Raw genomic sequence first — 53,960 nt, forward strand, 5'->3', positions numbered from 1 at the left:
CGGCGTTCAGGCGCTGCATCAGGCGGCGGTGCGCCTTGCGGATATCCGCCGCGGCAGCCCCCGCTTCAAGACCAAGGATCTTGTAGGCCTCCTCCTTAGTCATGGCGCCCGCACCTGGCGCAACACCCAGCCCTTCGCCACTGTCCGGCTGCGCGTCCTTGCGCCAGACGGGAAAACGGCCGTCAAGATACGTCTCTAGCAGTTGGCGGCTCTCCGGGTCCGGCCGTAGCTCGACATGGAGTTGCTGCAGCTCGGCGATCTCCATGGCGCTCAGCATTCTCCCCTCATAGTGGCCGGCGAGAACAAGGCCTTCGAGCTTGCCGCTGTCGTGGTCGAGCTCCATTTCGAGAGCCGCGGTGCGCACGGTTGAGCGTTTGGCCGCGACAAGTTTCGGTGGCGGTCGCCTCGCCCGCATCCAGGCATACCAGCCTGCCGCCGCAATCATCAGCAGACCGCCAAAGCTGCTGCGGCCGACCACGAGCATCGTCGCGCCGATCAGGCCCAACAGCGCGGGCCCAAGCGTTCTGAGACTGTCCGCCATCCTCGCTGCGTCGGCACGCACAAAGATTGTCGCGGCGCCGAAAAGCACCAGGAGCACGGCTGCCAATGCGATGATCACGCCCATCAGTTTGCACCGCCATTCAAATGATTGTGCATCGAAATCAAGATGTGGCGCAGGGGCGGTGCTTGCAAGCCCCACACCGGGCCGCTCGAAGGGCCAGCAAGCGGAAGATGAGGACCTGGAGTCTTACAGCAGGCCGAGATCCGCAAGCTCCAGGCGCAGTTTCGGCGGCATCTCGGCCAATGCGGCCCTGCCCTTGCCGAGATCGGCCGGCGCATCGGAGGGCTTAAGATAACGCCAGCCCTGGAAGGCGCGGCGCGGCTGCCAGTCGGTGCGCACCACTTCGGGATCGAGCACGAGATGGCAGCGGCCGATGCCTTCGCCGTCGACGAAAGGCCGGATCTCCGTGATCAGCTGCCGGCATTGGACGTTGCCCTTGATCACCCAGTAGAGCGAGCCGCCATCGGTGATCTCCCCACCGCGCGTCGGCACCATGCGCGTGGTGTGCCAGTGCTCGGCCGGCTCGCCGGCGCGGCACCGCTCGTCGAGACGGAAGGCGATCCACTCTTCCAGGTCCTCGACGCTGTCGCAGCCGACGCAGAGTTTGACGAGATTCAGAGACATGCCCGCAATCTAGCGACAGCGCCGGAGGCATTCAACGCCAAGCGGGATTATGCACAGGCCGACTGCAGCCAAATCATGAGGCCAGCGTGGCCGTTTCGATCGCTTCGGCAAACCAAGCCCGCCGGTGGAAAGGGCAAGGTCAGCACTCGACCACGTTGACAGCGAGTCCGCCGAGGCTGGTTTCCTTGTATTTCTCGTTCATGTCGAGACCGGTCTGGCGCATGGTCTCGATCGCAGCATCCAGCGGCACGAAATGCGTCCCGTCGCCCTTGATGGCGAGCGAGGCGGCTGTCACCGCCTTGACCGCGCCGAGCGCATTGCGCTCGATGCAGGGCACCTGCACCAGGCCGCCGACCGGATCGCAGGTCATGCCGAGGTGGTGCTCGAGCGCGATTTCGGCGGCGTTCTCGACCTGCTCCGGAGTGCCTCCCATGACCGCGCAAAGCCCGGCCGCCGCCATTGCCGAAGCGGATCCCACTTCGCCCTGGCAGCCGACCTCGGCGCCCGAGATCGAAGCGTTTGACTTGATGATGCCGCCGACGGCGGCGGCCGTCAGCAGGAAGTCGCGGATGCTCGGCTGGTCGGCTTCGGGATGGAAATGCAGCCAGTAGCGCAGCACCGCCGGCAGCGTGCCGGCGGCACCGTTGGTCGGCGCAGTCACCACGCGCCCGCCGGCGGCGTTCTCCTCGTTCACCGCCATGGCATAGATCGACAGCCAGTCATTGGCGAGCAAGGGGTTGGGCCGGTTCTGCTGCCACTGTTCCTGCAGCTTGTCATGCAATTGGCGTGCGCGGCGCCGCACCTTCAGTCCGCCCGGCATGATGCCGTCCTGCGACAGCCCGCGGTCGATGCAGCCTTTCATGGCGCTCCAGATCGCGTCGAGGCCGGCGTCCAACTCCTCGCGCGACATATGCGTTTCCTCGTTGGACCGCTTCATCTCGGCGATCGAAAGCCCGCTCCTGGCCGCCATCGCCAGCATCTCGACGGCGTTCTTGAACGGATAAGGCACCTTCTTGCCTTCCGTCGTCACCGAGCCCTTGGCCTTCATGCGCTGCAACTCTTCCTCGGAGACGACGAAGCCGCCGCCGATTGAATAATAGATGCGCTTGAGCAGCAGCCGGTCGGACGCATCGTAGGCATAGAAGGCCATGCCGTTGGCGTGGCCGGTCAGCGGCGTCTTGCGGTCGAGCACCAGATCCTTGGCCGGGTCGAAGCGGTAGGCCGGATGCCCAGGCGGTGAAATCCGTTTCTCCGTTCCGATGCGGGCAACGATGCTATCCGCCTCATCCGGATCGACCGTCTGCGGCGTCTCGCCGGCCAAGCCGAGGATGACGGCGCGGTCCGAGCCATGGCCGATGCCGGTATAAGCGAGCGAGCCGTGCAGGCTGGCGCCGATCCGATCGACCTTGACGCCGGCCGGGCGCGGCCAGTCGTCGGCGAGGATTTCGTCAAGGAAACGCCGCGCAGCCGTCATCGGTCCCATCGTATGCGAGCTCGATGGACCGATGCCGATCTTGAACAGGTCGAAAACCGAAAGGAACACGCGCCGCTGTCTCCTGGAGGCCGCTCAAAACTTACATATAGGAATTCTCGCGATGTTTCCGCTGTTTTGCATGTCGCGGCGCGGCGTCAGCCGACCTTGTTTGCTCCGGCAGCGACATGTACCGCTTGCTTCCGCCGTCGAAGCGCCCGGCCTGTGGTAAAAGAACGTATGGGCGATTCCCTTCATCTTTCGGCGACAGACCTGGCCGCTCTGGCCTTTTTCCTGGTCGTCTGGGTGCTGCATACGCTGGCCTCCGACGGCAAGCTCGTTAGCCGCGTGTCGCTGACCACGGCCATGAACGCTCAGCGCGAAGCCTGGATGCGCAACATGGCCGAGCGCGAGGTGCGCATAGTCGACACCGCCATCATGTCCGGGCTGCAGCAAGGCACCGCCTTCTTTGCCTCGAGCTCGCTGATCGCGCTCGGCGGCTGCTTTGCCCTTCTCGGCGCTTCCGACCGGGTTCTGACCATAATGACTGACTTGCCGTTGGCCTCCGCATCCTCCCGCGAAGCCTTCCAGACCAAAATGTTCGGCCTGGTGCTGATCCTCGCCTTCGCTTTCTTCAAATTCGGCTGGGCCTACCGGCTGTTCAACTACTGCTCGATCCTGATCGGTGCCGTGCCGGTCCCGCATGGCGAGGCCTCGCGCAATCCGGTCAGCGGGACGGCGGTGTGGCGGGCCACCCGCATGAACGTGCTAGCCGGCAAGCATTTCAATTCCGGCCTGCGCGCCGTCTTCTTCTCGATCGGCTATCTCGGCTCGTTCGTCGGCCCGACGGTGTTCGTGCTGTCGACGCTGGTGCTGCTTGCCGTGCTTGTGCGCCGTCAGTTCTTCTCGGCCGCGCGCCAGGCAGTGCTTGGTCAGCCGCCCGGCGCCGGGAAAGGTTGATCGATGCGGCCCGACAGCCAATAGGCGGAGAGCCCGATCCATTCGCGGATCGCCATGGTGGTCGCCTGCAGCGAATCGGGCGGATTGTCGCGGAACAGACCGATGCCTTCCTTGCCTGAGGTCCGGTAATCGACCGGCCAAGGGACGGTTGGAAAACCGGCCTTGTCGAACAGCGCCTTGGCGCGCGGCATATGGAAGGCAGACGTCACCAGCAGCCATGTCTCGCCCGGTTTCGGCTCGACCAGCCTGCGGGTGAAGACTGCATTTTCGTACGTGTTGCGGGACTTGTTCTCAAGAATCAGGCGATCGGGCGCGACCCCCAGCGCGCCAAGCAGGCGCGGCGCGGTGTCGGCATCGCCCTCGCCGTCCAGGAAAAGCTCGCCATTGCCGCCGGAGACGACCACTTTCGCTTGCGGAAAACGCCTGGCGAGGATCGCGGTCTCGACCATGCGATCGCCGCCGCTGTTCAGCTCATAGCCGCCGCGCGCCAGATTGATCGCGCCCTCGAAACCGCCGCCGAGCACGACGATGCCGTCGACCTTGGCCGGCAGCGGCGGCTTGGGAAAGCGTTCCTCCAGCGGATTGAGCATCATTGCGCCAAGCGAGGTCCAGGCCGAAAGCGCGAGGATCAGGAAGGCGAGCACGCTGCCGGTGCCGGCCAGCCGAGGGCGGCGGAAGAGCGCCGCCAGCAGACCGGCGAGCAGCAGGAAGATCGCCAGATTGAGCGGCTGGACGAGAAACCAGAGGATCTTGGAAAGATAATAGAACATCCCTCACCCCATTACGGCGCCGCGCGTCCGTTTGGACGCGCAAAGGACGCCACAACGCTAATGGACTAGATGAGGGACAACGCTACCACCACTTGTCCGGCTGGAACCTGCCCGCGGCCTGTTCGATGACGTGGGCGGTCTGGAACAGCGTTTCCTCGTCGAACGGCCTGCCGATGAGCTGCAGGCCGAGCGGCAGGCCTTTGCGGTCAAGGCCGGCGGGCACCGATATCCCCGGCAACCCGGCCATGTTCACCGTCACGGTGAAGATGTCGTTGAGATACATTTTCACCGGATCGGCGTTCATGTCCTCGTCGGCGACGCCGAAGGCAGCCGACGGTGTGGCCGGGGTCAGGATGACGTCGACACCGGCAGCAAAGACGGTCTCGAAATCGCGCTTGATCAGCGTGCGCACTTTCTGCGCCTGCAGGTAGTAGGCGTCGTAGTAACCCGCGGAAAGCACATAGGTGCCGATCATGATGCGGCGCTTAACCTCGCGGCCGAAGCCGGCGGCGCGCGTCTTCTCATACATGTCGACGATGTCCTTGCCGGGCACGCGCAACCCGTAGCGCACGCCGTCATAGCGGGCGAGGTTGGACGAGGCCTCGGCCGGCGCCACGATGTAGTAGGCCGGCAGCGCGTATTTGGTGTGCGGCAGCGAGATATCGACGATCTCCGCCCCGGCATCCTTCAGCCAGGCAATTCCTTTCTGCCAGAGCGCCTCGATATCCTCGGGCATGCCGTCGACGCGGTACTCCTTCGGAATGCCGACCTTCATGCCCTTGATCGGCTTGCCGATCACCGCCTCGTAGTCCGGCACCGGCCGGTCGACCGACGTCGTGTCCTTCGGGTCGGAGGAGGCCATCGACTTCAACAGGATCGCGGCGTCGCGCACATCGCGCCCGATCGGACCGGCCTGGTCGAGCGAGGACGCGAAAGCGACCACGCCCCAGCGCGAGCAGCGGCCATAGGTCGGCTTGATGCCGACGGTGCCGGTGAAGGCTGCCGGCTGGCGGATCGAGCCGCCGGTATCGGTCGCGGTGGCGCCGGCGCAGAGGAAGGCGGCGACCGCGGAAGCCGATCCGCCGGAGGAGCCGCCCGGCACCAGCTGGGCGTTATCCAACGTCCGCGCGGTCTTCGCGCCGCCGGCCGAGACAAACCCGCCGTCGCCCTGATGCGTCGTCGGCGTCACCACCGTGTCGAGGCGCGAGCGCCGCCAAGGATTGATGACCGGGCCGTAATAGGAGGTCTCGTTGGAGGAGCCCATGGCGAACTCGTCCATGTTGAGCTTGCCGAGCATAACGGCGCCGTCGGCCCACAGATTGGATGTGACGGTCGATTCGTAGCGCGGTTGGAAACCGTCGAGCACATGGCTGCAGGCCTGGGTGTGGACGCCTTCGGTGGCGAACAGATCCTTGATGCCGAGCGGAATTCCTTCGAGCGCCCCGCCCTCGCCCTTGCCGAGCTTCGCGTCGGAAACCTTGGCCATCTCGCGCGCCTTGTCGCCGGTCACCGCGACATAGGCATTGAGCACCGGATTGGCGCGCTCGATCGCCGAGAGATAGGCTTCGGTGATCTCGGCAGCCGAAATCTCCTTGCCGCGCAGCTTGGCGCGGGCCTCGGAAATGGTGAGATGTGTGAGGTCGCTCATCAGGTAAGGCTCTTTTCGTAAAACACCGACCATTCCGAGTCGGGATAATCCAGCACCGGGCCGCAACGCGAAAACCCGGCGCGTTCGTAGACGGCCCAGGCGGCAGGGTGGCGATCGCCGGTCTCCAGAACCAGGCGCTTCAGGCCTTCCTGCCGCGCCAGACCCTCGATCCGCGCAACGATTTGGGCACCGATCTTCTGGCCGCGATGCGTGGGCCGCGTGTACATGCGCTTGACCTCGCCGACCGCGTCCGCATGACGCTTCAGCGCGCCGCAGCCGACCGCAAGGCCAGCGTCGCGGGCGACGAACACGGTCGTGTCGTGGCCAGCCATCTGCTCGACGGTGAGGTGATAGCAATGTTCCGGCGGCGTCAGTTCGAGCAGCGCGGTGTTGAGTTCTGCGACCAGCGCGCGCACGTCGTCCTGCAAGGGCGTCTCGACGCCGATTTCGACGGCCATCCTGCCCTTACTCCACAACCTTGGGAACGAGGAAGAAATTCTCTTCCGTGGCCGGCGCGTTGGCGACGATGTCGACCGCCTTGTTGCCGTCGGTGATCATATCCTGCCGCTTCTTCATCTCCATCGGCGTGACCGAAGTCATCGGTTCGACGCCGGAGACGTCCACCTCGTTCAACTGCTCGACGAAGCCAAGGATGGCGTTCAGCTCGCCTGTCATGCGCTCGGCATCCTGCTCGCTCACCGCAATGCGGGCAAGGTGCGCGACGCGCTTCACGGTCTGAAGATCAACGGACATGTCTATTTGCCTCGGGAAAACCAGTGCGGGCTATAGCGGCGCCGCGCTTGCGGCGCAACATAGATCATGCCGCCGACCGGGATGCGGTGCTTCGGGCGCCGCTCTAGGTAGTGTACCCTACTACATAGGGCGAACGCCTAGATCGTGATCGCCTTGCCGATCTCGGGCAGCGCCACCTTGACGCCGGATCCCTCCATGCCGGCGACGAATTTGTCGGCGGTCTGGTCGATCATCGGGAAGGTGCCGAAATGGCAGGGAACGACCGTATCGAAGCGGAAAAAGCGGCGGCAGGCTAGGGCAGCCACCGCGCCGCCCATGGTGAAGCGATCGCCGATCGGCACGATGCCGATCTTCGGTTCATGCAATTCGTTGATCAGCCCCATATCGGAAAAAATGTCGGTGTCGCCCATGTGGTAGAGCGTCTTGTCCTCCGGGAAATGCAGCACGAGCCCGCCCGGATTGCCGAGATAGGTGTTGGTACCGTCTTGTCCGCCGAACGAAGAGGAGTGCAAAGCCTGGACGAAAGTGGTGGTGAAGGGACCGCAATCGACGGTACCGCCTATATTGCCGGGATTTATCTTCTTATCGCTGACCCCCTGGCCGACGAGATACATGCAGATCTCGAAATTGGCGACAAGCATGGCGCCGCTCTTCTTCAGCACCTCGGCGGCTCCGCTGATATGATCGCTGTGGCCATGGGTCAGAAGAACATGCGTCACCCCTTCGGCTGGATTTTCCCAGCCGCCCGTCCATGACGGATTGCCGACCAGATACGGGTCGATGAGGATCTTGGCGTCGTTGGTCTCGATGCGGAATGCCGAATGTCCATACCAGGTCAGTTTCATGAAGGGATTCCTCGATTTTCTCGTTGCCAGAGGATAGAACGCCGAAAGCAAATTGAAAGTCCCGCGGCCGATCAAAAAGCCGCGCGGCGACTAACCAGGACGAGCGGTTGGGCATCATAAGCATCGAGGAATTGCCGGCACTTCTCGCGGGCGGCCGCACGCTCGCCGGGCTTGATCTGGGCGACAAGACGATCGGCGTGGCGGTGTCGGACCGAAGCCTGTCCTTTGCCCATCCGCGCCCGGTCATCCTGCGCAAGAAGTTTTCGCTCGATGCCGCCCAGTTGCTGGCTCAGCTCGAGAAGGACAATGTCGGCGCGATCGTGCTCGGCCTTCCCGTCAACATGGACGGATCGGAAGGTCCGCGCGCCCAGAAGTCCCGCGCCTTCGCGCGCAACATGGCCGCCTTGTCCGACCTGCCCTTCGTGCTATGGGACGAGCGGCTGTCGACGGTCGCGGCGGAACGGACGCTGATCGAGATGGATTTCTCGCGCAAAAAGCGCGCCGGCAAGATCGATTCGGCGGCGGCGGCCTTTATTCTGCAGGGAGCGTTGGACCGACTCCAGTCGCTCGGCCGAGCTGATCAGGGCTGACAGGGCCTTCCCGGCGCCGCCTGATCCATTCGGCGATTTGGCGCCGGCGGCGGAATGCCACCAGCCCGAGCAGCAGGAAACTGTCGAACACACAGGCCCGCGCCACCATACCGGGGATGATTCCCGGATCGACGCCGAGCATCTGGCCGTAAAGCTGGAAGACCAGGTCGTGCAATTGGCGGCTGAGCATCACGTAGCCGAAATTGATGTCGTTGAGAGACAGGAAGAACCAGCCCCAGAACAGGACCAGCGGGGCCGCCCAGAATGCGAACAAGGCGCGCATCAGCGGCGACCTCCGGGTCTGGTTTCCGGTCGGCTGGAGATGCGGGACAGGAGCGAGCCGTGCGCGACGCCCGCCGCCATGCGATGGGAAACCAGGCTGGCTTCGCTTTCATGCAAGGTCACCGCGGCGAGAGCCGAGCGTCGCTCGGCGAGCACCGCGACATAAGAGGCGAGCAGCGCCGTCATCTGGATGGCGACGACCATGAACAACCCGTTGATGCCTTGCGCGGCGCCGCCGACGAGAATCACCGAAAGCAGGAAGGAGGCGCAGATGAAGGCTATCCGCACCACCGTATCGCCCGCATCCGGCCTTGTCGCGATGTTGAGCAGCGTCTCGACGAAGGCCCAGCAGAACAGCAGCGCGACGATCAGCAGAGCGACCGCGAGCGGCGCCACGACGAGAGCATGATCGAGATCCGGGAAACGGCTGCTTTGCAGCGAGACGCCAAGCACGCCGAGCGCCGACGCGATGCCGCGATTGCCATCCATGCAGATGTAGGCCAGCAGGGCGAAGACGACCGCCCAATGCAAGGCCAGAAATGATGTCAAAACGTGCCGCATGCGCTTCCTGCCTGGGAGCACGGGATCGTCATGGTTAACATTTCCCTACTCCGGTGGACAGAGTGGGCTCCGCGAAGCCTCCCCGCAACGGAAACCATTCGTTAAGGTTAACGGCAATCCACAGGCCGGCGATCGAACGCCTTTCAGGCTGCTCAGCTCAGCGGCGGGTAGAGCGTGTCGATGATCATGCGCGCGTCATGGCGCGAATCGAGCATGCCGTAGGTGGTGCGCCATTGGCCGCCGAGTCTTGTTTCGACGAAGGCGTCGGCGATCCGCCCTGCCCCCAGCCGGCGCAGCTCCGCCGCCGCCGCCGAAAGTGCCAGCTGTTCGGTCAGCAGGCGCGCCGAGCCTTGGTCGGTCGAAGCCACCTGCATGGCCGCGTTGAGCACGCCGATGGTACCCCGCCCGCCGGCGCCGAGGTCGCGGTCGATGCCGGCCAGCACCTCCTCGAACAGGCCTGGCGCGCGGCCAAGCACACGCAGCACGTCGAGCGCCATGACGTTGCCGGAGCCTTCCCAGATCGCGTTGACCGGAGCCTCACGGTAATAGCGAGCAAGCGGCGCTTCCTCGACATAGCCATTGCCGCCGAGGCACTCCATCGCCTCGTAAAGCAAGGCCGGTGCGATCTTGCATACCCAGTATTTGACCACCGGCGTCATGGCGCGTGCAAAGGCCGCCTCGCCGCGATCGCTCGCCGCCTCGTCGAAGGAACGCGCCAGCCGGAACGACAGCGCCGTCGCGGCGGCAACGTCGAGCGCCATGTCGGCAAGGACCCGCTGCATCAGCGGTTGATCGACCAGACTGATGCCGAACACCTGGCGATGGCGCACGTGGTGGACGGCTTCGGCCAGCCCGGCGCGCATGAGCGCTGACGAAGCGACGGCGCAGTCGAGCCTGGTCAGCGTGACCATGTCCATGATCGTCTTGATCCCGGCGCCCGGCTCGCCGACCATCTCGCCGATGGCATTGGCGAACTCGACCTCCGACGAGGCGTTGGAGCGGTTGCCGAGCTTGTCCTTCAGGCGCTGGAAACGGAAGCCATTGCCCGAGCCGTCGCCCAGAATGCGCGGAACCAGGAAGCATGAAAGCCCTTCCGGCACCTGGCCGAGCACGAGAAAGGCGTCGGACATCGGCGCCGACATGAACCATTTATGCCCGGTCAGCCGATAGAAGCCGTTTCCCGCGCGCTCGGCCTTTGTGACATTGGCGCGCACGTCGGTGCCGCCCTGTTTCTCGGTCATGCCCATGCCGAGGGTAAGCCCGGTCTTTTGCACCGGCGGCTTCTGGCTCTGGTCGTATTTGCGCGTTGTCACGCGCGGCGCCCATTCGCGGAACAGCTTTGGGCTCGCCATCAGCGCCGCCAGCGAAGCGCTGGTCATGGTGATGGGGCAAAGATGTCCGGTCTCGAGCTCCGCGGTCAGGTAGAAGCGCGCCGCCCTCACCTGATGCCGGCGGCCGATCTCGGCATCGCCGTTTTCCCAAACCGAGGAATGCAGGCCGCCGGCAACCGAGCGTCGCATGAGCGCGTGATAAGCGGGATGAAACTCGACCAGATCGGCGCGTCGGCCCTGGCGGTCATGCGTCCTGAGCTTCGGTGTGTCGGTGTTGGCGAGCCGGGCAAGTTCCTGTGCTTCCTGCGTCATGACGAACCTGCCGAGCCCGTCCAGATCCTTGCGGACGGAATCGGAAAAACGCTCGGCAAGCTGGATGAGCAACGGATCGCCCCGCCATGCGTTGCCGCCCGTCAGTGGCGGCGGCTGGTTGATCACCTCGTCGGTCACGCCCAATCCTTCAGTTGGCAGAGAGGTCCTTACCATCTCAAGGCCGCGGTCGCGAATCCGAAGCCATCGGGCCTTATAGCCAAGCAATGCAAGGCGCGCGACGAAAATACCGGGGAGAACGCGCGCAATCCAAAGCTGGCGCTTGCGGCTGGCCGGACCGCACCCTATAGCAGCGCCTTGAGATGACCGACGCTTCGTCCCTGCCGCTGTTCCCTCACCGCCATCTTCTAGGCATCCGCGATCTTTCCCCCGCTGATATCGAGCTGTTGCTCGATCGCGCCGACCGGGCCGTCTCGATCTCGCGGCAATCTGAAAAGAAGACCTCGACGCTGCGCGGCCGGACACAAATCAACCTCTTCTACGAGGCCTCGACCCGCACGCAATCGTCCTTCGAGCTCGCCGGAAAACGGCTCGGGGCCGACGTCATGAACATGTCGGTGGCGAGCTCTTCGGTGAAGAAGGGCGAGACCCTGATCGACACCGCCATGACGCTCAACGCCATGCGTCCGGATATCCTGATCATCCGCCATCAGTCGGCGGGCGCGGCAGCGCTTCTGGCGCAAAAGGTCGGCTGCTCGGTGGTCAACGCCGGCGACGGCGCGCATGAGCACCCGACGCAGGCGCTGCTCGACGCGCTGACCATACGCCGCGCCAAGGGACCGCTGTCGAAGCTGATCGTGGCGATCTGCGGCGACATTCTGCATTCGCGCGTCGCCCGCTCCAACATCATGCTCTTGAACGCGCTCGGCGCGCAGGTGCGGGTGGTCGCACCCTCGACGCTGCTGCCCGCGGGCATCGACAGGATGGGCGTGATTGTGTCGCGCTCGATGGCGGAAGGACTGAAGGACGCCGACGTCGTGATGATGCTGCGCCTGCAGCGCGAGCGCATGGAAGGCGCCTTCGTGCCGTCGATCCGCGAATATTTCCGCTATTTCGGCCTCGACGCCGAGAAGCTGAAAGCGGCCAAGGAGGATGCGCTGGTCATGCATCCCGGGCCGATGAACCGCGGCGTCGAGATCGCCTCGGAGATCGCCGACGGGCCGCAGAGCGTCATCCAGGAACAGGTCGAGATGGGCGTAGCCGTGCGCATGGCGGTTATGCAAGCGCTGTTAGACCCGCGTCGCAACCAGGAGGGACGCGGCGCATGAGCGTGACGGTCTTCAACAAGGCCCGCATCGTCGACCCCTCGCGCGGTGTCGACGAGATCGGTGCGGTAATCGTCGACGGCCGCCGGATCGCCGCCGCCGGCAAGGCGGCGCTGAACCAGGGCGCGCCCGAAGGCGCTGTCGTCATCGACTGCGCCGGCAAGACGATCATTCCGGGTCTCATCGATGCCCGCGTCTTCATCGGCGAACCCGGCGGTGAGCACCGCGAGACCATCGCCTCGGCAAGCGTCGCTGCGGCAGGCGGCGGCGTCACCTCCATCGTCATGATGCCTGACACCAATCCGGTGATCGACAATGTGGCGCTGGTCGAATTCGTGCTGCGCACGGCAAGGGACACCGCAAGCGTCAACATCTTCCCAGCGGCGGCAATCACAAAGGGTCTCGACGGCCGCGAGATGACCGAGTTCGGCCTGCTGCGCGAAGCCGGCGCCGTGGCCTTCACCGATGGTCGACACACGATCGCCAACGCCTTGGTCATGCGCCGCGCGCTGACTTATGCCCGCGATTTCGGTAGCGTGATCGCGCATGAAACCCAGGATGCCGACCTTGCCTCGGCCGGCGTGATGAACGAGGGCCTTTATGCGAGCTGGCTCGGCCTTTCCGGCATCCCGCGCGAGGCCGAGCTCATCCCGCTGGAGCGGGACCTGGCGCTGGCGCGGCTGACCGGCGGCGCCTATCACGCCGCCAAGATCTCGACTGCGATGGCGGTTGGCGCGGTGAGCCGGGCAAAGGCCGACGGCGCCAATGTCACGGCGGGCGTCGCCATCCACAATCTGTCGCTCAATGAGAACGATGTCGGCGAATACCGCACCTTCTTCCGGCTCACCCCGCCCTTGCGCGCCGAGGACGACCGGATGGCGATGGTCGAGGCGATCAAGGACGGCACGATCGATCTCATCGTCTCCTCGCACGACCCGCAGGATGTCGATACCAAGCGACTGCCTTTCGCGGATGCCGCCGCCGGGGCGATCGGGCTGGAGACGCTGCTTGGCGCAGCACTTCGGCTCTACCACAATGGCGATGTGCCGCTGCTCAGGCTGGTTGAGACCCTGTCCACCGCGCCGGCAAGACTGTTCGGCCTGCCCGGCGGCACGCTGAAGCCGGGTGCCGCGGCCGATCTTGCGCTGGTCGATCTTGACGAGCCCTGGATCGTCAGCGAGAGCGGCCTGCACTCGCGGTCGAAGAACACCTGTTTCGAAGGCGCGCGCCTTCAGGGCAAAGTCTTGCAAACCATGGTAGCGGGCCGCACAGTGTTTTCGGCCTGAACATCAATCGACCAAAGCCGGAAGCAGCTGGATCGGCTGAAATAGGTGGGGGACAATGGGTTACGGGCTCGCACTGATCTTCGGATACCTGCTCGGCTCGATCCCGTTCGGGCTTTTGATTACCCGCGCGGCCGGTCTCGGCGATGTCCGCCAGATCGGTTCAGGCAACATCGGCGCGACCAATGTGCTGCGCACCGGCAACAAGGGGCTCGCCGCTGCGACGCTGCTGCTCGATGCGCTGAAGGGCACCGCGGCAGTGCTGATCGCCGGACATTTCTCGCCGGACTTCGGACTGCTCGCCGGCTTCGGCGCTTTCCTCGGCCATCTCTTTCCGGTCTGGCTAGGATTCAAGGGCGGCAAGGGCGTCGCCACCTACCTCGGCGTGCTGCTCGGGCTTGCCTGGCAGGGCATGGTTGTCTTCGCCGTTGTCTGGCTCGCCATGGCCTTCCTGTTCCGCTACTCCTCGCTCGCGGCGCTCGCGGCGACGGTGGTCGTGCCGATCGCGCTTTACTTCATCAGCACGCCTCAGATCGCCGGCCTGTTCGCGCTGATGAGCCTGATCGTCTTCGTCAAGCACCGCGCCAACATCTCGCGGCTGCTCGCCGGCACCGAGGGCAAGATCGGGGCGAAGGGGTGAGTGCTCCGGTCACCGGCCCGCGCCTTAGCGAGCGGCAACGGCTTGCCTGGCTTCGCCTGATCCGCACGCCGAACGTCGGCCCTGCCTCTTTTCGCGAACTGATCAATCGCTTCGGCTCGGCCGAAGCCGCGCTCGAAATGCTGCCCGAGCTGATGATCTCGGGCGGCGCCAACCGCATCGCTCGCATTCCCTCCGCCGGCGAAGCCGAGGCGGAGTTGGAAGCGGCCCGGCGCGCCGGCGCCCGGTTCGTCGGCATCGGCGAAGCAGACTATCCCGCTTTGCTGAAGACCCTGGACAACCCGCCGCCGCTGTTGGCGGTGAAGGGTGAAGGCGCGGTGTTCCGTCTCCCTGCGGTGGCGATCGTCGGCGCCCGCAACGCCTCGCTCGCCGGCATCAAGATGGCGAGAATGCTGGCGAGCGACCTCGGTCGCGAGGGCTACGCCATCGTCTCCGGCCTCGCACGCGGCATCGACACCGCGGCGCATCAGGGGAGCCTTTCGACCGGCACGGTCGGAGTGCTGGCCGGCGGCCTCGATGTGCCCTACCCGCCGGAAAATGCCGGTCTGTGCGACGACATCGCCGAGCGCGGCGGCGCCATCGTTTCGGAAATGCCTTTCGGCTGGCAGCCGCGAGCGCAGGATTTCCCGCGCCGCAACCGCCTCGTCGCCGGCATTGCGCTCGGGCTCGTCGTGGTCGAAGCCGCACAGCGCTCGGGTTCGCTGATCAGCGCCAGGCTGGCCGGCGAGATGGGCCGACTGGTCTTCGCGGTTCCGGGCTCGCCGCTCGACCCGCGTGCCGCCGGCAGCAATGCGCTGCTCAAGGACGGCGCCACGCTCGTCACCGAAGCGGCCGACATTCTGGGCGCGCTGGCACCGCTGGCTGGCACTCGCCCGCCAAGGACCATGCCGCTCGCCGAGGCGCCCGACTTGTCGGCAATGCCGCCGCCCGGCGACGACGAACGCGCCGACGTGCTGGAAGCGCTCGGCCCGACGCCGATCGCGGTCGACGAGATCATCCGCCACACAGGCTTGAGCGCCGCGCAGATCGCCATGGTGCTGTTGGAGCTCGACCTCGCCGGACGCCTCGAGCGCCATGCCGGCGGGAACGTGTCGCTGGTGGCGTGAACCCGGCTGCTGCTCCGACCTGCGGCTTCAGCGTTAGCGGAACAAATATTTGGACACTTCAGGATTGCCTCGGCGCCACATCACGTTGTCCAGAAAATAGTGGTGCACGTTGATGAAGATCAGCACGATGAAGAAGAACAGCGAGGACCCGAGGACTTGCTTGTCGTAGGGGATCAAGGCAGTCATCGCCATCGGCATAAGCCAGAAGCCGAGATATCCGAGCGCACCACCCCCGACGATGAATCCCAGAACCCTAAGCCTGTAGAGAGGTCCGAGAAAGGACAGTACCTTCGGTTGCGGATTTTGTGCGGCATCCGCGACGTCGCGCTCGACGTTCGTCTGGTAGCGCCAGACCACGGCCAGATACTGCAGCGAGTGGAGCGCCGGCACCACTAGCAGCCAGAGCGGGTTTATCCTCGCAATCAGGATCCACAGATAGAGCGACGCGACATAGGCTACGATGCCGTTATACGGCAGCGCATGACCATTTCTGCGCCAGCGGTTGATCAGCATCAGAACCGTGGCCGCCGTCGAGGCGACGGCCGCCAGCAGGGCAATGTTGGTTATCCAGGAAGGGACCGCGAATGTGTAATATTCCAGGCCGTAATATTTCCCCTGGGTCACCGCCGTGTTCGTCTGGAGCCATGCCAGGATCCACACGACATAGCTGTTGACCAGCAGCACCTTCTTGTCACGATCGTCGAAGAATTTACGCTTCAGCACGGCGTCGACCATCAGCATGCCGTAGCCTTGCTTGACGTAGTGCCAACCGACGAAGAAGAACATGGCGTTGGCTGCGTATCCCAGCAGCCGAGTGTCCGCCCTTGCCGCGCCATATGCAAAGAACGCGGCCATGATCAGGGGGACGACGATGCCCGCGAAAATATAGCGAAGCTGCAGGCTCTTCTCGTATCCGTTGCCCCTCACCTTGCGCCCGAAATTGCGATAGAAAATCTGGTACGAGTGGGCGAAGTGGGGGTAGTTGACCAGATATGCCACGACGACCATGGTTGCAGCGACGAGGCCTTCATATTCGAGCGGCACCAGGAACAGGATGGGCAGGATCAGAAACGCGCTGCCGCCGAGCATGAGGAAATCGGCGACCGGGCCAAACAGATATTTGCCAGGCAGCGTCGCCGCTTTAGCGGCTGAAGCATCCACCGAAAGGTCAAGTGCCATGGTCGAGCTCTCCTTCGGGAAGGATCGAGCTTAGCCGCCACCCCGCCTGGCGACAAGGTTGGGGTGCCGCTCCAGCCTTTGCCGACGTCTCGATCCCCAGTTAGATGGAAAACTGAACGCGTTTCGGCGACTGCAGCTCGCGCCCCATCTTTGCCGCCTGAAAGATCGTCAGCAAGACCAGGATCGGCTCACCGTCTGTCGGATTGACGGTCAGGGCCACGCGGCCGAGTTCGTCACTCATGGCGCAAGTCCAGTCTTTGACGGCAATCACCTTCTTCTCGGGCAATTTATCCTCCCCTTGGGCCGCCATCCTGACGCTACCTGCCAGGTTGCACGGAACCAGGCATGGCGCGGCCGGCCCACACCGGATCGATCCTACTCGCCGGGCAACCATGGCCCCGGCGAATTCGAACACAAGCATTCGCGAATGTAAAAGCAACCGATCAGCCGGCAGTATTAGAGGGCATCGTCAAGTTGCATGATCCAGCAGCCTGGTTGCGACGGTTTCACGGCGATGCTCTGAATTGGCGCGATCGATGCCGTCTACGGTGATCGCGAACATCCCGTTTTCGATCCTTGCTATCCAGCTCTTTGCCTTCAGATACCAAAGATGAAATTCCAGATGTTCTCGCGGGCAGCCCGACAAGCGTTCGAGCTCTTCATCGCCGATGCCAGGATTGTTGACGTCCTGTCGACGTTTTACATAGAGAAGCGACAGCAGCTTGGCCTGGATGACAACGTCCCGTTCAAGCCCTTTGGCATCGCTGGCTTCTTCGGCGAGCTCGCGGCGAACGCTCAGATGGTCTCTATACTGGACATCGTATTGGGCGCGTTTGACTGGATCCTTGAGCGTATTATGGGCTTCTACGATTTCGCTGAAGCGTGACTCATTGCCGGTATCCCGATTGTCGGGATGGTAGCGCATGGCAAAGTAACGAAATATCCGCTCGATCGTTTCCGAATTCGCGTTCGGGCTGATCTCGAGCAGCTCATAGTAGTCAACGAACATAGTGGTGATTCCACAGAATCGATATTGCGACACCACTCCCCAACGGCAGCATCGCGCAACCGTCCTGCCCGCGCAAGCCGCATACCGAGCATGAGGGACTCGCCGCAAGCGATCTTGCGGAACCTGGCAGTCAGAATTCACGGAAGGCTGTTGAGCCTAGGCGGAAGGCAGCAGCGGCGCCGACAGGGTCGCTTTGGGAAGAACTCGCCGGGCGAGGCCCCCAACAACGGCCTTCAAGCCCGACGAGCTGCCGGGGATCAAACCGGCCATGTCTGCGGTGCAAAGCCGATGCCAAGCATTCCCGTCCTGAAACGAGACAGGAAGACCAAATGCCACCTGGTCGGGTCGTTTCGGCTGCCGGGCTTTCTCGGTGCCAATCACGAATCTGGCAGCCACAGATAAGCCGGGGCGTGAGAAGCGGTCTGCCGTCTCGAAGTCGAAACCTTATCTCGTTGAAATGGGTTGGAAATTTGGTGAGCGCGATGGGATTCGAACCCATGACCTACTGATTAAAAGTTCATTTCGACCCGTTTCGGCAAGGCCTTGATCCTGTTCGATATTCTCCGTGTCCGCACATTAACCTGTTGATTCGTAAAGGACATGTTTTGACAAATCATGACACCATGCGACAATGGCCGCAAGCTGATTGGTGTCGGATGAACGGACACAGTGCGGACACAGGAGCGGGGACGTGAAGCTTTCGGATGCAGTCATAAAGGCGCTGCCTACACCGGCCAGCGGAAACAAGATCACCTATGACGACGACATAAAGGGCTTTGGGGTGCGCGTCACCAAAGCCGGCGCCAAGGCATTTATCCTCAACTATCGGACGAGGTCCGGCCTGGAGCGTCGTTACACGATCGGCTCCTGCCAGGATTGGAAATATCCCGCAGCCCGCGAGGAAGCGAAGAGCCTCAAGAAGCAGATCGATGTCGGTGCTGACCCGATGGGCCAAGTCGCGGCGGCTCGGGAGGCAAAGACGATGGCCGATCTGTGTGATCGATTCGAGAGGGAGCATCTGACGAAGAAGCGGGACTCGACCGCTCGCGATTACCGCGCCCTCGTCAAAAACCATATTTTGCCGGCCCTCAAAAACAAGAAGGTGGCCGAGGTCGAGTTCACTGATATCGACGGCCTGCATCGGAAGATATCCAAGACAGCCCCTTATCTTGCCAACAGGACCGTGTCCGTCCTCTCCAAGATGTTCGGACTAGCCATCAAGTGGAAGTGGCGTCACGACAACCCGGCCAAAGGGGTCGAGCGCAACGACGAGCAGAAGCGTCACCGCTATCTGTCCCCGGCGGAACTGGCGAAACTGACAGAGGCTCTGACTGGCCTGGAGGATCAGCAGGCAGCGAACATCTTCCGGCTTCTGCTGCTCACTGGCGCGCGCCGCGGTGAAGTGCAGGCGGCGAAGTGGGAGCAATTCGACCTCACTGCCGGCGTATGGACAAAGCCGGGTTCGACCACGAAGCAGAAAACCATGCATCGGGTGCCATTGTCGGCCCCTGCCCGGTTGCTGCTCACCGAAATTCGCGAAAAGGCCAAGGATGATGCGGTTTATGTGTTCCCCGGCCGAGGCTCCGATCACCGGGTCGAAATCAAGGCGGAATGGCGGGAGCTTTGTCTTTCGGCCGGCATCGTTACCGCTGAAACCGTTCCTGACGGCAAAGGTGGCGAGAAGATCGTCTTAACCCCATCGGCCCGCATCCACGACTTACGCCACACCTACGCCTCAGTGCTGGCCAGTTCGGGCCTTTCGCTGCCGATCATCGGCGCGCTACTGGGTCACTCACAGCCGGCCACCACGGCCCGCTACAGCCACCTTATGGATGATCCACTGCGACAGGCAACGGAGCGTGTCGGATCGATCGTCATGGCCAAGACCGACGGCGCGGAAGTCAAGCCGCTGAAAGGCGGCGCGTGATGACCCGCCTCCCCTGGAAAACCCCGCAGGAAGTCCGCAATCGCGTCCTTGAACTCGCCGTGTCCAGGACTGACCCCGAGGTCTCGGTCAAGGAGATCGTCGAGAATGCCGAGCGCAATCTTGCCAATGAAACTCAGGTCTTTGCCCTGTGCGGCGCCAAGGATGCTGATCGCACACAATTCGAGGAAATTGTGAAACCTCTCCGGCGGCTCATCAGCGACTCAAACTTGGCAGTTGATCGGCTGATGATGGAGATGATCGGGTCCGGCAGTTGGATTGGTTTCGGCCGTCGCCATATGGATGCGGGAGAAGAGGTGATTCCGAACAGGTACTGGCCGTTTCTAGTTTTGAACATCAAAGAGGCCAGGGCAATCGGAGAAGGCATCGAATTTCGAGGTGTTCGGTTTTTGACATATGGTGAAATCCCGCACGACCACTCCGTGAGAGATCGCATCAGAGCCGCAAACAAGCTCCCAGACCGCGACCGTGAAGCCTCAAAACCGGTGCAGAACCCTGTTTCCCCGATCAAGAATGGCGGCCGGCGGGGCCGGAAAAAAGTAGCTGACTGGGATGCCTATTACCTCGCCTTCAAGACAAAGATAGCGGCCGACGGTTTCCCAGATGAGCTCAACGATGTCGGTTGGAATAAGCAGGCCGACGTCGAGCGGTGGGTAACTGATTTGCTGGAACGCGAAGGCTATTCCGCGGCAAATTCCACGGTCAGAGGGCATGTGGTCGCCTTCCTCGAAAGGGCAAGGTCAGAAATTCAAAACTGACCTTTTCTGACCATTTCCGGCCGCGCTCTATGGGCGTCCGAACTTAGGCTCTCGCTGTCAACTCATCGAAAGGAGTGTCAGCGAATGAGCCTGCTTGACGATTATCTCGACCGCCCTGCCCTCGCCAAAGAATTGCGAGTGAGCGAGCGCACGTTGATACGATGGCAGCGTCTGCCGGACGGCTTGCCCTACGTCGAACTCGGCGGCCGCATCCTCTACCGAGTGCCTTCCGTCAAAGCCTGGATTGAAGCGCTTGAGCGCAGGCCGAACCCTCGCCGGAGGGCCGCCTAATGCAGACCGACCTCGAACCAAACGAAATCATCCGGCAAGCTGCCGAGTTTATTGCCAGCCCGCGCGAGCACAGCGGCCGCGCGACGATACCCGAAGTTCGGGAACGCTGCGGCCTGACCACACCTCAGGCTATTGAGGCTTTGCGATTGGCAAACGCCCTCAGGCTTGCGAGGGCATGCTGATGGAGCATCGTAAAAAGCGAAAACCGGCCTCTCTCAAGACCGGCTCGCTGGAAATATCGAAAAGCTTGGCGGCAGTCGATACCAGCGACATTACCGAGGCACTGACCAACTTTCAAGCGCTCCGGATCCGCCAGCGCTTTCCGATGTCGATGTCGGTGGCGATCACGACTGCCCGTCTCGCCTATGGAAACGGGGGCGCCGCATGATCATTCGGCCCAACGTTCCAGGCGTCGAGGAAATGTTCATTGATGCGGCCGTCCGACACCTGACCGCGGCCCGCAATCACCTTCAATGCGCGGTGCTTCACTTCGATGACGCGGGCTACGAGCACGACCCGACCGCACGGTTGCACAGCTACGTCGCCGGCATCGTGGCCGAGTTCAACGACAGGCCTTGGCGGCCAGTGCCGCCGGCGACACCAACGCACATTGCTGAGGCCGCGAGAGAGTACCGCCGCATTTCGAGGAGGAGCTATTGAGCGACAACAAGCTCCGGTTCCTCTCGTACGAGGACATGTGCAATCTGCCCGAGCCCGAGTGGCTGGTCGAAGGCCTAATTCAGAAGCGATCGACCGCCCTGATGTTCGGGAAGTCCAACAGCTTCAAGTCCTTCCTGGCCATCGATATCGGCTTAAGTGTTGATACCGGGCAGGACTGGCACGGCAACGCCGCGGGCGCCGGGAGCATCGTTTCGAGCGGTGGAGTCCTATTTGTCGCCACCGAGGGCGCGAACGGTGTCGGCCGGCTTCGTATCCCAGGCTGGTACGATCACCACCGCATCGAGGATGTCTATCGCAGAGCCTTCCTCTATCCGAAGGAGATCCGGCTGGATGTCGTCGATGATGTCACCTGCCTGATCGAGACGATGAAGAGCGGATGGCCCTTTGCCCTCGTCGTGCTCGACATCTTCGGCGGCACCATGGCCGGATCCGAAGTCGAGGATAAGACGGCCAGGGCTTGGGTGCAGGGCATCCAACGCATTCTGCGGGAAACCGGCGCCTCTGTCCTGACGGTGGCGCATACAGGCTGGCAAGATGACAGCCGCGCTCGAATGCATACCCACTTCTGGGGCAGCTTCGACACCCGCCTGAAGGTCGAGGGCGACAAGGAAGCCATGACGGCAACCTTGACGGTCGAAAGGCACAAAGACGCCGACAGCAACGGTTCCTGGGGCTTCCGCATGGTGCAGTCGTGCGAAACGCTCGTCCCCGAGCTAGACGTCACGGTGAAGGCCGACCGCAAGAGGACACTCTCGGCAAAGAACCGAGCGGCGCTCAATGCTCTCGATGATGCCTTGGCCGAAGCGGGCGAGAAGAAGGTCGGGGCGGATTGGCCACCATGCAACGTGGTGCGCATCGATACGTGGCGCCAACACTTTTACCGCCACTCGGCCGACGACACAACGGACGCCAAGAAGAAGGCTTTCCAAAGAGCCCGCGACGCACTGAGGGAGCATGGTCAGGTCCAGTTCTATGACGACCATGCTTGGCGCTGTCATGGGTAGGTCGGCCGGGACCGGGACATCGGGACATGTCTATAGACACATGTCCCGTTTGTCCCGCCTTCCCGTAACCGGGACAGACCGGGACGTGTCCCGCAATGTCCCGCCTTGTCCCGTTCAGGTTAGATTTCTTCAGAAAGGTTTTAGACAAAACATTTCTGGGTTTGGGAGAGCGCGCTCGACGCTTCCTCATGGCTATGAAGCCGCCGAGCCCAGATATGTCGGCGCTCTTCCTCCAGAGTCCGATGGTCTGCTCCGCTTCGAGGCGAAGAAAGCCTACCTAACTGCGGAACATTGCGCCGCGGAAAGCTTCAATGGCGGTAGCCTGGGTGACGTCGACCAACTCGGCCGCGGCGCGTTCAACTTCGTCGGCCAGGTGATCCACCTTCTTCATCCGCTTCGCAATCCGGTCATGAAGCATCGAAAGCCGAGCGGCTCGGTGGAGAGCGGCGCGCTCTTCGTAGTGCGAGTCAAGCGGTGCGAACAGCATCGACATCGTGTTGGTTCCTCAATGCGGGTTGGTGGGCGCTATCTTGAGCAGCCGCCGCCGGGCTGCTTTCGCTCGCGCTTGCCCGGCACGTATGCGGCAGCAAAGCGCGACACTGATCGCAAGACCGTGGTTTTCGTTGAGCATGGTCTCTGCCTCCTGGAGGGAGAGTTCGGCGCGCTTCGCCCGCTGTCTGGCGACCGCCATTTCCAAATTCAAAAGTTCGACCATTCCTCTGCGTCCTGGGTTGCAATCCCTTCCATTAGCAAACCCTCATTTGCCACATTGGTTCCGATTTGCCGGCTTGCCGCTGGGAGGGCAGCATGACGGCTCCAGATCCACAACTCGAAGCCTATGTCGCCGCGGCAGAAGCCGCGCTGGCGGACCTCCGCCGCTACATCGGACGCGATGCGATCGCCGCCGCCGTCGCTCAAGAAGAGGAACCCACAGCGCCGTTCCCGGAGCCTGATCGACGCCCCGAATTGATCGGCAAGGATTGGATCGAGGCGGGAGAAGCAGCGAGCCGGTTCAACATCTCGAAATCGAAGGTCCGAAGGTTATGCCGGGATGACGACCGATTGTCGTGGAAGGTCGTTGGCCGCTGGTACGTGTCTGTCCCTGGCATGAGAGCAACGCTAGGCTTCCAGTAGCGTGTACGTTTTGAACGTTTTGGACGTTTCCGCCGGTTGGGGATGGACGTTTCGAAGCTCATCTTCACGGCATCGAAACCCAATGAGGCGAAGCGCCGTGATCCAAAGCATCCTCAAGAGCATCCGCGGCCAGGCAAAGAGCGTTGCCGACCTGGAGCGCGCACTGGCACAGATCGACGTCCCGCGCCTCGAAGCCGATGCCGAAAAGCTGGAGGACGATCGGCGCCAGACCTTGCTTGATGGCACCGACAAGGATGTCGAAGCGGTCGAGCGCAAGATCGAGATCGCCAACCGCGAGATCGAACGCGCTTATGCCGCCAGGTCCGAACTTGAGCGCCGGATCGAGCAGGCCCGCAATGCTGAGGCAGAGCAAGTCAAGATTGCTCGATACGATGCGGCCAAGGCCCAAGCCGATGCCGCAGCCAAGGAACTGCGAAAGGCTTATCCCGACATCGGCAAGCGCTTCGTAGCTCTGCTGCAGACGATCGCCGCGGCGCAGATCGCGGTCGAGGAGGCCAATCGCAATCTGCCAGACGGCGCGACGCCTCTGCAGGATCCAGAAGTGGTGGTGCGCGCCAAGCTCGGCGAGCCTGAGAAAACAATCAGCGAAGAACCCGTCGACGTATGGTGCTATTCGAATGCGCGAGACATCCAAGTTCTCCCCGAGGACGAGCAGGTTGAACTGAACGCGAAGTATCGCGGCTCTGCCCAGGGAGTCATTTCGAGTGGCAGCGCTGGCGGCTTTACCACTGTTACCCGGCGCCGCCTCATCCGCAGAAGCTACGTCCCTCGCACCACCAACGTGTTGCCCGCACGCCTAGCGGCCGTTGCCCTGCCGGGTCTCAAGGTCGGTGATCCCGCATTCTGGGACGCGCCAGCCTATAGCGATGCCCGGACAGTCCTTGCCATTCTGGCACGCCTTGCCGATGCCCGCCCGGCGCCTGCGATCAACGCGGCGGACCTTATCGTCGAGTACGTAGATCCACCGAATGCCGAGCCTATCCCCATGGCCGAGGCGGCCGAGTGATTCACGTGGAGATCCTTTCATCGCTATTCGACCGGACGGTTGGCGCTGCCCGGTCTCAACCATGCTCGACCGTGGCTGCGGGGCCGTCCGGTTGGCTAGGGCTCGGCACTGTCTCTTCTCCGGTGCCGGGCCCGACCTCATTCATGAAAGGCGCGGCCGCGGTTTCCTTTCTCGCGGTCATGCGTCGCAGCCAGATCGGATTCGGCCCCGGTCTGGCTGCATCGACATTCCGAGCAACGAGGGGGTCCTCCCAAAAACATAGCAACCATAGCGGGTCGGCGCAGCACTTCGAAGCTCTAGCGCCAGATTTCAAAACTTTACTGCCGTTTCCGTTTCGAGGCTGAACCCATGAATTTCATGACGTTGACAGTCACGGGACGGCAATTGGGCGATGTCCTCGACCTCACAGACCGGCGTGTTCGCCAGTTAGTCGAGGAAGGCGTGTTTCGCCGTGATGGCCGCAACCAATACCCACTGCGGGACTCGGTGCTAGCCTATCTTTCGGCCGCGGCGAAGGACGATGACGACGAGCTTCGAACCGAGAAAATCGCGCTCATCCGTGCACAGCGTCGCCGTATCGAACTGGAGAATGCGGCCAAGGAAGGAACAGCCGGCGAGATTGCATACCAGGACGCGGTGATCGCGGTGGTGTGCTCGTGGTGGCACTTACACATCCGGCCACTCGCGACGTGGCTGCAGGACGACTTGCGGGCCCGAAACGTGGCCGACAGCAACGTGATCGCTGGCACGGTCCAGGGCTGGCTCATCAGCCTTCGCCACGAGGGCGAGGAATTGCTCTTGGCTGCCGCGGACAAGGCCCGTCGCTCGGGCATCATCATTACCACCGACAACGACCTCGCAGCGCTGCTGTCGCGGTCATCCACGGGCGAAGACGAAGCAGCCGCAGAGTCGGCACCGTCTCGTCGCAGCAAGAAAGGTAAATCGAAATGACCATTCCCAATCACTGGCCATCACATTGGCGCCGCGCTGCTGCCGGCGACCACAGCGGCCTTACCTGCTTCGAGGACAATGTCCGGTTCTTCATGGAAGCAAACAACCGCTCGCCTCACTGGCGGTATTTCAGCGAGGCTGAACGGGATCAGCTCGTGGATCTGAGCTGTGATGTCGCGCATCTCGCAGAGGCATTCCACGAAGCCATGGACATCGTCATCTATGGCCAGACCAAGCCCCGGCAGGTGGTTTCCACTTCGCACCCATCCTTCTCCGAATTTCGCCTCCACGAGCGAGCGGCACGGTCGGGACAGAAGCAATCGACTGCGACATCCTGGGATGCGGCGATTGCCAAAGCGAACGCCGGCTTCAGCGGCATGGCGCGGCATATCTACGCCGGCCGCAAGGCTTGATCATGCCAGTCTTGGCCTTCGTCGCTTCGCTGGTCGTCCTCGGCGCGCTGGTGCTTCATTGAAAGGGAGTTTGCGGTAAATGGATGAATTGACAGAACTGCGCGCTGCTCTCGCCGATGCCGGCAAGCTCGACGTTTTGACTGCTCAGGCCGAAGCTTGGATGACAGCGTCGCCTGAAGAGCGCGTGGCTATCCTCGCCGACGTCCGGCAGCGCGGCCACGTGGATCGGCTGATCGATGGCTTGCGGGCCGCACAACACTTTCACGAATGCTCGGCGGAAATGTTTAGCGAGGTGCTGCAGCAGATCGAGGCTGCGCGCTGATGGCACAGTCTTTCGGCTCCGTCGCGCATCCGGTCGACCTTGGTCCCTTCAGCCGCATCACCGGCGTGCATTGGAACACCGACCGCTACATCGCCTTCCGGCTCGACATCGCGCGCCGCTCGGTGGTCAAGAATTATCCCTATCCGGCCGCCGCGATTGGCGAAGTGGTCCACGGCGAGCAGCCCTGGGACTGGACGGCCGTCGCGGAAGAATCGCCGCTCGATGCCAACCCGACCACGCCCAACGCTGTGGAGTACATTACTGGTTTCCAATACGAATATCTCGGCGCCACGCATCCCGGCCCCGGCTATGGCTGCTACAGGCAGCGCAATGGCGAGAGCGGATGGATCCCGACAAACATGGACGACGTGACGGGCCTGCCGAGCCTGCCTGATGTCCATTCGCTGGAGCCCTGGACGGTGGTTATGTGTGCGCTTGGCACGACCCATACGATCTTCAGCTGGTGGCCGCGCGCCGAATATCAGCCGATCGGCGGTGAGGCCCTGGCGATCACGGTGCCGACCCGCGGCGGCGGCGAGGTGTTCCATGGCGTCGCCGGCGCCACGCTGCAGATGCGCGGAACGACCTTCACGGACGGGCCGCTGCAGGGCACGGGCTTCTTTGGCGGCACCGATGGCACCGTGGGGCGAACCCCATACGACAACGGGACCTACTACTGCAAATACGGCGTGACCAACGTGTGGACCGAGGCCGGCGATGGCATGAACTATACCTTCTCACCCCTGTCGATCGATGTGTCGGCCATCCGCGTCACCTACAAGGGCCGGACCTACAAGGGAATCGGCGCGGCACTCGTCCCCGACCCCTCGGACGCGCCGACGACGCCCGGCAATCTTTGGATTCTCACCGAACGAGAGGACGTCGCTCCATGATGCCAGGTGTCGCAGCTCAACCGCTAACCAGGCGGCAGACCCGCCCGGGCTGGGTTCCGTGGGACGCCATTGCGTTCCTCGATTTCGTCAACGGCCGCTATTTCGCCGGCTCGGCGCAGCGCGCCATTGCGACCTTACTAGGCGGCGACTTTGATCCCGGGGCAATCTCGGCATCCGGCATGCGCATCACGCCATCCAACGGGAATCGGCCGAAGGCAATCGGAGCCCTTTTCTGTGACATGGCAGCTGCGGTTGAAACTGGCGGCACCGTTGTTTTCAAGTTCGAGTCCGCCATTGATCCCAGCGGCTTCCTGATGTTCATTGCCGACGGGCCAAACCTGGATCTCGCCGACGAGGCCATCATCGTCGCAGTGGGCGAGCTTAATGACAATTGGGACCTGCTCATCGACGATAGCGTGACCGGAGCGGGCACCCACAAGATCGCCTTGACGCTGGCCCGCGATGTCGGCGGCGGCGATTTCGAATATGCCCTATGCCATGATGGCAACTCGGCATTGACGCAGACCGTGAGCTATGTCTCGCATGCCCTGCCCGTCGACACCATCCTGATCGGCCACGACGGCGTGGGCACCGGCAACTCGCTGAACGACATTTATATCCGCTCGATCACGCTCTATCCGCCCAAACTTCCCGCAGATCTGCCGACGATCGAGACCGTGTGGGATCTCGATTTCCTCACTGAGGTCTACACCAAGGATGACTCCACGGTCGCGCTGGCCGATATCATCGACAAGCCGGAGCGTGTCGGCGCCAGCGGTCTGGAGATTGTAGCAGATCCCGACCCCGACGGTTACGTGCTGGCGGCCGGCGATCTCCTGGCCGATTTCGTGTCTTTGGATTGGACCGTCGTCATCGAGTGGGAAGAATTGTCGTCGACCAGCTTCAGTGAAATCCTCGTTCTGCAAGACTTGGCGGACGGCGCCCATAGCCTCTGGCTAGAGAACGCCATGGGCAGCGGCTCGCCCAATCTCAACGTTGCCGAAGACGCAATCATCGGCAGAGACCTCGTCGATGAGACGCTCTATGGGGCTGGCGCTCACAAGCTGGCGCTCACCAGAACGGCCAGTCGAATCGCCATATCGGTGGATGGCGGCGCCGCTATCGTCAACACGACGCCTGAAACCTCGGGCAACCCTATAGACACGGCTGGCTTTGGTGGCTTTCCCGGTTACGGCACGGTCAATGGTTTCTATGTCCGGAGCTTTCGGCTGATGCCGCCCGTGGCCGACTCACTGCTACCTTCGCTGAGCACCTGATCGCGGCCATGCAGGATCCAGGCCATGACGCTCGCGCTTTCTGGCCTTCATGGGCTCCGCTCAGCTTACGCAGCGCTCCCGATAGTGCCTTAGTTTTCAGGCTGGCCGTCGACGAAGTTGACCCATTTGAACTGAACGTCGAAGATCGAGATGGCAGGATATTGGGCGTGGAAGTCGTCAATTGCAGCCTTTGAGAATTCGCCGAACTGCCAGGGTTCCTGGTTCGGAAAATCCAAGCGATAAATAATGCTGCTGTCTTGCCAGACCTGAAACTCTGCTCTCACGTCGATCTCCTTCTGTTGCGTGAGCCGCATCTATGTACGGTTCGCGGGGCCCAGCAAGCCTGCCAGCGATTAGATATGAGGTTTCCTAACGTTGCGTACGCGGTCATGCCGGGGGCACCAGGGGGCGATCGAGACCAGGGCGGCATACCTTCGGCCTATTTCGGAGCCGCTCGTAACAGGAAGATTTGTGCAGGCCCGTAATGCATAAGGAACTCGTAACCCAAGATCTCAAACCAGCGTCGAACGTCGTCCCGGCCAGACCAATTGGACGCCACAAGAGGTACATTCCCGAGCCTCTTCTGCAAATCCCGGACATATCGGGCCATGGGCCGAACGTACTTGGCTTCGAAGAATGCCTCCGGTGCAGCGAATCCGGTGTGAGCGTCCCCATTTTGGAATTGCCACCTAACGAGCGCTAAGGGCGCGCCCTCACTGATGAGGAGTGTATCGGCACGATTCTCTTTAATGGCCTTGCGAAACCCGTTTCTAGCTTTTCGGAGCGCATCTTCGAGTGTGGCGTTAGGATCACCTTGGTGGCGCTCTGACGTCAAATATTCCGATGAAAGGCGATCGGCGATGACGTCAAAAATGCGAGGCAAATCGACTTGGGCGGACCGACGAATGATCATTGAGTATCGCTCGCGCTTCTGTCGTCCTGGGCGATCTCGGCCTGCATGCGCCGAATAAATTCTTCAGTCGGCTGGTCGGTCGATTCGTGCCAATCGGCCGGATAGAATGTGAATTTGGTCATGAAGATGGCGCCAAGCAACAGCGCCCAAACTGTCACTGCCACCGCCAGGGAAGCTATTGCTTTGGCAACCCACCTAGTGTCAGACCATATAGCGTCGAAGAACACCCGGCCGACCATGAGGGCTGGGTAAAGGTACATCGCCGCGGACACTAGTAGCGCGACGATCCCTAACATGGTGACCGCTATCCTCTGACCTCGGCCTGACTTTTGGCCATACAACCTCGGCACGATCGCATCACCCCAGAGGTTATGAGCCATTTTGTCGACAAGCAGCAGCGGGAAATTTTGGATTTTGATCTGGCTTCCGATCTTCAGAAGAATGCGAAATATAATCTGATCATCGATGAAGGCAAACGTAGTATTGAGGAGAGCTCCTGCCGTCATCAGCGAGATGATCGGCGCGAGATCCTTTGTAATCTGTAGCGTCAAACCGCCATAAGTGAAACTGCTGCCTGAGATTAGATCGAAAAAAGCCAGCACCGTCGCAAGCACGAACGCTTGGCTCGACGCTTTGCCGAGGCGTCCTATAGTTTCCATCCGGCGCGCTGTTATGCCGTCAAGAAACTCGGACTGGTAAAACCGATTTCCAAAATCTCTTGCGAGGAACGACTGAAAAGTGAGCGCGCTTCGCTCGATCAGCGACATTCTCGTATACTGCTTGTCAGCCATATCTGCCTCCCCCGGTCGTCGCCCGACAATTGCGCAAGCTAACGCCCTGCACAAGCCGGCTCCCCAGTGGAAAGTCCATGAAGATTGCTGCGAACGGCAAGACCCATAGCCGCCCCAAACGCTCAGCCGCACAGAGAACGCACCAGAGCAGGGACGCAGTAGGGGAGCGGAACGATGCTAATTCGGGATCTCAAAATCCACGTCGACGAGCTGAAGCTTGCCGATAAAATCCTTCGCAACGGTGGCCGTGATCGTCATCTTGCACGCGTCCGAGGGGAGCGGTGTCGCACAGTAGCGCAGGATGAAGCGCATATCGTTCATATCCTGCCACGGCTCGTGAACGGTAATATATTGCCCGTCCAAAATAGCGACCGCGTACTCCTGGGTAGCCCCGTAGATCGTCACATCATGGATACGGAACTGCTGCCCGATCTCCGATTTCCAGTCGACCAAAAAGTCCACCGGGTCAATGGGCTTGTCCTGGGCGGAAGCTCCTGTGGTGACAAGCACGAGCAACAAGACTGCGTACCTCATGCGATTCCCCCTCTGCTAGTGATGCGGGCGCTATTTGGTTTTTGCGGCGCTATTTGGTTTTCCGCCTACTGGAACAATAAGCGGAGAGATGGCCGCATCCTCCGGGCCGAATGTAATGTCGACCCAATCATCATCGTCCGGATATCCTTCGATGAAGTCGATCTTTGTAATTGTTCTTCCTTCCTTTGCGAACTGAGCAAATATCTCTGAAGCTCGGGGATGTCGGCTGTCCTCGCCGTCTAGAATCTCTAACGCAGATCCCCCTGCAAGGATTTGCGCCAGCGACCTCGCTGGAATTCGTATCTTGCTGTGTCCAAAAATCGTCATCCCGCCTCGGAAGCCCGAATTACTTCCCGTCTTCATTCGGTTGCCGTACGCCGATTCTATATTCTGAAGCGGGGGATCCAGTTGATGCAGCGCTTCGCGAACTAGGATCTCGACTAAGTGCCGAAGCGAGGCCTCTCTCGCGATCACGCTGTAACTAACAGTGTATCTCGTTTCTCCGTCACCGCGAAGGGAGCGGGGCAACAGAACGGACCCGAAGGAAGAAGAACGCGACGGCTGCTCGTACTTTTGGACCGTGAAGAGCACGATGAAGTCGAGCTTGCTGCTCCGCGCGATATACCGGTTCGCGATATCGTGAATCGGCAATGTTCTGTATGGCGATCCTTTAGTCCAAAGGTCTGAACCTCCGTCGCATAGATACACACCTCTGATTGCTCCGGCGGGCACCGAACTCAGCTGCTTGCCTGCAGTATCAAGTGCGCCCTTTGCGACGGAATCGACGTTGTGGTCGTGCTTTCGATGAGTTGTGAACGTCGAGAAATTTGCTCCGATCAGCGGCATGTCCTTGTAGCGGGTTGGAGCGAAAGTGACCGTGGTCTCTACACCCTCGAAAAAAAGGCTATGGGAAAACGGCGAAGCGAAGTCGCCACCTCGCCTGAGCAGATCGTTGGCCAGAGTTTTTGCAATCTTTGAGATATCGTTTTTAGGCGGCAGGACAGGAACGTGCACAGTTTGGCCATCGATTTTCTCCCGGCGAGATCCGAACTTCACATTGAAATCACCATGCACGGGTAGGCGTCGAACAATCTGTTCCCTGAAGGAGTCCATAAAAAATCCGACCGGATACAGGTCGTGCGCGTGGTCGTCAGAAATGGCCTTGACGTCGACGTACATGGAGTAATCGGGGAGATGGATATCTGGTCGTTTGCCATCCGCAAGAAGGGTTTCGTGCTTGGCTCCGTGTGCGAGGAGGTGCCCTACAAACAGATAGAGTTCCCAAACCTCCGGAATCCCATTCCTGTTGGGCTTGTCGACATTCGTCGCCAGTTTGCGCAATTGATCGGCGGGCACGTGCGGCGCAGCCGTGTTGATCAACTTCTGCAAGGTTCGCCTGGAGAAGATTAGCATTGTTGATGCCTATCGCGACGGCCGACGGCCGATAGCGATCAATAATTTCTCACCTTTGTTCGGCCAGTCGCCGCGATTGATGATCTTCTCACGGGATACAGTCTTAAGGCGTTCCTGGTAGACGCCTCCAGCGATTATCATCAAAACGATCAGGTAAAGCCACCACGGTAGGCCTGGGATGAAAACCATAGGCCGCCAGTCATGATGCCGGCCGCAATAAGAGCCTCGGCATACAGCTTGTCCGTTTCTTTCATCGGAGCCCCTCCAAAGTCTTCCCCAAGGGCAGCATCGCGCAACCGTGGCGCGCACGCAAGTGGGCTCCGAAGGGAAGTGGATTGACGATTTCGCGCGGTGTTAGGAGAGCAGCGGCAGGGAACGCGGGCTGGCGGTCTGCCAGAGCTTTAATGGGTCTTCATCGCCCGATGATGCGGCATGCCAGCTTTCCTCGAACTCGACGACACCGCCGCCGTCATAGGCACCCGTCCGCATCGGGCACGTCCTGCTCGACAATGAAGACCTTCTCCGGACTTCCAGGGCGAGTGCGCGCCCAGAGGCCCGTCCTCGGAGTTAGCGTTCACTGGTCGAGCGGGTTGTGGAAATGGATAGTGGGGTCTCTCCAGCCGCCGGCCGTCTGCAAGGACGCAAAGCTGCGTTCGATGTCCGCGGTATAGGCGCTGTCATTGGCAAAGTGGTCCCAAAGGACCAATCCAACAAACAGGGCGATAACGACCAAAGGCCACCGCATAGGACCCTCCCTCAAGGCTCCTCGCAAAGGGCATTATCTTCCTCCGTTGCTCTATTTACAAGCATTGCCTAATATAATGGCAAACCCGCCGGGCGAGGCCCCGCAACCTCGAGCCCGACGAGTTTGCAACCCGATGAGGAATGCGACCGGGGCCGGGATCAGCCGGCAACCTTTCTCAATGCAAGACCTGTGCCAGCGTTGTAGTCCTGCAATGAGACAGAGCGGAGAGGAGGGCTAGCCGGCGATCAGTCGGCTGCCGACGGTGATGCCAAGCCCGATAGCAACGCCCACCAGAAACTTGCCGGCAGCATCTAGGGCAATGACGCGGACCTTGGCCCCAAAATCGCTCTGGGGCTTCCTGAGGGCAATGGCGATATCGTCGAAGATTGCGTCCATGGGTTGAATCCTAGATCGAAACCGCGAATCTGTGAATCCCCTTTTGTTCCCCCCTCAAACCTCCATTAGCAATCTCTCATACAATTTGGCTAAAATACGAGGAACCCTAAGGCCTTCAACGGCTTGAGTCCGGTTCGGAGTCGAGTGCATGAGTCAACATAGAGAGCGGCTGAAGTTCATCAGGCCGCTTGAGCCCTTCCAGGTCGAGACGCCACCGATCAGCGACGACTGGCTGCACGAGATCAAATACGACGGCTTTCGAACCCAGCTGGTGCTCGACTGGGCTGGCGCGCGTGCCTTCTCTCGAAATGGGCATGACTGGTCCAAACGCTACTGGCCTATCGTCGCTGCAGCCGAGAAACTGCCCGCCAAGACCTTCATCATCGATGGGGAAATGATCGCGCCGGAGCCAGACGGCCGTCCTAACTTCCACCAGATGCATTCGCGGATGGTGTGGAATGCCGAACAGCTCGCATTCGTCGCTTTCGATCTGCTCCACCTCGACGGCCAGGATCTCCGTTCGCTGCCGCTGATCGAGCGCAAGGCGAAGCTCTGGAATCTCGTCAAACCGGCCAAAGGAATCATCCAGTATTCCGATCACGTCGAAGGCAACGGCGCCGAGTTCTTCGAGCAGGTCGAGAAGATGGGCCTCGAAGGCATGGTCTCGAAACGGCGGGAAAGCCCTTATCGAAGCGGGAAGGTCGATGCCTGGGTCAAATGCAAGTGCTGGGACGTGGGCGACTTCGAACTGCTGGGCATCAAGCGGGAGCCTGGGAAGCCAGCAGCAGCCATCATGGCGCGCGGTGGCCGGTATGCCGGCACGGCTGCTGTGACGCTTCCCAAGGGCCTCAGGGAGCGTCTGTGGAAGCGTGTCCAGGAGGCCAGAGCCTCGAAGCCGGCCCAGCGGGTACCGAGCGCCTTTGCCGATGATGTCGAGTGGGTCAAACCGGGCATCACCGGCCGGGTAAAGTTCCTTCGAGGCGAACACACGCTCCGCCATGCGACGCTGCAGGACTTCGAGGAAGGAACCTGACCTTTTGGAACAATCATTGAACCAGCGCAGTTTGGGAGCGCGGCGGGCAAACTCCCCCTCCTCCCGCCGGTCGGGGTGCTCCAAGGTCCTCGACGAAGAGCCCGCTCGCGTCCCCAATCCCCGGCGGGCTCTTTCATGTCTATCAAATGCCCGTCAGCGCATCGAAAACCGGGTTATTTCCCAACCCGGTTTTTGGTTCCTGGCAGGAGGAAGGGACTCTCAGTCGTCGGGATCTGTTCTACTTCAAGCGGCTTATTTCGCAATCGCGCCTACGGGAGGCCGGGAACATTCTACCAGCCGTCCCGGTTAAGTGTCGCGGCGTGTGTCTCCGGCACGAGGTTCACCCGCCGCGCTGGGGCGCTCCCCCACGGGAGCCCGTTCGACCCCCTCAGGCGAGCGGGCTCTTGCCTCTGAGCTTCCAACGCCACAGTCCGCATTCGCTCGCGCACTTTGAATTATTTGATTGATCTGCTTGCGAAGGCTCAAGCCACCAATCATCTGACGAATGTCGTAGCCTTCGTTTTTGATCTTTGTACGCACCTCACCAAAATTGGCGTAAACGCCAGACTTGGCGAGTTCGAATGCGCGCTCAAGGGTCGTTTTCCTGTGATCCATAGCAGCGCTGAGCATACAGGAGTTTGGGGAAGGCTGCGCCTCAAATTTCAATCCGAGACACAACCAGCCTACATGACCGGGCATGGGTAACGGCTGGACCATTCAGGAGCTGATTGACGCGGGCATGTCCGTCACGGGCGGCTGCCTGGACTGCCATCGACATCAAAAGCTCGATCTGCCGGCGCTCCGCGACCGCTTCGGCGCTGATGCTCCCGCCATGGAATGGGACTTGAAGCCGAGGATGAAATGCGCTGTCTGCGGCGGCAAGCGGATCACGCTGACCTATTCTCGGGACACGCGCCCGAAAGACCTTCACCGCAAGAAAGCGTAGGGTGTTTCAGGGCGCGCGTTTCGTCTGCCGGCGTCGCCACATCCTATTGTCCGTCTGGCGATCATCATTCGGACATTCGGAGCCAGGTAGCATTGGCCCTTCGGGGCTAAATACAATTCCCGCATTCTCCAGGGCGTGGCGGATAGCGGCAACATGGCGGGGATTCGGGTTCTTCGACCCGTTCTCAAATTCGATGATCGTTGGTTCGCTAATATGCGCTCTGGCAGCGAGCCGCACTCGCGACCAGCTCAACAGAGCTCGTGCGGCTTTTGATTGTTCCCCCGACAGTAGGGCTCGTCTGTGCATAGGCGTTGAACATTCAACGTCCCTAAAATATGCCGTCGGCTTCCTCAGGGGTCCTCAAATATTCGTGAGCCCGCGCCCACCAGGCTGAGCACTGTACGCGCGAATGCGGTTGCCAATATGATGGCCCGCTGCCCAGCCGCCATGTTAATTTAGACAGACAATGGTGAAGCTCTTTTTGATCGCGCTCGCCTTCATGCTCACCTGGGGTCCCGTTTCCGCAGCAGAGCATTGGTTTGCTCATGACGGCGACACGCTGTGGCATGACAAGAACCGAGTTCAGTTGCTCGGTATCGATGCCCCCGAACTTTCGCAGCCGTGTTTTGATGCTGCTGACAAGATCTGGCCTTGCGGCAAGTATGCGCGTGATCACGTTCGCCATCTCATAGCCTCGGGTGATGTATCCTGCATCATCGAAGGCAAGGACCGCTATGACAACGATGTCGGCGTCTGCTTCGTGGGGACCATTGATCTCGGGCGCGACTTGGTGAAGCACGGATTGGCGGTCGCCGACAAACTAGCGCCTCGTTACCTTGCCGAAGAGCGCGAAGCCCGCATTGCCAAACGTAACTTGTGGGCGGGGAGCTTTATCGATCCCGGCGAATATAGACGGGGTGGACGCCCATAGCTGCTATCGCCGCAGTGCGCTCACTCACATCTTCCTCAGCCTCACACCAGCGCCGCCGCCATTCTCGGGGATGAACTCGACTCCGACGGATTCCAATGCCGACCGCACAGCGCCAAGGTTGTTCGCCATCCCGGCGGCTTCACCTTGGCTGGCTTCCATGCGCTTGAGCGTGGGGACGGAAATATTCGCCTTCGCAGCCAAGTCGGCCTGGGTGACGCCGACGAGAGCGCGGGCAGCAGCAATTTGTCGGCCAGTCAGTTTGTCCATTAGTATCACAATTATCCCAAAGTATTGACTATTGGCTTGCGCTGAGCCATTGGTATCACGTTGATACGCTAATCTCAACGGAGAACACAATGCCGAACACAATCGTTCCGGCAGCCGGCGAAGCTATGCCCGCTGCCGAGGGAATGCAGATCATCGCCGGGCGATTTTCCCGCCGTGCCATGCTTGTCGGCGCTATAGCCTCTATTCCGGCCATAGCTGGCGCTGTAGCGGCACCGGCCATAGCCACGACGGTGGACACACACCCGGACGCCGAACTCATCCGGCTCGACGCCGAAATGGGGGAAGCCCATGCCAGGAAGGAAGCGTCCTTGAAGGTCGAGAGCGAGACCTACTTCAAGTGCGCAGAGTTGCATCCGCCGCAGCCAGGGAAATGGCAGGATCCCGAGATGCCGGCCGACATCACGGCGTATATCATAGCCCATCCCTTCAACAAGCCGAAGGACGACCCCGAGGAGGTCCGGGCTTACTTCAAGGCGTGCGAGGACAGCAAAGCGGCCCATGATGCTTCGCGCGAGGCATGGCTCGAAGAGGTCGAGGCGATCAACCGCAAGGGCGGCCTGAAGGAGGCGGAACTGGCTTATGAAGCCTGCCTCGACAAGGCGTGGGAGATCGGCCGGCTCATCTTTGCCACGCCGGCCAACACGCTTCACGGTATGATGATCAAGCTTCGCACGGCAGACAGGCTGGAACTGCCCGTCGATGCCGAAAATAACGAAGCCCTGGCATCCATAGCGGCCGATATCAGGCGCCTCGCAGTCGGGGGCGCATCATGAACGCCGTGATCACAAGCCTGCAGCCCTTCGGCATTCCGGATGGCCTAGATCCTCGCGAATGGCGGATTGCCGTCCAGCGGCGCGTCAACGAACTGCTGGACCAGTCCATGGCGCTCATCACCGCGCTCGACCTCATGGAGGCGGACAGCGAAGACCTGGAGGACGGCGCGGACGCCGAGCCTTGGCTTGGCTGGACCGATCGCGGGCCGCAAGCCAGCAGCAACATGTTCCTCGATGGGCGTGGCAGCGCCTACGACGATCGAGAGGCTGAAGACGAGCACGGCGGCGACATCAACGACGAGCCCCAGGCCGACGGTAGCGATGACGAGCACTCGCTCGGCTGGACCGAGGAAAGCTCACAGACGGGCAACCTGGGCTGCTACGGCAGCGAAGGGGACTTGGAGCCCGATCTCGGCTTTGTCGGGCACGGCACCGGCTGGCGCAAGGGCGAGGACGCCTTGGACTGGGGCGAGCATGACGACGAGCGGGAGCACGACGAGCGGGAGCCGAACGGCGACGAGACTGACGGACCCTTTGATGGTGATGGCTCTGGCCGTGCCATAGCCGAGAAGATGCTCCGAGAGAAGGCGAAGCGCCAACCCTCGGACATCGTGCGGGAGGTCGCCACCGCTGGTTTGGAAGCGCCAAAAGCCGAGCCAGTGCTGCCGTTGCCGGTCCCGCCATTCGATCCCGACGCGATGGACCTCCGCGCGCATTATTGGGCGGCGAAGGGGTTCTAACGTTTGCCAGCGTTGACGAACGTTTGCGGCCCGGCTGCCACGGTGTTGGCCGGGCCTTGTGAAAGACGGCAGCGGGCGTATGATGCCTCTTCCAGCATGTTTGTTGTTCCCATTGTTCACTCGGCCCGGCCGCTGAAATTCGGTGGCCGGGCTTTTTAGCAATCGCGAACGTGTGATGTGCATTCGAACCGGATTGCGAGTTAGAGTGACGTGCGTCACCTAACTTTTTCGGTCTTGGCCCGGCGGCTTCGGCTTTCGGGCCTTTTTTCTTTGAGGGGTGGCTGCTGCGCTATCCTGGCCGCGCGAAGTCTGTCGGTTTTTGCATTCCTCTGGGCCGCTTCGCTATCGATTATCGCCCGAGCGGATTCAGTGGTGGCCTCGTGCTTCGCGGCGCGCCGTTTATCGTAAGTCATCCACGGATAGCTAGGGCGACGGCGGCAATTTGCCAGCGGGCCGGCGCTCATTCCTGTCTGGTGGCAGAAAAGTCACGCAGCTTGAATATGCTTGGCCCGCTGCCTTAGGCGGGGCTTTCTTTTTGGCCGGCGGAACTGTCCTCGGCTCTCGGGATATACAGGGCGTCGCCCGAGGGCACCTTCGCCGCGAACTGAAGTGTGAACAGGAGACGGTTTTTGCCGTCTGTCACGTGCATCATCCATGGCGTCTTGTGGGTCCAAAAGGACTGCTTGGTATCGTTTATCATTTCGCCAGCAGCACGCACTGCCTCGACCTGAGCGGCGTCCAAGTTTGGGAGATCAGTGCCGGCAGGATCGGGAATGAAGGTGCCGTTATCGACATGGAAATGATAGGTGGGCATTGCGGCTTGGGTCTCGTTGAACACTTCCAACCAACGGTCTCGGCCGGAAATTGTTTCGAGCGCACCCGCCCTCTCGAAGATCTGGTTAATCAGACCGGCGGCGTCGGCTTCCGGGCTATTCTTTATGGGGAACAATATACCTGACAGCGCTGCCCCCGCGCGAAACCGTAACCGTCGTATAGCCGGCTGGCAGGGCGCCCGTGGTAATTGGATCGACCTCCTGGCAACGGCCGATCATTCCGCTAGGAGCGCGAGCCAGCTCTTCTGCCAACGAGGAACGGCATTCGCTGACGGAAGCGAACACTCGTGACGAAGCGGTATTGATCGGTTTGCAGACTGGCGCATAGCCAGGGCTGCATAGAAGCAAAACCATCACTGCAGCGGTTGCCGGGGCCATCATCGAAGCTCCTTGTGGAGCTTTCAACGCGGGCGAAATCGCTTTGTTTCACATTTTGCTAAAATACGAGCAGAGAGATCAACGGCTCTGTGTCTGTGGCAGAAAAGTCACGCAACTTGGCTATGCGGGCGCGTCAACTAGGGCGCGCTTATTATCGATCTCAGCGAGGCGTACCGTCTTTGCTGCGGGGTAACGGGGACTGGAGCGCTCGCTGCGGCAACGTAGCGGGCGCTTCGCTTTAGCGAGGTGGCGATCCGCACCAGAGCAGGGTTAGCATCCGGCTTCGGCCTTTTGTTAGGCTCCCTGTTCGTTGACCGCCAGGCTTTCGGGTCTTTGCTATTAGATTGGAGTGGCAGCTCTCCACATGTCGGCATAGGCCGGAATCTTGAGCGAGGCGATTTCGGCCGGCGCTACAGAGATCGACGCCGGGGATCGTTTCGCAAAATCTTTGAATGACTGAGTGACGTTCCAGACTTTTACATCGTCCACCACGATGAGTCGATCATGCAATAGCCGAGGCGAAGTCAGCCGCGCTTCAAGTGGGCGCCTGCTTGCATATTGTGCCACCCACCTGGCCGCGGCTGGCGCCAAGGTCGGCCATACATAAGCGGCATCGGAAAGAAGGTCTATCTTCACCCCTTCTGCCGCCATTGGGGCAAAGTCGGTTAGAATGGTTTGATCCAAATAAGGATCCACTATCACCACTCGCGACCGTGCTTCCTTTAATACCTTGCCAATTGCTGTCATGGCATCCATGGGATTGCCAGCCGCGATGAATGCACCTGCCGATGCCGCAGGCGCAGCCAGCTCCGCCCGAGCTAGCGATCGCTGCAGAACCGCCCAAACGCTCGGACCGTAGTAGTTAGCGTGCTCGCGATAATGGTTTGCGATTTCAGTGATCTTTGCTCGGTCCGTCAGATCGCCGACCGCTTCAACTAGCGCGACCGTCTTGCTTAGCCAGAGTTCGTTCTCTTGAGTGTAAGTCGCAATATTTGCGGGCATGGTTGCCAACTGCTGACCCAAGCGCAAATAAAGTTCATCGGCATCTATCGACCTCGACAGCACAGGTGTCCTCCGGTCCTCGCAAAGCAATCCATGTGGCTAGAGCGACCCACAGTCAATGGTAGGCCGAAGCTCGATGCGGACATAGTGCGGACACGAAATTTTGCGGACACAGAAACCGCCCTCACCTCTCGCAAACCGTTGATTTGATTTAGTTTTTGGTGAGCGCGATGGGATTCGAACCCATGACCTACTGATTAAAAGTCAGTTGCTCTACCGGCTGAGCTACGCGCTCCCGCGGGCTCAAAACACCGCCCTCGAAATTGCGCGGAACATAGGGAGAGTGCCGCGACCGGTCAACCGGAAAAACACCAGCTTCCAAGGCGGATTTTGAACGGATTCCAAAGGAGCGGTTAAGATGCCCGGGAGAAGCTTTCGGTGCCTCCGCCAATCACCCGGACCCGGGCTGCTTCAGAAAGCCCTACGATAACAACAGGTTGATGGGGAAGCGGGAACCATTGCAACCCAGACCCGTTTCGCAACACAGGGACGATTACCAAACCCTTGAGGAGTACATCGATGAAAAGGATCGCATCAGGCCTGATGGCAGCCGCCCTCTCGGCGTCGTTCATCGCGGCGGAGGTGGTGCCGGTCAACGCTCAGCCAGCTTATGTGCCACAATCCCAGGGCCTCTGGTCGGATGTCCAGACCGTGCAGTATCGGGATTGGAGGCGACACCGCAGCTTCAACCGCGATTTCTCGCGTCGCGACGGCGTCGTCTACTGGAATGGCCATCGCGGCTACCGTGAATATCGCCGCGGCTATCGCCGGCATGGCGATTATTGGTTCCCGCTCGCTGCCTTCGCCACCGGCGCGCTGATTACCGGCGCCATCATCAACAGCCAGAACCGCGTCTATCGTGGCGGCGATGCGCATGTGCAGTGGTGCTATGACCGTTATCGGTCTTATCGCGCCTCGGACAACACTTTCCAGCCCTACAACGGCCCGCGTCAGCAGTGCGTTTCGCCCTACTGACAGCCTCCAGTCAGTATCCAGGGTCGTTGACCGAGCCCGTGCCGCAAGGCACGGGCTCTCTGTTCGTTCAGCTGGCCCAGTTGACGCTTTTCAATATCAGGTACAGGCCCCCGCCTTCCCCTCGGGGTGAGCGATAGGCTCCGAGCGCGTTGCAAATCCGAACCATGGCACCGGTCAGTCCCCAACCAAGCGCTTCGAGGTCATCGGCCACGTCGAGCACATAAGCCTGCGCCAGTTCGTCTATGCCCTTCTCCTCGCCGAATGACCGAACCAGTTTGGCGTCGCTGAGAAGATCGCCCGGCAAATTTGAATTTGCCCAAGCCCATAGCCAGTTGTCCGCCTTGGCGCTTGTAGAGCCGGCAATCTGTATGTGAGCGACCACCTTGACGACACCATCTGCCGAAAAAAGCAGTTTTCCGGTGGTTAAGTCATAGTCGTAGCGCTGCCAGCTGCCGAGGCGGAATTCATCCTCCAAACGATGGTTCTTGGCGTTCAGTTGGTCGAAAGCCTCGTCACGCCATGCGGGGTACCAGTCCGGATGCTTCATGCCCCCTCGCCTTGCCGTGTCTCCCGCGCCCCTCATTGCACACTCAGCGTCCTGCGCACTGCGTCGCGCCAGCCACTCAGCTTGGCGGAACGGGTGGCGGCGTCCATATCCGGCTTGAAGCGCTTATCGAGAGCCCAGGTCTTGGCAAACTCCTTCGCCTTCGGCCACACGCCGGCTTTGGATCCGGCAAGCCAGGCGGCACCCAGCGCGGTCGTTTCCAGGATGGTCGGCCGATCGACCGGCGCGTCGAGGATGTCGGCCAACCTCTGCATGGTCCAATCCGATGCGACCATGCCGCCGTCGACCCGCAGCACGGTCTTGGCGGAAGCGCCCTTCCAATCCTTGCGCATGGCGTCGAGCAGGTCGCGCGTCTGGAAGGCGACGGATTCGAGCGCCGCGCGCGCGAACTCGGCCGGGCCTGAATTGCGCGTCAGGCCGAAGATCGCGCCGCGGGCATCCGCGTCCCAGTGCGGCGCGCCCAGGCCGACAAAGGCCGGCACCAGATAGACTTGTTGCGCCGGATCGGCGGTCGCCGCCAGCGCGCCGCTCTGCTCGGCCTTGCCGATCACCTTGATGCCGTCGCGCAGCCATTGCACGGCGGCACCCGCAATGAAGATCGAGCCCTCCAGCGCATAGGTGGTCTTGCCGTTCAACCGATAGGCGATGGTGGTCAAGAGCCGGTTCTTCGAGCGCACCAGATCGGCGCCGGTGTTGAGCAGCGCGAAGCAGCCGGTGCCGTAGGTGGACTTCATCATGCCCGGCTCGAAACAGGCCTGGCCGATGGTCGCTGCGTGCTGGTCGCCGGCGACACCGAGAATCCTCATCTCGGCGCCGAAAAGGCTCTTTTCTGTGACACCGAAATCATCGGCGCAGTCCTTCACCTGCGGCAGGACCGCGGCCGGTATGTTCAGGATGGACAGCAGCTCGTCGTCCCAGACATTCTTCTCGATGTTGTAGACCAGCGTGCGCGAGGCGTTGGTGGCATCGGTGGCGTGTACCTTGCCGCCGGTCAGGCGCCAGATGAGAAAACTGTCGATCGTGCCGGCGAGCAATTCGCCTTTCTCGGCGCGCTTTCTCGCGCCCTTCACCTTGTCCAGCATCCAGGCGATCTTGGTGCCGGAGAAATAGGGATCGAGCAGCAACCCGGTCTTTTTCGTGAACGTCTTCTCCAGCCCTTGCTTCTTGAGCTTCTGGCAAAGCGGCGCGGTTCGTCTGTCCTGCCACACAATCGCGTTGTGGATCGGTTTTCCCGTCGCCTTGTCCCAGATGACCACCGTCTCGCGCTGGTTGGTGATGCCGATCGCGGCCATATCCGATGCTGCGCAACCGGCAGCCTTCAGCGCCGCCTTCACTGTCGCGAGCACGCTTGCCCAAATGTCTTCCGGATCATGCTCGACCCAGCCGGAAGCCGGATAATGCTGCGTGAATTCCTGCTGGCCCGTGCCGGCGACTTTCATTTCGCTGTCGAAGACGATCGCCCTGGTCGAGGTCGTTCCCTGGTCGATGGCCAGCACAAAACCGCTCATTCCGTCCCTCCACTTCTCATGCAACAGGGGAGACGGCCAAGCCGCCTCCCCTGCATTTCCTACACAGGCTCGCGGGCCTGCGTCATGCAGTTACTGCTGCTGCCAGCTCTTCACCAGCTCGTCGTAGTTGATGGTGATCGGCTTTTCCTTTTCGTTCTCGATCTTCAACTGCGGCGCAAGGTTGCCCTTCGAGACCGCGTCCTTGTTCCAGTATTCGAGATCATGCTCTTCGGCCATCTTCGGGCCGATATCGCCCTGGACGCCCGACTTTTCGATGCGGCTCATGACCTTTTCCTGCTCGGCGCAAAGCGAGTCCATCGCTTCCTGCGCGGTTTTGGCGCCCGACGACGCATCGCCGATCGCCTGCCACCAGAGCTGAGCGAGCTTCGGATAGTCAGGCACGTTGGTGCCGGTCGGCGACCACTGGACGCGGGCCGGCGAGCGGTAGAACTCGATCAGGCCGCCGAGCTTCGGAGCGCGCTCGGTGAAGCTCTTGTCGTGGATCGTGCTCTCGCGGATGAAGGTCAAGCCGACATGGCTCTTCTTCACGTCGACGGTCTTCGAGGTGACGAACTGGGCGTAAAGCCAGGCGGCCTTGGCGCGGTCGGTCGGCGTCGACTTCATCAACGTCCAGGAACCCACGTCCTGGTAGCCGAGCTTCATGCCGTCCTTCCAGTAGACACCATGCGGCGACGGCGCCATGCGCCACTTCGGCGTGCCGTCGTCGTTCAGCACCGCCTTGGCGCTGGCGTCGACCATCGAGGCGGTGAAAGCGGTGTACCAGAAGATCTGCTGGGCCACCCCACCCTGCGCCGGAACCGGGCCGGATTCGGAGAAGGTCATGCCCTGCGCTTCGGCCGGAGCGTAGGCCTTCAGCCAGTCGAGGTATTTCTGGATCGAGTAGACGGCAGCCGGACCATTCGTGTCGCCGCCGCGCGCGGTGCAGGAGCCCACGGGCCGCGAATTCTCGTCGACCTTGATGCCCCATTCGTCGACCGGCAGGCCGTTCGGAATGCCCTTGTCGCCGTTGCCGGCCATGGACAGCCAGGCGTCGGTGAACCGCCAGCCGAGCGACGGGTCCTTCTTGCCGTAGTCCATGTGGCCGTAGACCTTCTTGCCATCGATTTCGCGGCCGGTGAAGAACGCGGCGATGTCCTCATAGGCCGACCAGTTGACGGGAACGCCGAGGTCGTAGCCGTACTTGGCCTTGAAGTCGGCCTTGTTCTTCTCGTCGTTGAACCAGTCGTAGCGGAACCAGTAGAGGTTCGCGAACTGCTGGTCCGGCAGTTGATAGAGCTTCTTGTCGGGCGCCGTCGTGAACGAGGTGCCGATGAAGTCCTCCAGGTCGAGATTCGGATTGGTGACGTCCTTGCCGTCGCCTTCCATCCAGTCGGTCAGGTTGCGCACCTGCTGGTAGCGCCAGTGCGTGCCGATCAGGTCGGAGTCGTTGACCCAGCCGTCATAGAGGTTCTGACCGGTCTGCATCTGGGTCTGGATCTTCTCGACGACGTCACCTTCCTGGATCGTGTCGTGGGTGACCTTGATGCCAGTGATGGCCGAGAAGGCCGGCGCCAGCACCTGCGATTCATAGGAATGGGTGGCGATGGTTTCCGACACGACCTTGATGTCCATGCCGGCAAACGGCTTGGCTGCGTCGATGAACCACTGCATTTCCTTTTCCTGATCGGCGCGCGAAAGCGTCGACAGATCACCTATCTCCTTGTCGAGAAAGGCTTTTGCCTCGTCCATACCGGCATAGGCGTTACCTACGCCCAGCAATAGTGCAATGGCTGTCGTTGATGTAAAAATTTGCCGTCGCATGTGTTTCCTCCAGTCTTAGGTTGCAAGTGCGATCTGGAGCGGCTGCCGGCACGCGGCCGCTCCAACTATTTCCCCCTCTATACGTATCGGAATACGCCGATCGCGTAGACCACGGAGAGAGCGAGAGCCCACCACAGGTTGGGTCCAACGAGACCCAGCCAAGCGAGATGGATAAAGGCGCTGCCGAGCAGCGACAGGAAGAGGCGGTCGCCGCGCGTCGTTTCGAAGCGCAGGATACCGACGCGCGGATTGCCGCCCGGCGAGGCATATTCCCAGGCCGCCATGCCGACCAGCAGCAGCAATACGGTTCCGAAGAAAGCCGCCGTCGGCAACGTCCACGCCATCCAGGAGAAGTCGAGGTTCATCGATCACACCCTCCCCAGGGCGAAGCCCTTGGCGATATAGTTGCGCACAAACCAGATCACCAGCGCGCCGGGGATCAGCGTCAGCACGCCGGCTGCGGCGAGCAGCCCCCAGTCCATGCCGGCGGCCGAGACGGTGCGGGTCATGGTGGCCGCGATCGGCTTGGCGTCGGTCGTCGTCAGCGTGCGGGCGATCAAAAGCTCCACCCAAGAGAACATGAAGCAGAAGAAGCAGGCGACACCGATGCCGCTCGCGATCAGCGGCATGAATATCTTTACGAAGAAGCGCGGGAAGGAATAGCCGTCGATATAGGCGGTCTCGTCGATCTCCTTCGGCACCCCGGACATGAAGCCTTCCAGGATCCACACCGCCAGCGGCACGTTGAACAGACAGTGCGCCAGCGCCACCGCGATATGCGTGTCGATCAGGCCGAAGGCCGAATAGAGCTGGAAGAACGGCAGGGCGAACACCGCCGGCGGCGCCATGCGGTTCGTCAACAGCCAGAAGAACAGGTGCTTGTCGCCGAGGAAGCGGTAGCGCGAGAAGGCATAGGCCGCGGGCAGCGCCACGGCCACCGAGATCACCATGTTCATCACCACATAGGTGATCGAATTGATGTAGCCCGAATACCAGGACGCATCGGTGAAGATGGTGCGGTAGTTTGCCAGCGTCGGATTGTGCGGGAACAACGTCAGCGACGAGACGATCTCCGCATTGGTCTTGAAGCTCATGTTGATGAGCCAGTAGATCGGCAGCAGCAGCACGACGATGTAGAGCGTCGGCACAATCCACCACCAGCGCGATTCCTCGCCCCGGCGCCGCATCAGCTTCGCCACCTCGTCCTGCGAAAGTGTGCTGCCTACCTCGGTGACCGCCGCTTCGCTTACGCGTGTCGTCTCGTTTGCGCTCGCCATCTCAGCGCTCCGCGTCGTAGTTGGTCATCACGGTGTAGAACACCCACGACAACAACAGGATGATCAGGAAATAGACCAGCGACATGGCCGCCGCCGGACCGAGATCGAACTGACCGAGCGCCATCTTGACGAGGTCGATCGACAGGAAGGTGGTCGAATTGCCGGGACCGCCGCCGGTGACGACGAAGGGCTCGGTATAGATCATGAAGGAGTCCATGAAGCGCAGCAGCACCGCGATCAGCAGCACGCGCTGCATCTTCGGCAACTGGATGTAGCGGAACACCGCCCAGCGCGAGGCGCCGTCGATCTTAGCCGCCTGGTAGAAGGCGTCCGGGATCGAAACCAGGCCGGCATAGCAGAGCAGCACGACCAGGCTCGTCCAGTGCCAGACGTCCATGATGATGACGGTGACCCACGCGTCGATCGGATCCTGGACATAGTTGTAGTCGATGCCGAATGCGTTGACGTAGTAGCCGAGCAGGCCAATGTCGTTGCGGCCGAACACCTGCCAGATCGTGCCGACAACGTTCCATGGGATGAGCAGCGGCAGCGCCATCAGCACCAGGCAGACCGGCACGCCCCATCCCTTCTTCGGCATGTTGAGCGCGATGAAGATGCCGAGCGGCACCTCGATCGCCAGGATGATGAAGGAGAAGATCAGGTTGCGCGCCATCGCTTCCCAGAAGCGGTCGGACGCCAGCAACTCCTCGAACCACTCGGTGCCGGCCCAGAAGAAGACATTGTTGCCGAACGTGTCCTGCACCGAATAGTTGACGACGGTCATCAGCGGAATGACGGCCGAGAAGGCCACCAGCACCAACACCGGCAGGACGAGGAACCAGGCTTTGTTGTTCCAGCTCTTTTCCATCTACGCCCCCATCTCGACGCGCCATGAATCGGCATAGATGTTGATGCCGGCCGGATCGAAGCGGACCCTGGGTTCGGTCGGCACCTCATCGTCCTCGCCGATGACGGCGGCGATCTCTTTGCCCTCGAGATTGGCGCGAACCACCTTGTGGCGGCCAACATCCTCGACCTTGCTGACGGAAACCGCCATGCCCTCGCGGCCGAGCCGGACATATTCGGGACGGATGCCGAGCTCGACGGGACCGGCTTCGGCCCTGGGTGCGCCCGGCAGTTCGATGCGCTGCGAGCCTAGCAACGCCGTCCTGCCTTCGAGCGCAACCGGAAGCACATTCATGCCCGGCGAACCGATGAAATAGCCGACGAAGGTGTGGCGCGGCCGCTCGAACAGCTCGGCCGGCGTGCCGATCTGCACGATCTCGCCGTCATACATGACCACGACGCGGTCGGCGAAAGTCAGCGCTTCGGTCTGGTCGTGCGTGACATAGACCATGGTGTAACCAAACCGGCGATGCAGCTGCTTCAGCTGCGAACGCAGCACCCATTTCATATGCGGATCGATGACGGTGAGCGGCTCGTCGAACAGGATGGCGTTGACGTCCGAGCGCACCAGTCCTCGACCGAGCGAGATCTTCTGCTTCTGGTCGGCGGTCAGCCGGCGCGCCTTCCGGTTCGCCATCGAGGCGAGATCGATCATGTCGAGCGTCTCGCGCACCTTGCGGTCGACATCGGCCTCCGGCACGCGGCGGTTGCGCAGCGGAAAGGCCAGATTGTCGTAGACGGTCATGGTGTCGTAGATGACCGGGAATTGGAACACCTGGGCGATATTGCGCTCCTGCGTCGACAGATTGGTCACGTTCCGGCCGTTGAACAGGAGCTGGCCGTGCGAGGGATGGAGCAGCCCCGAGATGATGTTGAGCAAGGTGGTCTTGCCGCAGCCGGACGGCCCGAGCAGCGCATAGGCGCCGCCGTCCTCGAAGGTGTGATGCACTTCCTTCAGCGCGAAATCCGAATCCTTCTTTGGATTGGTCAGGTAGGAGTGGCGGATGTGGTTGACGTCGATGCGTGCCATCGCTCCCTCCTCAAGCCGCCAGCTTCGACGCAGTCACCGCGCGGCCGTTCTGGTCGAAGACCATGATGTGGCGCGGGTCGATGAACACCTCGACCTCGTCGTCGGTCTCGAAATCGAGGATGCCGTGCGCGAGCATCACCCAGCGCGCGTCGGCGAAGTCGAGATGGACGAAGCTTTCCGAGCCGGTGATCTCGGTGATGGTGACCTTGGCCCGCACCGGCACGGCGCCGGGGTTGGGACGCTCCAGCGACAAATGGTGCGGCTGGAAGCCGATCGTGTAGCTGGCATCCGGAATGCCGAGCAGTTCGGGCGGCACCGGCAGCTTCACGCCTCCTTCGAGAAGGAAGTCCGATCCCTTCTTGGCGAGCACAATGGTGTTGAGCGGAGGGTCGGCGAAGGTCCGCGCCGTCACCAGGTCGACCGGCTTGCGGAACACCTCGACGGTTGGGCCGAACTGCGTGACGCGACCTTCCGAAAGCGTCGCGGTGTTGCCGCCGAGCAAAAGCGCCTCGTGCGGCTCGGTCGTGGCATAGACGAAGATCGTGCCCGCCGCGGCGAAAATCTTCGGCAATTCGGCGCGCAACTCCTCGCGCAGCTTGTAGTCGAGATTGGCGAGCGGCTCGTCGAGCAGCACCAGGCTGGCGTTCTTGACGATGGCGCGGGCAAGCGCCGTGCGCTGCTGCTGGCCGCCCGAGAGGTTGAGCGGCGTGCGGTCGAGATAGGGCGTGAGCTTGAGAAGTGCCGCAGCGTTGCGCACCTCCTTGTCGATCCTGGCCTGTTCGATGCCGGCAACCCGAAGCGGCGAGGCGATGTTCTCGTACACCGTCATCGCCGGGTAGTTGATGAATTGCTGGTAGACCATGGCGACGTTGCGCTTCTGCACCGGCTGTCCGGTGACGTCCTTGCCGTCGAACCAGACCGAGCCGGAAGTTGGCGCGTCGAGCCCGGCCATCAGCCGCATCAGGCTGGTCTTGCCGGAAAGCGTCGGCCCGAGCAGGACATTCAGCGAGCCGTGCTGAAGCGTCAGCGACACGTCGCGGATATGCTCCTGCGCGCCGACCGTCTTCGTCACGTTCCTCAATTCCAGCATCACGCCTCCTCCCAGGCCTTGCGCATCAGCGCTCGATCCTCATTCCGCCGCGGCGACATGGCGGCTGCTTAACCCGCGCATGAATTCTTCCAATGCCGCCGTCTGCTCGCGGCTGAAATGCAGGCCGCGTTTGGTCCTGCGCCACAGCACGTCCTCGGCGGTGATCGCCCACTCGTTCTCGACCAGGTAGCGCACCTCGGCTTCGTAGAGGTCGGCACCGAAATTGCGGCCGAGATCGGCATTCGACTTGGCGAGGCCAAGCAGCTTCTCCGCGCGCGTGCCGTAAAGCCGGGTCAACCTGCGTGCCAGCCGTTGGTCGAGGAACGGATAGGCGTTCTTGAGCCTCGATACCTGCTCGTCGAACCCCGTCGCCGGAAAATCGCCGCCGGGCAGCGGCGCGTTGGCGGTCCATGGCTTGCCGCGCTTGCCGAGAAAGCCTTCGATCTTCTCCAACATCGATTCCGCCAGCCGGCGGAACGTGGTGATCTTGCCGCCGAAGGCGTTGAGCAAGGGGGCGGCACCCTCCCCGCCATCGGCCTTCAGCACATAGTCGCGCGTCGCCTCCTGCGCCTTCGAGGCGCCGTCGTCATAAAGCGGGCGCACCGCCGAATAGGTCCAGACGATGTCCGAACGCTTGACCGGCTGGGCGAAATATTCGCTCGCGGCGGCGCAAAGATAGTCGATCTCGGTATCGCTGATCTTCACCTCATGCGGATCGCCGGGAAAGTCGCGGTCGGTGGTGCCGATCAGCGTGAACTCTTCTTCGTAAGGAATGGCGAAGATGATGCGTCCGTCCTTGTTCTGAAAGAAATAGGCGCGCGGATCGTCGAACTTCTTGCCGATGACGATGTGGCTGCCCTGCACCAGCCGAACATTGTGCACATCGTTCTGGCCGACGGTTTTTGCCAATACCTGATCGACCCACGGCCCGGCGGCGTTGACGAGAAGACGCGCGCGGACTTCCTCGATCTCGCCGGTCAGCACGTTCTGGATCTTGATCGTCCACAGCCCGCTCTCGCGGCGCGCGCTGACCACCTTGGTGCGAGTGCGGATGACGGCGCCGCGGTCGGCCGCGTCGCGGGCATTGAGCGCCACGAGGCGGGCATCGTTGACCCAGCCGTCCGAATATTCGAACGCCTTGCGGAACAGCGGCTTCAGCGGCTTGCCGGCCGGATCGGTGGCCATGTCCAGCGTCTTGGTCGCCGGCAGCAGCTTGCGCCCGCCGATATGGTCGTAAAGGAAAAGGCCGAGCCGGATCAGCCAGGCCGGACGCAGGCCCTTGGCGTAGGGCAGCACGAAGCGCATCGGCCAGATGATATGCGGCGCGTTCTTCCACAGAACCTCGCGCTCCATCAGCGCTTCGCGCACCAGCCGGAATTCGTAGAACTCGAGATAGCGCAACCCGCCATGGATCAGTTTGGTCGAGCCGGAGGAAGTCCCGCTGGCGAGATCGTTCATCTCGGCGAGGTATACGGAAAATCCGCGGCCAACGGCGTCGCGGGCGATGCCGCAGCCATTGATGCCGCCGCCTATGACAAAAATGTCATGGATCGGAGATGCGTCCACAGGGTTCCTCCACGATTTCGCATTGCACCATTTTTGTGTTTCGCGAAACCGTGGCGGGATTATTTCGAACTCGATCCGAATGTCAAACGAAATATCACAGGTGCGTGAGATGTCCGTGAAGAGACGTTATCCGAGCGCTGTCTCGATCAAACGAACCTCCGTTTCCTCGCAAATCCGGCGCACCGAAGGGATGTCGCAACGGTCGGTGATGAAGGTGTTCACCTGCGACAGGTGACCAATGCGAACCGGCGCCGTGCGCTCGAATTTTGTCCGGTCGGAGACGAGAATCACATGACGCGCATTGGCGATGATGGCCTGCGCCACTTTCACTTCGCGAAAGTCGAAGTCGAGCAGCGCGCCGTCATGGTCGATGGCCGAGGCGCCGATGACGGCGTAGTCGACTTTGAACTGGCGAATGAAATCCACCGCGGCCTCACCCACGACGCCGCCGTCGGAGCCGCGTACAACGCCGCCGGCGATCACCACCTCGATCGAAGGATAGATCCGCATCCTATTGGCAACGTTGATGTTATTGGTGATGACCATAAGCCCGTTATGGTCGAGAAGCGCCTTTGAGACAGCTTCCGTCGTGGTGCCTATATTGATGAACAGCGAGGCGTTGTCGGGAATGAGCCTGGCCGCCGCGCGGCCGATCGCCTCCTTCTCATCGGCAGCGATTTTGCGCCGCGCCTCGTATTCCATGTTCTCGATGCCGGACGGGAACAGCGCCCCGCCATGGATGCGCGTCAGCAGCCGCTGGTCACAGAGATCGTTGAGGTCCTTGCGGATGGTCTGCGGCGTCACGCTGAAATGTGTCGCCAGATCGTCGACCAGCACCCGGCCGTTGTCCTTCGCCATCTGGATGATCTCGGCGTGACGGGGCGAAAGGAACATCCGCTATCCTTCATTTTCGTTTTTTCCGTCTATATCGGAAAACGAAAGTGATGGAAAGGGACAGCCGGCCAAGGAAATTCACCTTCTCGCAAAGGCAAACCGGTCTGCAATCAGTTTGTTGCCTCAATGGTAAGCCGGCGCGCAATCTCTGTGACGACATCGAAGGCCGCATCAATATCGCCGGCCGTGGTCTCGAACTGTCCTGCCTGAAAGCGGATCGCCACCCGACCATCGACGCGCGTCTGCGTCAAATAGATGCGTCCGTCCGTGTTGATGGCATCGACGAGACGCAAATTGTGCTCGTCTGGATCGGCACCCTGAGGAGCGCGATGGCGGAACGAGAACAGTGACAACATCGGCTCGGTGACGAACTCGAAATCCGCTTCCCCGGCCAGGCGTGCGGCAAGTCCCTCGCTCCAGGCTACATGGTTTCGGATCATCTTGCGCAATCCTTCCAGTCCGTGGGCGCGCAGCAGGAACCAGAGTTTCAGCGCACAGAATCGGCGGCCAAGCGGCACCGACCATTCCGAATAGTTGATGATGCCGTCATGACCTCTGGTCTTGAGATAGTCCGGCTTGATGGCCAGCGTGCGCACAAGGTCTTCCGGTTGGCTGACGAACTGGATCGAGCAGTCGAATTGCGCGCCGAGCCATTTGTGCGGATTGAAGACGATGGAATCGGCGCTCTCGACACCGGCCCAGAAATGCCGGTACTCCGGGCAGATCATCGCCGACCCGGCCCAGGCCGCATCGACGTGCAGGTAAAGGCCGTGCCGCTTCGCCACGGCCGCTACGGCAGCGATGTCGTCGGTGCCGCCGGTGCTGGTGCCGCCGACGCAGGCGACAATGCCCGCCGGCAGCAGGCCGGCCTCGCGATCGGCGATAATTGCCGCCTCGAGCGCCGCCGTATCCATCGCGCGAAAACGACCGGTTACCGGGATACGGATGAGATTCTCCTCGCCGATGCCGGCGACCCAGATCGCTCGGTCGATCGAGGTGTGAACCTGGTTGGAGCAATAGACACGCAGCTTCGCCTGGCCGGCGAGACCTTGTCTGTTTCCCTGCCAGTCAAGCGCCCGCTCGCGCATGGTGAGCACCGCGGCAAGCGTCGCCGACGAAGCCGAATCCTGAATGACACCGGAGAATCCTTCGGGCAGGCCCAGCGCCTGGCGCATCCAGTCGACGATACGCGTCTCGAGCTCTGTCGCGGCCGGCGAGGTCTGCCACAGCATGCACTGCGCGGCCATCGCCGACACGAGATACTCGGCCACCACCGAGACCGGAGCCGCGTTGGCCGGGAAATAGGCGAAGAAGCGCGGATGCTGCCAATGCGTCATCCCGGGCACGATCTTCGTTTCGAAATCGGCGAAGATTTTTTCCATCGGCTCGGCCGTCTCGGGCGGCGACTCTTCGATGCTCCTGAATATGTCGCCGGGCGCGATCGCCGGCCGCACCGGACGATCGCGCAGGCTGGACCGGTAGTCCACGCCCCAATCCGCGGCTCGCCTCGACCAATCGCGGAATTCTTTCTTGTCCATGTATCCTCTCAGCAGCCGCCGGACCTTGATCGGCCCGCCACTTCGACATTTAATTAACATGTTAAATATAATGCGCTTCGTAGGCGAACGCCCTAGCCGGGAAAATCGGGCAGGCTGGCGAAGGCCGCCTTTAGCGCGTTGGACCAGCCATCTGATATGGTTCGGTAATATTGGTCGTCATGACCGATCCGCTTCTTCAGGCCGACCTTGAAAGCATCCAGTTCCAGGAAGAGCAGGTCGAGCGGCAGGCCGACCGACAGGTTCGACTTCAGCGTCGAGTCGAAGGAGACCAACAGCAGCTTCACCGTCTCGGCCAGGCTCATCGTACGGTCATAGGCACGGATGATGATCGGCTTGCCGTATTTGGTCTCGCCGATCTGGAAGAATGGCGTGTCGTCGGTCGACTCGATGAAATTGCCCTCGGGATAGATCATGAACAGCCGGGGTTGGCTGCCCTTGATTTGGCCGCCGAGGATGAAGGAGGCGTTGAAATAGGAATCCGCCTGATCGCCGGCGGGCGAAGAGTGTGCGATCACCTCTTTCACCGTCTCGCCGACCAGCCGCACCGTCTGGTACATTGACGGGGTCTCGAGCAGCTTCTCGTGACGGTCGCCGGCCGCCTTGTTGCGCTCGTCCAGCAGGCTGACCACGGCTTGCGTCGTGGCAAGATTGCCTGCAGACATCAGCACGATGACGCGCTCGCCAGGCTCTTCCCAGACATGCATTTTCCTGAAGGTCGAAATCGAATCCATGCCGGCATTGGTGCGCGTGTCCGACATGAACACGAGTCCACGATCGATCTTGAGGCCGACGCAATAGGTCATGGTCGCTCTTCTGGTGAATCTCGGCAGAGACTACTGCTCTACCGTGACGGTGACGGCAAGCTTCTCTTCCGCTTGCCCCAGCAGTATTCCCGACACAGGCGAGGCATCGCGATAGTCCCGACCCGTCGCCACTCTTACATAGCGTTCGTCGGGAGAGATACCGTTGGCGGGATCAAAGGCAACCCACCCCAGGCTCGGCACATGCGCTTCGGCCCAGGCATGGCTTGCCGCCTGCTCGACCGAGGCATCCATCATCAGATAGCCGCT

Annotated in this window: 66 protein-coding genes and 1 tRNA gene (2 of these 67 cut by a window edge); 26 read left to right on the forward strand and 41 right to left on the reverse strand. The window is 61.5% G+C overall.

Annotated features, from left to right (window positions below):
* The 3 genes from EOD29_RS22725 to EOD29_RS22735 form a co-directional block, all read right to left on the reverse strand.
* Positions 1–625, reverse strand: partial view of a molecular chaperone DnaJ gene (locus EOD29_RS22725; RefSeq protein ID WP_095777736.1) — the 5' portion only. The gene continues 74 nt to the left of window position 1, outside the view; the window shows 625 of its 699 coding nt (coding positions 1–625); its start codon is at positions 623–625; its stop codon lies beyond the left edge, outside the window.
* Between the two features lie 123 nt (positions 626–748).
* Complete coding sequence (locus tag EOD29_RS22730) at positions 749–1,186, reverse strand: DUF1489 family protein (protein WP_127247950.1); 438 nt, start codon at positions 1,184–1,186, stop codon at positions 749–751.
* Between the two features lie 139 nt (positions 1,187–1,325).
* Entirely contained in the window at positions 1,326–2,729 is a 1,404-nt protein-coding gene (locus EOD29_RS22735; protein ID WP_127247951.1) for an L-serine ammonia-lyase, read from the reverse strand.
* A gap of 168 nt (positions 2,730–2,897) precedes the next feature.
* Here EOD29_RS22735 and EOD29_RS22740 point away from each other — a divergent pair, with 168 nt between their 5' ends.
* A complete protein-coding gene (locus EOD29_RS22740; RefSeq protein ID WP_095825359.1) occupies positions 2,898–3,617 on the forward strand; it encodes a DUF599 domain-containing protein in 720 nt (239 codons plus the stop codon).
* Here the strand turns inward: EOD29_RS22740 and EOD29_RS22745 are convergent.
* From EOD29_RS22745 to EOD29_RS22765, 5 genes are all read right to left on the reverse strand, one after another.
* Entirely contained in the window at positions 3,590–4,387 is a 798-nt protein-coding gene (locus EOD29_RS22745; protein WP_127247952.1) for a YdcF family protein, read from the reverse strand. The two genes, EOD29_RS22740 and EOD29_RS22745, sit on opposite strands and share 28 nt — an antisense overlap.
* Positions 4,388–4,469: 82 nt before the next feature.
* A complete protein-coding gene (locus EOD29_RS22750) occupies positions 4,470–6,035 on the reverse strand; it encodes an amidase family protein (protein WP_067319835.1) in 1,566 nt (521 codons plus the stop codon).
* Positions 6,035–6,493 (reverse strand): GNAT family N-acetyltransferase, encoded by a 459-nt coding sequence (locus EOD29_RS22755; RefSeq protein ID WP_067319833.1) that lies wholly within the window; start codon positions 6,491–6,493, stop codon positions 6,035–6,037. Before EOD29_RS22755 ends, EOD29_RS22750 begins: the two co-directional genes overlap by 1 nt.
* Positions 6,494–6,500: 7 nt before the next feature.
* Positions 6,501–6,788, reverse strand: a complete 288-nt coding sequence (gene gatC, locus EOD29_RS22760; RefSeq protein WP_066992584.1) for an Asp-tRNA(Asn)/Glu-tRNA(Gln) amidotransferase subunit GatC — start codon at positions 6,786–6,788, stop codon at positions 6,501–6,503.
* Between the two features lie 137 nt (positions 6,789–6,925).
* Positions 6,926–7,633, reverse strand: coding sequence for a metal-dependent hydrolase (locus EOD29_RS22765; protein ID WP_067319830.1), 708 nt, complete (start codon positions 7,631–7,633; stop codon positions 6,926–6,928).
* Between the two features lie 107 nt (positions 7,634–7,740).
* On the opposite strand from EOD29_RS22765, the gene ruvX reads away from it, so the two are divergent.
* Positions 7,741–8,223 (forward strand): Holliday junction resolvase RuvX, encoded by a 483-nt coding sequence (gene ruvX / locus EOD29_RS22770; RefSeq protein ID WP_066992581.1) that lies wholly within the window; start codon positions 7,741–7,743, stop codon positions 8,221–8,223.
* Here ruvX and EOD29_RS22775 read toward each other — a convergent pair.
* The 3 genes from EOD29_RS22775 to EOD29_RS22785 form a co-directional block, all read right to left on the reverse strand.
* Positions 8,165–8,506, reverse strand: a complete 342-nt coding sequence (locus EOD29_RS22775; RefSeq protein WP_066992578.1) for a DUF6105 family protein — start codon at positions 8,504–8,506, stop codon at positions 8,165–8,167. The genes ruvX and EOD29_RS22775 overlap by 59 nt on opposite strands.
* Positions 8,506–9,066 carry a hypothetical protein gene (locus tag EOD29_RS22780; RefSeq protein WP_127247953.1) on the reverse strand — a complete coding sequence of 187 codons (561 nt, stop codon included), beginning with the start codon at positions 9,064–9,066 and terminating at the stop codon, positions 8,506–8,508. Before EOD29_RS22780 ends, EOD29_RS22775 begins: the two co-directional genes overlap by 1 nt.
* A 152-nt stretch (positions 9,067–9,218) precedes the next feature.
* Positions 9,219–10,847: a DNA alkylation response protein gene (locus EOD29_RS22785; RefSeq protein ID WP_127247954.1), complete on the reverse strand. Its 1,629-nt coding sequence runs from the start codon at positions 10,845–10,847 to the stop codon at positions 9,219–9,221.
* A gap of 182 nt (positions 10,848–11,029) precedes the next feature.
* Between EOD29_RS22785 and EOD29_RS22790 the strand changes: the two genes are divergently transcribed.
* From EOD29_RS22790 to dprA, 4 genes are read left to right on the forward strand one after another with little or no spacing between them, the layout of a single operon-like run.
* Positions 11,030–11,995, forward strand: coding sequence for an aspartate carbamoyltransferase catalytic subunit (locus tag EOD29_RS22790; protein WP_095777744.1), 966 nt, complete (start codon positions 11,030–11,032; stop codon positions 11,993–11,995).
* The gene (locus tag EOD29_RS22795; RefSeq protein WP_095825356.1) at positions 11,992–13,278 is read left to right on the forward strand and encodes a dihydroorotase; all 1,287 of its coding nucleotides are present in this window, start codon (positions 11,992–11,994) and stop codon (positions 13,276–13,278) included. Before EOD29_RS22790 ends, EOD29_RS22795 begins: the two co-directional genes overlap by 4 nt.
* Positions 13,279–13,333: 55 nt before the next feature.
* Positions 13,334–13,915, forward strand: coding sequence for a glycerol-3-phosphate 1-O-acyltransferase PlsY (gene plsY / locus EOD29_RS22800; protein ID WP_067319814.1), 582 nt, complete (start codon positions 13,334–13,336; stop codon positions 13,913–13,915).
* The gene (dprA, locus tag EOD29_RS22805) at positions 13,912–15,039 is read left to right on the forward strand and encodes a DNA-processing protein DprA (protein ID WP_095825355.1); all 1,128 of its coding nucleotides are present in this window, start codon (positions 13,912–13,914) and stop codon (positions 15,037–15,039) included. The genes plsY and dprA overlap by 4 nt, the downstream gene beginning before the upstream one ends.
* Positions 15,040–15,072: 33 nt before the next feature.
* On the opposite strand, the gene EOD29_RS22810 is transcribed toward dprA, so the two are convergent.
* From EOD29_RS22810 to EOD29_RS22820, 3 genes are all read right to left on the reverse strand, one after another.
* Positions 15,073–16,218: a hypothetical protein gene (locus EOD29_RS22810; protein WP_127247955.1), complete on the reverse strand. Its 1,146-nt coding sequence runs from the start codon at positions 16,216–16,218 to the stop codon at positions 15,073–15,075.
* 100 nt (positions 16,219–16,318) lie between these two features.
* Entirely contained in the window at positions 16,319–16,504 is a 186-nt protein-coding gene (locus EOD29_RS22815) for a hypothetical protein (RefSeq protein WP_066992556.1), read from the reverse strand.
* Positions 16,505–16,687: 183 nt separating this feature from the next.
* Complete coding sequence (locus EOD29_RS22820; RefSeq protein ID WP_067319800.1) at positions 16,688–17,227, reverse strand: J domain-containing protein; 540 nt, start codon at positions 17,225–17,227, stop codon at positions 16,688–16,690.
* Between the two features lie 691 nt (positions 17,228–17,918).
* On the opposite strand from EOD29_RS22820, the gene EOD29_RS22825 reads away from it, so the two are divergent.
* The 7 genes from EOD29_RS22825 to EOD29_RS22855 all read left to right on the forward strand — a co-directional run bounded on the left by EOD29_RS22825 (position 17,919) and on the right by EOD29_RS22855 (position 21,906).
* Positions 17,919–19,154 (forward strand): site-specific integrase, encoded by a 1,236-nt coding sequence (locus EOD29_RS22825; RefSeq protein ID WP_127247956.1) that lies wholly within the window; start codon positions 17,919–17,921, stop codon positions 19,152–19,154.
* Positions 19,154–19,930 carry a hypothetical protein gene (locus tag EOD29_RS22830; protein WP_127247957.1) on the forward strand — a complete coding sequence of 259 codons (777 nt, stop codon included), beginning with the start codon at positions 19,154–19,156 and terminating at the stop codon, positions 19,928–19,930. Before EOD29_RS22825 ends, EOD29_RS22830 begins: the two co-directional genes overlap by 1 nt.
* A gap of 84 nt (positions 19,931–20,014) precedes the next feature.
* On the forward strand, positions 20,015–20,221 hold the full coding sequence (locus tag EOD29_RS22835; RefSeq protein ID WP_127247958.1) for a DNA-binding protein: 207 nt from the start codon (positions 20,015–20,017) through the stop codon (positions 20,219–20,221).
* Positions 20,221–20,403 carry a hypothetical protein gene (locus EOD29_RS22840; RefSeq protein WP_127247959.1) on the forward strand — a complete coding sequence of 61 codons (183 nt, stop codon included), beginning with the start codon at positions 20,221–20,223 and terminating at the stop codon, positions 20,401–20,403. The genes EOD29_RS22835 and EOD29_RS22840 overlap by 1 nt, the downstream gene beginning before the upstream one ends.
* A complete protein-coding gene (locus EOD29_RS22845) occupies positions 20,397–20,609 on the forward strand; it encodes a hypothetical protein (RefSeq protein WP_127247960.1) in 213 nt (70 codons plus the stop codon). Before EOD29_RS22840 ends, EOD29_RS22845 begins: the two co-directional genes overlap by 7 nt.
* Entirely contained in the window at positions 20,606–20,881 is a 276-nt protein-coding gene (locus EOD29_RS22850; RefSeq protein ID WP_127247961.1) for a hypothetical protein, read from the forward strand. Before EOD29_RS22845 ends, EOD29_RS22850 begins: the two co-directional genes overlap by 4 nt.
* On the forward strand, positions 20,878–21,906 hold the full coding sequence (locus tag EOD29_RS22855) for an AAA family ATPase (RefSeq protein WP_127247962.1): 1,029 nt from the start codon (positions 20,878–20,880) through the stop codon (positions 21,904–21,906). The genes EOD29_RS22850 and EOD29_RS22855 overlap by 4 nt, the downstream gene beginning before the upstream one ends.
* Before the next feature lie 277 nt (positions 21,907–22,183).
* Here EOD29_RS22855 and EOD29_RS22860 read toward each other — a convergent pair whose 3' ends face one another.
* Positions 22,184–22,399: a hypothetical protein gene (locus EOD29_RS22860; RefSeq protein ID WP_127247963.1), complete on the reverse strand. Its 216-nt coding sequence runs from the start codon at positions 22,397–22,399 to the stop codon at positions 22,184–22,186.
* Between the two features lie 12 nt (positions 22,400–22,411).
* A complete protein-coding gene (locus EOD29_RS22865; protein ID WP_127247964.1) occupies positions 22,412–22,621 on the reverse strand; it encodes a hypothetical protein in 210 nt (69 codons plus the stop codon).
* A gap of 92 nt (positions 22,622–22,713) precedes the next feature.
* Here EOD29_RS22865 and EOD29_RS22870 point away from each other — a divergent pair, with 92 nt between their 5' ends.
* The 7 genes from EOD29_RS22870 to EOD29_RS22900 all read left to right on the forward strand — a co-directional run bounded on the left by EOD29_RS22870 (position 22,714) and on the right by EOD29_RS22900 (position 27,923).
* Positions 22,714–23,040: a hypothetical protein gene (locus EOD29_RS22870; RefSeq protein WP_127247965.1), complete on the forward strand. Its 327-nt coding sequence runs from the start codon at positions 22,714–22,716 to the stop codon at positions 23,038–23,040.
* Positions 23,041–23,137: 97 nt separating this feature from the next.
* Positions 23,138–24,067: a hypothetical protein gene (locus EOD29_RS22875; protein WP_127247966.1), complete on the forward strand. Its 930-nt coding sequence runs from the start codon at positions 23,138–23,140 to the stop codon at positions 24,065–24,067.
* Between the two features lie 348 nt (positions 24,068–24,415).
* On the forward strand, positions 24,416–25,018 hold the full coding sequence (locus EOD29_RS22880) for a hypothetical protein (protein WP_127247967.1): 603 nt from the start codon (positions 24,416–24,418) through the stop codon (positions 25,016–25,018).
* 92 nt (positions 25,019–25,110) lie between these two features.
* Positions 25,111–25,431, forward strand: coding sequence for a hypothetical protein (locus EOD29_RS22885; RefSeq protein WP_127247968.1), 321 nt, complete (start codon positions 25,111–25,113; stop codon positions 25,429–25,431).
* 88 nt (positions 25,432–25,519) lie between these two features.
* Positions 25,520–25,753 (forward strand): hypothetical protein, encoded by a 234-nt coding sequence (locus tag EOD29_RS22890; RefSeq protein WP_127247969.1) that lies wholly within the window; start codon positions 25,520–25,522, stop codon positions 25,751–25,753.
* A complete protein-coding gene (locus tag EOD29_RS22895; RefSeq protein ID WP_127247970.1) occupies positions 25,753–26,646 on the forward strand; it encodes a hypothetical protein in 894 nt (297 codons plus the stop codon). Before EOD29_RS22890 ends, EOD29_RS22895 begins: the two co-directional genes overlap by 1 nt.
* Positions 26,643–27,923, forward strand: coding sequence for a hypothetical protein (locus tag EOD29_RS22900; RefSeq protein ID WP_127247971.1), 1,281 nt, complete (start codon positions 26,643–26,645; stop codon positions 27,921–27,923). The genes EOD29_RS22895 and EOD29_RS22900 overlap by 4 nt, the downstream gene beginning before the upstream one ends.
* 89 nt (positions 27,924–28,012) lie before the next feature.
* On the opposite strand, the gene EOD29_RS22905 is transcribed toward EOD29_RS22900, so the two are convergent.
* From EOD29_RS22905 to EOD29_RS36010, 7 genes are all read right to left on the reverse strand, one after another.
* A complete protein-coding gene (locus EOD29_RS22905; RefSeq protein ID WP_127247972.1) occupies positions 28,013–28,207 on the reverse strand; it encodes a hypothetical protein in 195 nt (64 codons plus the stop codon).
* A gap of 625 nt (positions 28,208–28,832) precedes the next feature.
* Positions 28,833–29,627, reverse strand: coding sequence for a hypothetical protein (locus EOD29_RS22910; RefSeq protein ID WP_127247973.1), 795 nt, complete (start codon positions 29,625–29,627; stop codon positions 28,833–28,835).
* A gap of 177 nt (positions 29,628–29,804) precedes the next feature.
* The gene (locus EOD29_RS22915; RefSeq protein ID WP_127247974.1) at positions 29,805–30,161 is read right to left on the reverse strand and encodes a hypothetical protein; all 357 of its coding nucleotides are present in this window, start codon (positions 30,159–30,161) and stop codon (positions 29,805–29,807) included.
* A 30-nt stretch (positions 30,162–30,191) separates the two neighbouring features.
* On the reverse strand, positions 30,192–31,550 hold the full coding sequence (locus EOD29_RS22920; protein WP_127247975.1) for a hypothetical protein: 1,359 nt from the start codon (positions 31,548–31,550) through the stop codon (positions 30,192–30,194).
* A gap of 378 nt (positions 31,551–31,928) precedes the next feature.
* Entirely contained in the window at positions 31,929–32,063 is a 135-nt protein-coding gene (locus tag EOD29_RS37890; RefSeq protein WP_281059223.1) for a hypothetical protein, read from the reverse strand.
* An 85-nt stretch (positions 32,064–32,148) separates the two neighbouring features.
* Positions 32,149–32,319: a hypothetical protein gene (locus tag EOD29_RS36005; RefSeq protein ID WP_164763809.1), complete on the reverse strand. Its 171-nt coding sequence runs from the start codon at positions 32,317–32,319 to the stop codon at positions 32,149–32,151.
* A 234-nt stretch (positions 32,320–32,553) separates the two neighbouring features.
* The gene (locus tag EOD29_RS36010; RefSeq protein ID WP_164763810.1) at positions 32,554–32,715 is read right to left on the reverse strand and encodes a hypothetical protein; all 162 of its coding nucleotides are present in this window, start codon (positions 32,713–32,715) and stop codon (positions 32,554–32,556) included.
* A 148-nt stretch (positions 32,716–32,863) separates the two neighbouring features.
* Between EOD29_RS36010 and EOD29_RS22925 the strand changes: the two genes are divergently transcribed.
* Entirely contained in the window at positions 32,864–33,748 is an 885-nt protein-coding gene (locus EOD29_RS22925) for an RNA ligase family protein (RefSeq protein WP_127247976.1), read from the forward strand.
* A 697-nt stretch (positions 33,749–34,445) separates the two neighbouring features.
* Positions 34,446–34,694: a hypothetical protein gene (locus EOD29_RS22930; protein WP_127247977.1), complete on the forward strand. Its 249-nt coding sequence runs from the start codon at positions 34,446–34,448 to the stop codon at positions 34,692–34,694.
* A gap of 6 nt (positions 34,695–34,700) precedes the next feature.
* Here EOD29_RS22930 and EOD29_RS22935 read toward each other — a convergent pair whose 3' ends face one another.
* Positions 34,701–35,000, reverse strand: a complete 300-nt coding sequence (locus EOD29_RS22935) for a helix-turn-helix transcriptional regulator (RefSeq protein WP_127247978.1) — start codon at positions 34,998–35,000, stop codon at positions 34,701–34,703.
* A gap of 160 nt (positions 35,001–35,160) precedes the next feature.
* Here EOD29_RS22935 and EOD29_RS22940 point away from each other — a divergent pair, with 160 nt between their 5' ends.
* Entirely contained in the window at positions 35,161–35,625 is a 465-nt protein-coding gene (locus tag EOD29_RS22940; protein WP_127247979.1) for a thermonuclease family protein, read from the forward strand.
* Between the two features lie 24 nt (positions 35,626–35,649).
* Here EOD29_RS22940 and EOD29_RS22945 read toward each other — a convergent pair whose 3' ends face one another.
* Positions 35,650–35,901, reverse strand: coding sequence for a helix-turn-helix transcriptional regulator (locus EOD29_RS22945; RefSeq protein ID WP_164763814.1), 252 nt, complete (start codon positions 35,899–35,901; stop codon positions 35,650–35,652).
* A gap of 80 nt (positions 35,902–35,981) precedes the next feature.
* Here EOD29_RS22945 and EOD29_RS22950 point away from each other — a divergent pair, with 80 nt between their 5' ends.
* Both EOD29_RS22950 and EOD29_RS22955 read left to right on the forward strand, forming a co-directional pair.
* Positions 35,982–36,686 (forward strand): hypothetical protein, encoded by a 705-nt coding sequence (locus tag EOD29_RS22950; protein WP_164763811.1) that lies wholly within the window; start codon positions 35,982–35,984, stop codon positions 36,684–36,686.
* A complete protein-coding gene (locus EOD29_RS22955) occupies positions 36,683–37,426 on the forward strand; it encodes a hypothetical protein (RefSeq protein WP_127247982.1) in 744 nt (247 codons plus the stop codon). Before EOD29_RS22950 ends, EOD29_RS22955 begins: the two co-directional genes overlap by 4 nt.
* A gap of 517 nt (positions 37,427–37,943) precedes the next feature.
* On the opposite strand, the gene EOD29_RS22965 is transcribed toward EOD29_RS22955, so the two are convergent.
* The 3 genes from EOD29_RS22965 to EOD29_RS22980 all read right to left on the reverse strand — a co-directional run bounded on the left by EOD29_RS22965 (position 37,944) and on the right by EOD29_RS22980 (position 39,934).
* Positions 37,944–38,375 carry a hypothetical protein gene (locus tag EOD29_RS22965; protein ID WP_164763812.1) on the reverse strand — a complete coding sequence of 144 codons (432 nt, stop codon included), beginning with the start codon at positions 38,373–38,375 and terminating at the stop codon, positions 37,944–37,946.
* Between the two features lie 601 nt (positions 38,376–38,976).
* Entirely contained in the window at positions 38,977–39,702 is a 726-nt protein-coding gene (locus EOD29_RS22975) for a phosphatidylserine/phosphatidylglycerophosphate/cardiolipin synthase family protein (RefSeq protein ID WP_127247985.1), read from the reverse strand.
* Between the two features lie 156 nt (positions 39,703–39,858).
* A tRNA-Lys gene (locus tag EOD29_RS22980) sits at positions 39,859–39,934 on the reverse strand.
* 284 nt (positions 39,935–40,218) lie between these two features.
* On the opposite strand from EOD29_RS22980, the gene EOD29_RS22985 reads away from it, so the two are divergent.
* Positions 40,219–40,674: a BA14K family protein gene (locus tag EOD29_RS22985; RefSeq protein ID WP_095777749.1), complete on the forward strand. Its 456-nt coding sequence runs from the start codon at positions 40,219–40,221 to the stop codon at positions 40,672–40,674.
* A 67-nt stretch (positions 40,675–40,741) separates the two neighbouring features.
* On the opposite strand, the gene EOD29_RS22990 is transcribed toward EOD29_RS22985, so the two are convergent.
* From EOD29_RS22990 to EOD29_RS23050, 13 genes are all read right to left on the reverse strand, one after another.
* The gene (locus EOD29_RS22990; RefSeq protein ID WP_067319793.1) at positions 40,742–41,221 is read right to left on the reverse strand and encodes a DUF6882 domain-containing protein; all 480 of its coding nucleotides are present in this window, start codon (positions 41,219–41,221) and stop codon (positions 40,742–40,744) included.
* A gap of 32 nt (positions 41,222–41,253) precedes the next feature.
* Entirely contained in the window at positions 41,254–42,747 is a 1,494-nt protein-coding gene (glpK, locus tag EOD29_RS22995) for a glycerol kinase GlpK (protein WP_067319790.1), read from the reverse strand.
* Positions 42,748–42,837: 90 nt separating this feature from the next.
* The gene (locus EOD29_RS23000) at positions 42,838–44,568 is read right to left on the reverse strand and encodes an ABC transporter substrate-binding protein (RefSeq protein ID WP_127247986.1); all 1,731 of its coding nucleotides are present in this window, start codon (positions 44,566–44,568) and stop codon (positions 42,838–42,840) included.
* A gap of 77 nt (positions 44,569–44,645) precedes the next feature.
* On the reverse strand, positions 44,646–44,933 hold the full coding sequence (locus EOD29_RS23005; RefSeq protein ID WP_067319787.1) for a DUF2160 domain-containing protein: 288 nt from the start codon (positions 44,931–44,933) through the stop codon (positions 44,646–44,648).
* A gap of 3 nt (positions 44,934–44,936) precedes the next feature.
* Positions 44,937–45,845, reverse strand: coding sequence for a carbohydrate ABC transporter permease (locus tag EOD29_RS23010; RefSeq protein ID WP_066992537.1), 909 nt, complete (start codon positions 45,843–45,845; stop codon positions 44,937–44,939).
* A gap of 1 nt (position 45,846) precedes the next feature.
* On the reverse strand, positions 45,847–46,713 hold the full coding sequence (locus tag EOD29_RS23015) for a sugar ABC transporter permease (RefSeq protein ID WP_127247987.1): 867 nt from the start codon (positions 46,711–46,713) through the stop codon (positions 45,847–45,849).
* Positions 46,714–47,781 (reverse strand): ABC transporter ATP-binding protein, encoded by a 1,068-nt coding sequence (locus EOD29_RS23020; protein ID WP_095827792.1) that lies wholly within the window; start codon positions 47,779–47,781, stop codon positions 46,714–46,716.
* A 10-nt stretch (positions 47,782–47,791) separates the two neighbouring features.
* A complete protein-coding gene (locus EOD29_RS23025; protein ID WP_095825324.1) occupies positions 47,792–48,871 on the reverse strand; it encodes an ABC transporter ATP-binding protein in 1,080 nt (359 codons plus the stop codon).
* 39 nt (positions 48,872–48,910) lie between these two features.
* Positions 48,911–50,437, reverse strand: a complete 1,527-nt coding sequence (gene glpD, locus EOD29_RS23030) for a glycerol-3-phosphate dehydrogenase (RefSeq protein WP_067319781.1) — start codon at positions 50,435–50,437, stop codon at positions 48,911–48,913.
* A 126-nt stretch (positions 50,438–50,563) separates the two neighbouring features.
* Positions 50,564–51,331 (reverse strand): DeoR/GlpR family DNA-binding transcription regulator, encoded by a 768-nt coding sequence (locus EOD29_RS23035; RefSeq protein ID WP_066992523.1) that lies wholly within the window; start codon positions 51,329–51,331, stop codon positions 50,564–50,566.
* 110 nt (positions 51,332–51,441) lie between these two features.
* Positions 51,442–52,869: a pyridoxal-dependent decarboxylase gene (locus EOD29_RS23040; RefSeq protein WP_127247988.1), complete on the reverse strand. Its 1,428-nt coding sequence runs from the start codon at positions 52,867–52,869 to the stop codon at positions 51,442–51,444.
* A 92-nt stretch (positions 52,870–52,961) separates the two neighbouring features.
* On the reverse strand, positions 52,962–53,693 hold the full coding sequence (locus tag EOD29_RS23045) for a peptidase (protein WP_066992517.1): 732 nt from the start codon (positions 53,691–53,693) through the stop codon (positions 52,962–52,964).
* Positions 53,694–53,723: 30 nt separating this feature from the next.
* Positions 53,724–53,960, reverse strand: partial view of a transglutaminase family protein gene (locus tag EOD29_RS23050; RefSeq protein ID WP_127247989.1) — the final stretch only. It continues 558 nt past the right edge of the window; 237 of the gene's 795 nt are visible here — the last part of the coding sequence; the start codon falls outside the window, past its right edge; its stop codon occupies positions 53,724–53,726.

The sequence above is a fragment of the Mesorhizobium sp. M1A.T.Ca.IN.004.03.1.1 genome (assembly GCF_003997555.1).
Classification (GTDB): domain Bacteria; phylum Pseudomonadota; class Alphaproteobacteria; order Rhizobiales; family Rhizobiaceae; genus Mesorhizobium.

What these genes read in the sequence shown, in the direction of transcription:
- EOD29_RS22730 (WP_127247950.1), bottom strand. Translation starts at nt 1,186, where the DNA reads ATGTCTCTGAATCTCGTCAAACTCTGCGTCGGCTGCGACAGCGTCGAG.
- EOD29_RS22740 (WP_095825359.1), top strand. Translation starts at nt 2,898, where the DNA reads ATGGGCGATTCCCTTCATCTTTCGGCGACAGACCTGGCCGCTCTGGCC.
- EOD29_RS22745 (WP_127247952.1), bottom strand. Translation starts at nt 4,387, where the DNA reads ATGTTCTATTATCTTTCCAAGATCCTCTGGTTTCTCGTCCAGCCGCTC.
- EOD29_RS22750 (WP_067319835.1), bottom strand. Translation starts at nt 6,035, where the DNA reads ATGAGCGACCTCACACATCTCACCATTTCCGAGGCCCGCGCCAAGCTG.
- EOD29_RS22755 (WP_067319833.1), bottom strand. Translation starts at nt 6,493, where the DNA reads ATGGCCGTCGAAATCGGCGTCGAGACGCCCTTGCAGGACGACGTGCGC.
- gatC (WP_066992584.1), bottom strand. Translation starts at nt 6,788, where the DNA reads ATGTCCGTTGATCTTCAGACCGTGAAGCGCGTCGCGCACCTTGCCCGC.
- EOD29_RS22765 (WP_067319830.1), bottom strand. Translation starts at nt 7,633, where the DNA reads ATGAAACTGACCTGGTATGGACATTCGGCATTCCGCATCGAGACCAAC.
- EOD29_RS22775 (WP_066992578.1), bottom strand. Translation starts at nt 8,506, where the DNA reads ATGCGCGCCTTGTTCGCATTCTGGGCGGCCCCGCTGGTCCTGTTCTGG.
- EOD29_RS22780 (WP_127247953.1), bottom strand. Translation starts at nt 9,066, where the DNA reads ATGCGGCACGTTTTGACATCATTTCTGGCCTTGCATTGGGCGGTCGTC.
- EOD29_RS22790 (WP_095777744.1), top strand. Translation starts at nt 11,030, where the DNA reads ATGACCGACGCTTCGTCCCTGCCGCTGTTCCCTCACCGCCATCTTCTA.
- EOD29_RS22795 (WP_095825356.1), top strand. Translation starts at nt 11,992, where the DNA reads ATGAGCGTGACGGTCTTCAACAAGGCCCGCATCGTCGACCCCTCGCGC.
- plsY (WP_067319814.1), top strand. Translation starts at nt 13,334, where the DNA reads ATGGGTTACGGGCTCGCACTGATCTTCGGATACCTGCTCGGCTCGATC.
- EOD29_RS22810 (WP_127247955.1), bottom strand. Translation starts at nt 16,218, where the DNA reads ATGGCACTTGACCTTTCGGTGGATGCTTCAGCCGCTAAAGCGGCGACG.
- EOD29_RS22820 (WP_067319800.1), bottom strand. Translation starts at nt 17,227, where the DNA reads ATGTTCGTTGACTACTATGAGCTGCTCGAGATCAGCCCGAACGCGAAT.
- EOD29_RS22830 (WP_127247957.1), top strand. Translation starts at nt 19,154, where the DNA reads ATGACCCGCCTCCCCTGGAAAACCCCGCAGGAAGTCCGCAATCGCGTC.
- EOD29_RS22835 (WP_127247958.1), top strand. Translation starts at nt 20,015, where the DNA reads ATGAGCCTGCTTGACGATTATCTCGACCGCCCTGCCCTCGCCAAAGAA.
- EOD29_RS22840 (WP_127247959.1), top strand. Translation starts at nt 20,221, where the DNA reads ATGCAGACCGACCTCGAACCAAACGAAATCATCCGGCAAGCTGCCGAG.
- EOD29_RS22845 (WP_127247960.1), top strand. Translation starts at nt 20,397, where the DNA reads ATGCTGATGGAGCATCGTAAAAAGCGAAAACCGGCCTCTCTCAAGACC.
- EOD29_RS22850 (WP_127247961.1), top strand. Translation starts at nt 20,606, where the DNA reads ATGATCATTCGGCCCAACGTTCCAGGCGTCGAGGAAATGTTCATTGAT.
- EOD29_RS22860 (WP_127247963.1), bottom strand. Translation starts at nt 22,399, where the DNA reads ATGTCGATGCTGTTCGCACCGCTTGACTCGCACTACGAAGAGCGCGCC.
- EOD29_RS22865 (WP_127247964.1), bottom strand. Translation starts at nt 22,621, where the DNA reads ATGGTCGAACTTTTGAATTTGGAAATGGCGGTCGCCAGACAGCGGGCG.
- EOD29_RS22870 (WP_127247965.1), top strand. Translation starts at nt 22,714, where the DNA reads ATGACGGCTCCAGATCCACAACTCGAAGCCTATGTCGCCGCGGCAGAA.
- EOD29_RS22880 (WP_127247967.1), top strand. Translation starts at nt 24,416, where the DNA reads ATGAATTTCATGACGTTGACAGTCACGGGACGGCAATTGGGCGATGTC.
- EOD29_RS22885 (WP_127247968.1), top strand. Translation starts at nt 25,111, where the DNA reads ATGGAAGCAAACAACCGCTCGCCTCACTGGCGGTATTTCAGCGAGGCT.
- EOD29_RS22895 (WP_127247970.1), top strand. Translation starts at nt 25,753, where the DNA reads ATGGCACAGTCTTTCGGCTCCGTCGCGCATCCGGTCGACCTTGGTCCC.
- EOD29_RS22900 (WP_127247971.1), top strand. Translation starts at nt 26,643, where the DNA reads ATGATGCCAGGTGTCGCAGCTCAACCGCTAACCAGGCGGCAGACCCGC.
- EOD29_RS22910 (WP_127247973.1), bottom strand. Translation starts at nt 29,627, where the DNA reads ATGGCTGACAAGCAGTATACGAGAATGTCGCTGATCGAGCGAAGCGCG.
- EOD29_RS22915 (WP_127247974.1), bottom strand. Translation starts at nt 30,161, where the DNA reads ATGAGGTACGCAGTCTTGTTGCTCGTGCTTGTCACCACAGGAGCTTCC.
- EOD29_RS37890 (WP_281059223.1), bottom strand. Translation starts at nt 32,063, where the DNA reads ATGCGGACGGGTGCCTATGACGGCGGCGGTGTCGTCGAGTTCGAGGAA.
- EOD29_RS36005 (WP_164763809.1), bottom strand. Translation starts at nt 32,319, where the DNA reads ATGCGGTGGCCTTTGGTCGTTATCGCCCTGTTTGTTGGATTGGTCCTT.
- EOD29_RS36010 (WP_164763810.1), bottom strand. Translation starts at nt 32,715, where the DNA reads ATGGACGCAATCTTCGACGATATCGCCATTGCCCTCAGGAAGCCCCAG.
- EOD29_RS22925 (WP_127247976.1), top strand. Translation starts at nt 32,864, where the DNA reads ATGAGTCAACATAGAGAGCGGCTGAAGTTCATCAGGCCGCTTGAGCCC.
- EOD29_RS22930 (WP_127247977.1), top strand. Translation starts at nt 34,446, where the DNA reads ATGGGTAACGGCTGGACCATTCAGGAGCTGATTGACGCGGGCATGTCC.
- EOD29_RS22935 (WP_127247978.1), bottom strand. Translation starts at nt 35,000, where the DNA reads ATGCACAGACGAGCCCTACTGTCGGGGGAACAATCAAAAGCCGCACGA.
- EOD29_RS22940 (WP_127247979.1), top strand. Translation starts at nt 35,161, where the DNA reads ATGGTGAAGCTCTTTTTGATCGCGCTCGCCTTCATGCTCACCTGGGGT.
- EOD29_RS22950 (WP_164763811.1), top strand. Translation starts at nt 35,982, where the DNA reads ATGCCGAACACAATCGTTCCGGCAGCCGGCGAAGCTATGCCCGCTGCC.
- EOD29_RS22955 (WP_127247982.1), top strand. Translation starts at nt 36,683, where the DNA reads ATGAACGCCGTGATCACAAGCCTGCAGCCCTTCGGCATTCCGGATGGC.
- EOD29_RS22985 (WP_095777749.1), top strand. Translation starts at nt 40,219, where the DNA reads ATGAAAAGGATCGCATCAGGCCTGATGGCAGCCGCCCTCTCGGCGTCG.
- EOD29_RS22990 (WP_067319793.1), bottom strand. Translation starts at nt 41,221, where the DNA reads ATGAAGCATCCGGACTGGTACCCCGCATGGCGTGACGAGGCTTTCGAC.
- glpK (WP_067319790.1), bottom strand. Translation starts at nt 42,747, where the DNA reads ATGAGCGGTTTTGTGCTGGCCATCGACCAGGGAACGACCTCGACCAGG.
- EOD29_RS23000 (WP_127247986.1), bottom strand. Translation starts at nt 44,568, where the DNA reads ATGCGACGGCAAATTTTTACATCAACGACAGCCATTGCACTATTGCTG.
- EOD29_RS23005 (WP_067319787.1), bottom strand. Translation starts at nt 44,933, where the DNA reads ATGAACCTCGACTTCTCCTGGATGGCGTGGACGTTGCCGACGGCGGCT.
- EOD29_RS23010 (WP_066992537.1), bottom strand. Translation starts at nt 45,845, where the DNA reads ATGGCGAGCGCAAACGAGACGACACGCGTAAGCGAAGCGGCGGTCACC.
- EOD29_RS23015 (WP_127247987.1), bottom strand. Translation starts at nt 46,713, where the DNA reads ATGGAAAAGAGCTGGAACAACAAAGCCTGGTTCCTCGTCCTGCCGGTG.
- EOD29_RS23020 (WP_095827792.1), bottom strand. Translation starts at nt 47,781, where the DNA reads ATGGCACGCATCGACGTCAACCACATCCGCCACTCCTACCTGACCAAT.
- EOD29_RS23025 (WP_095825324.1), bottom strand. Translation starts at nt 48,871, where the DNA reads ATGCTGGAATTGAGGAACGTGACGAAGACGGTCGGCGCGCAGGAGCAT.
- EOD29_RS23035 (WP_066992523.1), bottom strand. Translation starts at nt 51,331, where the DNA reads ATGTTCCTTTCGCCCCGTCACGCCGAGATCATCCAGATGGCGAAGGAC.
- EOD29_RS23040 (WP_127247988.1), bottom strand. Translation starts at nt 52,869, where the DNA reads ATGGACAAGAAAGAATTCCGCGATTGGTCGAGGCGAGCCGCGGATTGG.
- EOD29_RS23045 (WP_066992517.1), bottom strand. Translation starts at nt 53,693, where the DNA reads ATGACCTATTGCGTCGGCCTCAAGATCGATCGTGGACTCGTGTTCATG.